The organism is Mesorhizobium sp. M0001 (assembly GCF_040324255.1).
In the GTDB taxonomy this organism is placed as follows: Bacteria; Pseudomonadota; Alphaproteobacteria; order Rhizobiales; family Rhizobiaceae; genus Mesorhizobium.
The window spans coordinates 390893-447056 of sequence record NZ_JAMYVS010000004.1 but is presented as its reverse complement, the minus strand read 5'-3'; the positions used below and the strand labels follow the sequence as shown (position 1 = coordinate 447056).

At 62.3% G+C, this 56164-nt stretch carries 52 protein-coding genes, 2 tRNA genes and 2 pseudogenes (2 of these 56 cut by a window edge); 28 read left to right on the top strand and 28 right to left on the bottom strand.

All coding sequences use genetic code 11. The features are described from left to right. The 10 genes and pseudogenes from NKK50_RS15015 to NKK50_RS14970 all read left to right on the top strand — a co-directional run. Window positions 1-184: the end of a sigma-70 family RNA polymerase sigma factor gene (locus NKK50_RS15015; protein ID WP_023745039.1), read on the top strand. The gene continues 350 nt to the left of window position 1, outside the view; the window shows 184 of its 534 coding nt (coding positions 351-534); its start codon lies beyond the left edge, outside the window; it ends in the stop codon at window positions 182-184. Next, the gene (locus NKK50_RS15010) at window positions 181-957 is read left to right on the top strand and encodes an anti-sigma factor family protein (RefSeq protein ID WP_352499969.1); all 777 of its coding nucleotides are present in this window, start codon (window positions 181-183) and stop codon (window positions 955-957) included. Before NKK50_RS15015 ends, NKK50_RS15010 begins: the two co-directional genes overlap by 4 nt. Before the next feature lie 39 nt (window positions 958-996). Next, entirely contained in the window at window positions 997-1713 is a 717-nt protein-coding gene (locus NKK50_RS15005) for a Bax inhibitor-1/YccA family protein (protein WP_352499970.1), read from the top strand. Window positions 1714-1884: 171 nt separating this feature from the next. Continuing rightward, window positions 1885-2763, top strand: a complete 879-nt coding sequence (locus tag NKK50_RS15000; protein ID WP_352499971.1) for an aldose 1-epimerase family protein — start codon at window positions 1885-1887, stop codon at window positions 2761-2763. Window positions 2764-2786: 23 nt separating this feature from the next. Further along, window positions 2787-3563, top strand: a complete 777-nt coding sequence (locus NKK50_RS14995) for a pyrroline-5-carboxylate reductase (RefSeq protein ID WP_352499972.1) — start codon at window positions 2787-2789, stop codon at window positions 3561-3563. Further along, window positions 3563-4444: a DUF8605 domain-containing protein gene (locus NKK50_RS14990; RefSeq protein ID WP_352543613.1), complete on the top strand. Its 882-nt coding sequence runs from the start codon at window positions 3563-3565 to the stop codon at window positions 4442-4444. The genes NKK50_RS14995 and NKK50_RS14990 overlap by 1 nt, the downstream gene beginning before the upstream one ends. A 70-nt stretch (window positions 4445-4514) precedes the next feature. Next, window positions 4515-5417 carry an alpha/beta fold hydrolase gene (locus tag NKK50_RS14985; protein ID WP_352499973.1) on the top strand — a complete coding sequence of 301 codons (903 nt, stop codon included), beginning with the start codon at window positions 4515-4517 and terminating at the stop codon, window positions 5415-5417. 41 nt (window positions 5418-5458) lie between these two features. Next, a pseudogene (locus NKK50_RS14980) lies at window positions 5459-6358 on the top strand (translation factor GTPase family protein); the annotation flags it as partial. Further along, window positions 6355-6684 carry a hypothetical protein gene (locus NKK50_RS14975; RefSeq protein ID WP_352543600.1) on the top strand — a complete coding sequence of 110 codons (330 nt, stop codon included), beginning with the start codon at window positions 6355-6357 and terminating at the stop codon, window positions 6682-6684. The pseudogene NKK50_RS14980 and the gene NKK50_RS14975, both read left to right, overlap by 4 nt. 340 nt (window positions 6685-7024) lie before the next feature. Then, window positions 7025-7786, top strand: coding sequence for a GNAT family N-acetyltransferase (locus tag NKK50_RS14970; RefSeq protein ID WP_352499974.1), 762 nt, complete (start codon window positions 7025-7027; stop codon window positions 7784-7786). Window positions 7787-7808: 22 nt separating this feature from the next. Here NKK50_RS14970 and NKK50_RS14965 read toward each other — a convergent pair whose 3' ends face one another. The 7 genes from NKK50_RS14965 to NKK50_RS14935 all read right to left on the bottom strand — a co-directional run bounded on the left by NKK50_RS14965 (window position 7809) and on the right by NKK50_RS14935 (window position 15328). Further along, window positions 7809-8618 (bottom strand): MBL fold metallo-hydrolase, encoded by an 810-nt coding sequence (locus tag NKK50_RS14965; RefSeq protein WP_023745047.1) that lies wholly within the window; start codon window positions 8616-8618, stop codon window positions 7809-7811. Window positions 8619-8621: 3 nt separating this feature from the next. Continuing rightward, window positions 8622-9410: a TatD family hydrolase gene (locus tag NKK50_RS14960; protein ID WP_023696113.1), complete on the bottom strand. Its 789-nt coding sequence runs from the start codon at window positions 9408-9410 to the stop codon at window positions 8622-8624. Continuing rightward, complete coding sequence (metG, locus tag NKK50_RS14955; RefSeq protein WP_023745048.1) at window positions 9410-10960, bottom strand: methionine--tRNA ligase; 1551 nt, start codon at window positions 10958-10960, stop codon at window positions 9410-9412. The genes NKK50_RS14960 and metG overlap by 1 nt, the downstream gene beginning before the upstream one ends. A 90-nt stretch (window positions 10961-11050) precedes the next feature. Continuing rightward, window positions 11051-12106: a DNA polymerase III subunit delta' gene (locus NKK50_RS14950; RefSeq protein ID WP_023835238.1), complete on the bottom strand. Its 1056-nt coding sequence runs from the start codon at window positions 12104-12106 to the stop codon at window positions 11051-11053. Further along, the gene (tmk, locus tag NKK50_RS14945; RefSeq protein ID WP_023668949.1) at window positions 12103-12777 is read right to left on the bottom strand and encodes a dTMP kinase; all 675 of its coding nucleotides are present in this window, start codon (window positions 12775-12777) and stop codon (window positions 12103-12105) included. The genes NKK50_RS14950 and tmk overlap by 4 nt, the downstream gene beginning before the upstream one ends. Before the next feature lie 72 nt (window positions 12778-12849). Next, the gene (locus tag NKK50_RS14940; protein ID WP_352499975.1) at window positions 12850-14016 is read right to left on the bottom strand and encodes a D-alanyl-D-alanine carboxypeptidase family protein; all 1167 of its coding nucleotides are present in this window, start codon (window positions 14014-14016) and stop codon (window positions 12850-12852) included. A 103-nt stretch (window positions 14017-14119) separates the two neighbouring features. Further along, a complete protein-coding gene (locus NKK50_RS14935; RefSeq protein ID WP_023835237.1) occupies window positions 14120-15328 on the bottom strand; it encodes a septal ring lytic transglycosylase RlpA family protein in 1209 nt (402 codons plus the stop codon). 244 nt (window positions 15329-15572) lie between these two features. On the opposite strand from NKK50_RS14935, the gene NKK50_RS14930 reads away from it, so the two are divergent. After that, window positions 15573-16103, top strand: coding sequence for an MgtC/SapB family protein (locus tag NKK50_RS14930; protein WP_023728036.1), 531 nt, complete (start codon window positions 15573-15575; stop codon window positions 16101-16103). A 210-nt stretch (window positions 16104-16313) separates the two neighbouring features. Next, window positions 16314-16403 (top strand) — tRNA-Ser (locus NKK50_RS14925). A 147-nt stretch (window positions 16404-16550) separates the two neighbouring features. On the opposite strand, the gene NKK50_RS14920 is transcribed toward NKK50_RS14925, so the two are convergent. Continuing rightward, on the bottom strand, window positions 16551-16712 hold the full coding sequence (locus NKK50_RS14920; protein ID WP_023691300.1) for a hypothetical protein: 162 nt from the start codon (window positions 16710-16712) through the stop codon (window positions 16551-16553). Between the two features lie 186 nt (window positions 16713-16898). Between NKK50_RS14920 and NKK50_RS14915 the strand changes: the two genes are divergently transcribed. Beyond that, a complete protein-coding gene (locus NKK50_RS14915) occupies window positions 16899-17090 on the top strand; it encodes a DUF3606 domain-containing protein (protein WP_023668952.1) in 192 nt (63 codons plus the stop codon). A gap of 347 nt (window positions 17091-17437) precedes the next feature. On the opposite strand, the gene NKK50_RS14910 is transcribed toward NKK50_RS14915, so the two are convergent. Next, entirely contained in the window at window positions 17438-18160 is a 723-nt protein-coding gene (locus tag NKK50_RS14910) for a hypothetical protein (protein ID WP_023668954.1), read from the bottom strand. Between the two features lie 431 nt (window positions 18161-18591). Between NKK50_RS14910 and NKK50_RS14905 the strand changes: the two genes are divergently transcribed. From NKK50_RS14905 to rimO, 6 genes are all read left to right on the top strand, one after another. Continuing rightward, on the top strand, window positions 18592-18981 hold the full coding sequence (locus tag NKK50_RS14905; protein WP_023696117.1) for a sugar 3,4-ketoisomerase: 390 nt from the start codon (window positions 18592-18594) through the stop codon (window positions 18979-18981). 43 nt (window positions 18982-19024) lie between these two features. Beyond that, complete coding sequence (locus tag NKK50_RS14900) at window positions 19025-20245, top strand: FAD-dependent oxidoreductase (protein ID WP_352499977.1); 1221 nt, start codon at window positions 19025-19027, stop codon at window positions 20243-20245. Continuing rightward, entirely contained in the window at window positions 20246-21172 is a 927-nt protein-coding gene (locus tag NKK50_RS14895; RefSeq protein WP_352499978.1) for a glycosyltransferase family 2 protein, read from the top strand. A gap of 119 nt (window positions 21173-21291) precedes the next feature. Further along, window positions 21292-21699, top strand: a complete 408-nt coding sequence (locus NKK50_RS14890; protein WP_032889884.1) for a DUF930 domain-containing protein — start codon at window positions 21292-21294, stop codon at window positions 21697-21699. 261 nt (window positions 21700-21960) lie between these two features. After that, window positions 21961-22620: a TerC family protein gene (locus NKK50_RS14885; RefSeq protein ID WP_023668959.1), complete on the top strand. Its 660-nt coding sequence runs from the start codon at window positions 21961-21963 to the stop codon at window positions 22618-22620. A gap of 139 nt (window positions 22621-22759) precedes the next feature. Further along, on the top strand, window positions 22760-24073 hold the full coding sequence (gene rimO / locus NKK50_RS14880; RefSeq protein WP_023691314.1) for a 30S ribosomal protein S12 methylthiotransferase RimO: 1314 nt from the start codon (window positions 22760-22762) through the stop codon (window positions 24071-24073). A 139-nt stretch (window positions 24074-24212) separates the two neighbouring features. On the opposite strand, the gene NKK50_RS14875 is transcribed toward rimO, so the two are convergent. The 8 genes from NKK50_RS14875 to NKK50_RS14840 all read right to left on the bottom strand — a co-directional run bounded on the left by NKK50_RS14875 (window position 24213) and on the right by NKK50_RS14840 (window position 32497). Then, the gene (locus tag NKK50_RS14875) at window positions 24213-25280 is read right to left on the bottom strand and encodes a BMP family ABC transporter substrate-binding protein (RefSeq protein ID WP_023682527.1); all 1068 of its coding nucleotides are present in this window, start codon (window positions 25278-25280) and stop codon (window positions 24213-24215) included. 50 nt (window positions 25281-25330) lie between these two features. Further along, on the bottom strand, window positions 25331-26251 hold the full coding sequence (locus NKK50_RS14870) for an ABC transporter permease (RefSeq protein ID WP_023682526.1): 921 nt from the start codon (window positions 26249-26251) through the stop codon (window positions 25331-25333). Next, a complete protein-coding gene (locus tag NKK50_RS14865; RefSeq protein WP_027050893.1) occupies window positions 26251-27375 on the bottom strand; it encodes an ABC transporter permease in 1125 nt (374 codons plus the stop codon). Before NKK50_RS14865 ends, NKK50_RS14870 begins: the two co-directional genes overlap by 1 nt. After that, window positions 27372-28949 carry an ABC transporter ATP-binding protein gene (locus NKK50_RS14860; protein WP_023835086.1) on the bottom strand — a complete coding sequence of 526 codons (1578 nt, stop codon included), beginning with the start codon at window positions 28947-28949 and terminating at the stop codon, window positions 27372-27374. The genes NKK50_RS14865 and NKK50_RS14860 overlap by 4 nt, the downstream gene beginning before the upstream one ends. Before the next feature lie 209 nt (window positions 28950-29158). After that, on the bottom strand, window positions 29159-30136 hold the full coding sequence (locus NKK50_RS14855; RefSeq protein WP_023745058.1) for a quinone oxidoreductase family protein: 978 nt from the start codon (window positions 30134-30136) through the stop codon (window positions 29159-29161). A gap of 17 nt (window positions 30137-30153) precedes the next feature. Next, the gene (gene pcsA, locus NKK50_RS14850) at window positions 30154-30984 is read right to left on the bottom strand and encodes a phosphatidylcholine synthase (protein WP_023668966.1); all 831 of its coding nucleotides are present in this window, start codon (window positions 30982-30984) and stop codon (window positions 30154-30156) included. Continuing rightward, entirely contained in the window at window positions 30981-31595 is a 615-nt protein-coding gene (locus NKK50_RS14845; protein ID WP_023835085.1) for a DUF1326 domain-containing protein, read from the bottom strand. Before NKK50_RS14845 ends, pcsA begins: the two co-directional genes overlap by 4 nt. Before the next feature lie 14 nt (window positions 31596-31609). Beyond that, the gene (locus NKK50_RS14840; protein WP_352543599.1) at window positions 31610-32497 is read right to left on the bottom strand and encodes a DUF2182 domain-containing protein; all 888 of its coding nucleotides are present in this window, start codon (window positions 32495-32497) and stop codon (window positions 31610-31612) included. Between the two features lie 95 nt (window positions 32498-32592). Here NKK50_RS14840 and NKK50_RS14835 point away from each other — a divergent pair, with 95 nt between their 5' ends. Beyond that, the gene (locus tag NKK50_RS14835; RefSeq protein ID WP_023835083.1) at window positions 32593-33804 is read left to right on the top strand and encodes a UbiH/UbiF family hydroxylase; all 1212 of its coding nucleotides are present in this window, start codon (window positions 32593-32595) and stop codon (window positions 33802-33804) included. Here the strand turns inward: NKK50_RS14835 and NKK50_RS14830 are convergent. Beyond that, window positions 33781-34743 carry an AEC family transporter gene (locus tag NKK50_RS14830; RefSeq protein ID WP_023691320.1) on the bottom strand — a complete coding sequence of 321 codons (963 nt, stop codon included), beginning with the start codon at window positions 34741-34743 and terminating at the stop codon, window positions 33781-33783. The two genes, NKK50_RS14835 and NKK50_RS14830, sit on opposite strands and share 24 nt — an antisense overlap. A gap of 224 nt (window positions 34744-34967) precedes the next feature. Between NKK50_RS14830 and hspQ the strand changes: the two genes are divergently transcribed. Beyond that, window positions 34968-35291: a heat shock protein HspQ gene (gene hspQ, locus NKK50_RS14825; RefSeq protein ID WP_023668971.1), complete on the top strand. Its 324-nt coding sequence runs from the start codon at window positions 34968-34970 to the stop codon at window positions 35289-35291. Window positions 35292-35372: 81 nt separating this feature from the next. On the opposite strand, the gene NKK50_RS14820 is transcribed toward hspQ, so the two are convergent. After that, window positions 35373-35993: an invasion associated locus B family protein gene (locus NKK50_RS14820; protein WP_023835082.1), complete on the bottom strand. Its 621-nt coding sequence runs from the start codon at window positions 35991-35993 to the stop codon at window positions 35373-35375. A 260-nt stretch (window positions 35994-36253) separates the two neighbouring features. Here NKK50_RS14820 and NKK50_RS14815 point away from each other — a divergent pair, with 260 nt between their 5' ends. Beyond that, a complete protein-coding gene (locus NKK50_RS14815) occupies window positions 36254-38074 on the top strand; it encodes an extracellular solute-binding protein (RefSeq protein WP_023835081.1) in 1821 nt (606 codons plus the stop codon). A 49-nt stretch (window positions 38075-38123) separates the two neighbouring features. Beyond that, window positions 38124-38804: a DsbA family oxidoreductase gene (locus NKK50_RS14810; protein WP_023835080.1), complete on the top strand. Its 681-nt coding sequence runs from the start codon at window positions 38124-38126 to the stop codon at window positions 38802-38804. Window positions 38805-38929: 125 nt separating this feature from the next. Here NKK50_RS14810 and NKK50_RS14805 read toward each other — a convergent pair whose 3' ends face one another. Then, entirely contained in the window at window positions 38930-39364 is a 435-nt protein-coding gene (locus NKK50_RS14805; protein ID WP_023750697.1) for a hypothetical protein, read from the bottom strand. A 605-nt stretch (window positions 39365-39969) separates the two neighbouring features. Here NKK50_RS14805 and NKK50_RS14800 point away from each other — a divergent pair. Both NKK50_RS14800 and mgtE read left to right on the top strand, forming a co-directional pair. Next, a complete protein-coding gene (locus NKK50_RS14800) occupies window positions 39970-41856 on the top strand; it encodes an ABC transporter ATP-binding protein/permease (RefSeq protein WP_023835079.1) in 1887 nt (628 codons plus the stop codon). Between the two features lie 289 nt (window positions 41857-42145). Then, a pseudogene (mgtE, locus tag NKK50_RS14795) lies at window positions 42146-43512 on the top strand (magnesium transporter). Between the two features lie 77 nt (window positions 43513-43589). Here the strand turns inward: mgtE and gor are convergent. The 3 genes from gor to rpiA form a co-directional block, all read right to left on the bottom strand. After that, window positions 43590-44981: a glutathione-disulfide reductase gene (gene gor, locus NKK50_RS14790; protein WP_352543598.1), complete on the bottom strand. Its 1392-nt coding sequence runs from the start codon at window positions 44979-44981 to the stop codon at window positions 43590-43592. 124 nt (window positions 44982-45105) lie between these two features. Then, on the bottom strand, window positions 45106-45723 hold the full coding sequence (locus NKK50_RS14785) for a DUF2059 domain-containing protein (protein ID WP_023835078.1): 618 nt from the start codon (window positions 45721-45723) through the stop codon (window positions 45106-45108). Next, window positions 45710-46441 (bottom strand): ribose-5-phosphate isomerase RpiA, encoded by a 732-nt coding sequence (gene rpiA / locus NKK50_RS14780; protein WP_023820739.1) that lies wholly within the window; start codon window positions 46439-46441, stop codon window positions 45710-45712. Before rpiA ends, NKK50_RS14785 begins: the two co-directional genes overlap by 14 nt. Window positions 46442-46596: 155 nt before the next feature. Between rpiA and NKK50_RS14775 the strand changes: the two genes are divergently transcribed. Beyond that, window positions 46597-47280, top strand: coding sequence for a phosphoglycolate phosphatase (locus tag NKK50_RS14775; protein WP_023691328.1), 684 nt, complete (start codon window positions 46597-46599; stop codon window positions 47278-47280). Window positions 47281-47408: 128 nt separating this feature from the next. After that, window positions 47409-47483: transfer RNA gene (locus tag NKK50_RS14770), tRNA-Val, on the top strand. 39 nt (window positions 47484-47522) lie between these two features. Here the strand turns inward: NKK50_RS14770 and NKK50_RS14765 are convergent. From NKK50_RS14765 to NKK50_RS14745, 5 genes are all read right to left on the bottom strand, one after another. After that, window positions 47523-47795, bottom strand: coding sequence for a hypothetical protein (locus tag NKK50_RS14765; RefSeq protein WP_023696133.1), 273 nt, complete (start codon window positions 47793-47795; stop codon window positions 47523-47525). A gap of 111 nt (window positions 47796-47906) precedes the next feature. Continuing rightward, window positions 47907-50576 (bottom strand): DNA/RNA non-specific endonuclease, encoded by a 2670-nt coding sequence (locus tag NKK50_RS14760; RefSeq protein WP_023745068.1) that lies wholly within the window; start codon window positions 50574-50576, stop codon window positions 47907-47909. After that, on the bottom strand, window positions 50573-51703 hold the full coding sequence (locus NKK50_RS14755; RefSeq protein ID WP_155921533.1) for a hypothetical protein: 1131 nt from the start codon (window positions 51701-51703) through the stop codon (window positions 50573-50575). The genes NKK50_RS14760 and NKK50_RS14755 overlap by 4 nt, the downstream gene beginning before the upstream one ends. A 304-nt stretch (window positions 51704-52007) precedes the next feature. Continuing rightward, a complete protein-coding gene (locus NKK50_RS14750; RefSeq protein ID WP_023745069.1) occupies window positions 52008-52991 on the bottom strand; it encodes a trypsin-like peptidase domain-containing protein in 984 nt (327 codons plus the stop codon). 16 nt (window positions 52992-53007) lie between these two features. Further along, on the bottom strand, window positions 53008-55272 hold the full coding sequence (locus NKK50_RS14745; RefSeq protein WP_352543597.1) for a DNA/RNA non-specific endonuclease: 2265 nt from the start codon (window positions 55270-55272) through the stop codon (window positions 53008-53010). Between the two features lie 508 nt (window positions 55273-55780). Between NKK50_RS14745 and NKK50_RS14740 the strand changes: the two genes are divergently transcribed. Next, a protein-coding gene (locus tag NKK50_RS14740; protein ID WP_023668987.1) for a Crp/Fnr family transcriptional regulator crosses the window boundary here: on the top strand, window positions 55781-56164 show its 5' portion. The gene runs 303 nt beyond the window's last position; 384 of the gene's 687 nt are visible here — the first part of the coding sequence; it begins with the start codon at window positions 55781-55783; its stop codon lies beyond the right edge, outside the window.

The window sequence follows — 56164 nt, the reverse complement described above, 5'->3', positions numbered from 1 at the left end:
TTCGGCGCTGCATCTGGTCGCCATCGAGGGCCTTTCCTACCAGCAGGCCGCCGACGCCAGCGGGGTGCCGCTGGGCACGCTGATGTCGCGCATCGGCAGGGCGCGCGCAGCACTGCGCGAGATGGAAAACGCTGCACCTTCGCCGGCCAAAAGCCATCTGAGGATCGTGGGAGACCCGTCATGACCGACCTGTTGCGGGACCCGGTGACCGATACCGATCTCGACGCCTATGTCGACGACCAGCTGGATGTCGCGCGCCGCATCGAGGTCGAGGCGTTCCTGTCGGCTCGTCCGGAGGCTGCGGCGCGGGTGATGTCCGATTTGAGGACGCGCGACGAACTGCGCCTGGCGCTGGCTGCTTCCACAGGAATGGCGCGGCCGGCGACGACTGAAGTCGCGCGCCGGCTGGGCAGGGGACTGGCCAGTCGCCGCGTCTTCGCCGTGCTGCAGCGGGCGGCCGCGGTCGCCGTCTTTGTCGCTGCCGGCTGGCTGGCGAACGGCCTCTTCGGGCCGCTGCTGGTGACCAAGGTCGTGGCTTCGCCGCCGCCGCCCGCCTATGTCGAAGAAGCGGTCCGGGCGCACAAGACGACGCTCATGCGCGAGGCGATGCCCTCGCAGCTGGAGGCGCCCAACTACAATGGCGACGAAATCCGCGCCGCCACCGCAATCGTCATGCCATCGCTGCCCAAGCACTGGAAGGTCCGCGACGTGCAGATCTATCCGTCGCGCTTCGGGCCGAGCGTCGAGGTGGCGCTGGAGACGAAGGATATGGGGCTGGTCTCGCTGTTTGCGATCCGGCCCGGAACCTTCGACGTGGTCAAGCCTGCCATCGCGCCCTCCGGCGACATCTCCTCTGCCTATTTCCAGATCGGCGAGGTCGCGTACGCGGTCGTCGCGCGCAGCGATGTCCACGACCTCGACCGCGCCGCCGAGACGCTTGCCAAGACACTTTACTGATCAGGACACTTTACTGAGACCACATAAGGAGAACCCGCAATGAATACCCCTGACCTCGGATACCGCATGGGCACTGGCGCACGCGCCGGCGCCATCTATGACGAGGGCCTGCGCAGCCACATGCTGCGCGTCTACAATTATATGGGCATCGGCCTCGTCGTCACCGGCATCGTTGCCATGGTGGTGTCCTCGACGCCGGCCCTCTACGTGCCGATCTTTTCCAGCCCGCTGAAATGGGTGGTGATGCTGGCGCCGCTCGCCTTCGTGCTGCTGTTCTCGTTCAAGATGCAGACGATGTCGGCGGCGAGCGCCCAGTTGATGTTCTGGGCCTTCTGCGCGGTGATGGGCCTGTCGCTGGCTTCGGTGTTCCTGGTCTTCACAGGCACCAGCATCGCGCGCACCTTCTTCATCACCGCCACCATGTTCGGCGCCACCAGCCTCTACGGCTACACGACCAAGCGCGACCTGACCCAGTTCTCGTCCTTCCTGATCATGGGCCTGATCGGTGTGGTGATCGCCAGCGTCGTCAACATCTTCCTTGGCTCGACCGCGCTGCAGTTCGCCATCTCGGTGATCGGCATTGCCGTCTTTGTCGGCCTGACCGCCTGGGACACGCAGACGATCAAGGAACAGTATGCGGAGAATTTCGACGCGGAATCGCAGCAGAAGCTTGCCGTTTTCGGCGCGCTGTCGCTGTACCTGAACTTCGTCAACATCTTCCAGCTGTTGCTGAATTTCACCGGCGAGCGCGAATAGTCGAACCGTAGCAAGGCAACAATCTCGATCTCGCAGTGGCCGGAGGTGAATCTCCGGCCACTGTCGTTTTGGCGTGGAGACATCGCTCCTCTATCTGCGCGATGTCGCGCCCTTGAGTCCACGCGGGCTTTTGCTAACCTGCCGCTCGCACGCAGCTTTCCGCGAGAACGCATGGAACAAGTGACGCTTCACGGCGACGGCATCTCGGCAACCATTGTCGGGCAGGGGGCCGAGCTCATCTCCTTGCGCAATGCCGAGGGTCTGGAGTTTTTGTGGCAGGCCGGGCCGGAATGGCGGCGGCATTCGCCGGTGCTGTTTCCGATCGTCGGCCGGCTGAAGGGCGACCAGCTCCGCCACGGGGGCCAGGTCTATCCCCTGACGCAGCACGGATTTGCCCGCGACAAGCCGTTTGTGTGGGCTGACGCGAGCCCCCGATCCTGCACGCTGGTGTTGACCGACGATGCCGATACACGCACGCGCTATCCGTTCGCCTTTCGCCTTGCCATCACCTACACGCTCGAGCGTCGCGAACTTGGTGTGAGCTTCGAGATTGCCAACACCGGCGACGAGACGCTGCCAGCCTCCATCGGTGCACATCCGGCTTTCAATTGGCCATTGCAGCCGGGGCTCGCCAAGACCGACCACCACCTGACCTTTGCCCAGGACGAGCCGGCGCCGATCCGCCGGCTGAAGGATGGCCTGGTGCTGGCTGCACCGCAGCCGACGCCCATCGAAGGCAAAACGCTGGCGCTTTCCGAACAGCTGTTCGAGGCAGACGCCGTGATCCTCGACCGGCCGGCCAGCACCAGCGTGCGCTATGCCGCCGCGAACGGTGCGGCGATCAAGATGTCGTGGCAGGGTTTTAAGGAATTGGGCATCTGGTCGAAGCCGGGCGGCGCTCCGTTCCTGTGCATCGAACCTTGGCACGGGCTTGCCAGCCCCGTGGATTTCGATGGCGAGTTCGCGGACAAGCCGGGCGTGATGCTGATCGCGCCCGGTGAAAGGCGCGTGCTGAGCTATCAGGTACGGCTCTACCATGCGCCACTGTGACCGATGAACCAGAGATAGGCGCGATGAAACTTGGCTTCATCGGCACGGGTGCCCTTACAGCGGCCATCGTCAGCGGGCTCAAATCCGTCGCGGATAACTCCGTCTCCGTGCTGCTGTCGCCGCGCAATGAAGAGATCGCCGCAGAGCTGGCAGCCCGTTATCCGGATGTGCGTATTGCTGATGACAATCAGGCGGTTCTCGATCAATGCGAACTAGTCATGCTGGCTGTCCGGCCGCAAATTGCGCATGACGTCCTGCCGGGTTTGCGGTTTCGGCGCGAGCATCACCTCATCAGCTTGATCGCCACGCTGCCGCGCGAGGAGATTGCCCGCTTGACCGCACCCGCGCACCAGGTGACGAAAGCGCTGCCCATGCCGATGATCGCCCACCGGCTGGGGGCAACGATCATCTGCCCGCCGGATGCCACTGTCGCTGCCTTGTTCGGCAATCTGGGGAAAGTGATCGAGGTCGAGAACCCAGCCGAATTCAACGCGTTGAGCGTGGCCACCGCAACCTATGCCAGCTACTTCAGATATCTCGATACGATTAACAGCTGGCTCAAGAGGAATGGCGTGGAGGAAGGGAAGGGGCGCGATTACATCGCCTCGCTTTTCAAAGCCTTGGGATGCGCTCCTGATATGTCGCCGGATGCCGACTTCATGCATCTGGCGCAGGACTATGCGACGCGCGGCGGCATCAACGAACAGGTTCTTCGCGAACTCACGGCGCGAAACGTGTTCGAGGCGCTCACCGAGAGCCTGGACGGCGTACACTGGCGCATCGTCGGCGATACGCCTTGATGGGCGGCACCTTGAAATTCCCTGATGATCAGGAGTATGGCTCCAACGGATGTTCCGGACCGTTTCAGGAGGGTCGGGGGGTGCCTGGATGCTTGAAATTGGGCTTTGTGGCAGCGGCGCTGGCTGTGCTGATTGTCTTTCCGGTCGCTGCCGCCGACATCGACCTCGCCAGCCTCTACCGCGCGCAATCGGTGACCAGCGGCACTGGCGAGGAGAACCGGGCGTGGGGCCTGGCGCCGTGCCTTGAAGAGGTGCTGGTCAAGGTTTCCGGCGACCCGCGGCTGATCGGCGACCCGCGTGTTGCGGACATGAGCCACGCGGCCGACTATGTCACTGGTGTCGGCTACCGCGACCTGCTCAATAACCGCCCGCCGCATGACGAGCAGGGCACCCACGACCGGCCGCATTACATCACCGCCGATTTCGACCCGGACAAGATCGATGCCTTGCTGGCGTCGCTCGGGCGCAAACCGTGGGCGGTGCCGCGGCCAAAAATCGTCGCACTGCTGGATGTAAGGCCGATGAAAGGCGACGGCTTCACGCTGGTGCGCGATGGCGGCGGCGAGCTTGCGGCGGATATGCGCGTTGCGCTGGCGGACGCGGCGCACCGGACCGGTTTGCCGCTGGAGTTGCCTCGGCCGTCGGACGTCGCGCTCGCCGACGTGGCCAACACGCTGGATGGCGATGCCCTGCTTGCCGGCACTTTGGTATGGCGCCAGGAAGCGCTGGGCTGGGTCGGCGACTGGCGGCTCAGCTTCAAGGATAAGGAGTATCGCTGGCAGGTACGTGGCGTCAGTTTCGACGATGCGTTCCGCAACGCCACGCGCGGAACGCTGCAGATCCTGTCGGGCAATGGAGAGCCGGAAGCCGTCACGCCCTGACTTCAAGGGAACCTTCTTGCCGGAGCGCCGTAAACAAAGTGGCGGGCAAGCTTTGAGCAAGGAGGTAGAATTGCAACATCGCCGGATCGACATTGACGGAAACAGCATCTTCTATCGCGAAGACGGCCCGCCTGATGCTCCCGTCCTTCTCCTGCCGCACGGCTATCCGTGCTCGTCCTATCAATTCCGAAGGTTGATGCCGGCACTTGCCGATCGCTGGCATACATTCGCGCCGGACTTTCCCGGCTTTGGCTACAGCGCCACGCCCGAAATGTCGGTTTTTGGCTATGATTTCGATGCCTATGCCGGGTTTCTGACAGCTTTCGCCGATGCGCTCGGCACGTCGCGCTATGCTCTCTGGCTGCACGATTATGGCTCACAGATCGGACTGCGCCACGCCATCGCACATCCCGAGCGCATCGCGGCACTCATCATCCAGAACGGCGATATATACGAGGATGTTCTCGGGCCGAAATACGCTGGGATAAAAGCCTATTGGACGGAAAAGACGCCCGAAAAGCACCGGCCGTTGGAAGAGGCGGTGAGCGAGGAGGGGTTCCGGCACGAGTTCGTCGGAGAGGTGGATTACGCTGTAGCCGAGCGCGTGCCTCCCGATCTTTGGAAACTCCACTGGCCTTTGATGGACACGCCGATCCGCCGGCGGCTCGCGGTCGGCCTGATGGAGAAGCTGGAGGCGAACCTCGGCTGGTTCCCGCGCTATCAGAGCTATCTGCGCGAGCACCAACCGCAAACGCTCATCGTCTGGGGCCCCGAGGATGGTTACATGCCGGCACAATCGGCGCATGCCTACCAGCGCGATTTGCGGGAAGCGGAGCTTCATCTGATCGATGGCGCCGGCCACTGGTTGCTCGAAACCCATTTCGATGAGGCGCTTCCGCTGGTGCGCGATTTTCTGGCGCGCGTCCACAGTCAGGAAGCGAAAGGGACGGGCAGGGCGGCCGGCCGGGCGTAGACCCCTCCGTTGCGGTCATCGGATCGATCTGCAACCATGGCGTCATGATGGAAAAGTCTGCCGCGCCCTGGCCTCTGCTGCAAATCGCGATCGAGCCGAAGTCGCGGGCCGATCAGGAGAAGCTAGCTACTGCCTTGTCGAAGCTGGCGGACGAGGATCCCTGGTTGCACGTCAAGCAGGATGCGGAATCGGGCCAGACGATCGTCGCCGGCAGGGACGAACTCCACCTCGACATAGTCATCGACCACCTGCGCCGCGAGTCTCGCATTGAGGTGAATGTCGGCGCGCCCAAGGTAGCGTATCGCGAGACGATCACCCGTAAGCACGAGCAGGACTACACGCACAATAAGCAGTCCGGTGGTACGGGTCAGTTCGCCCGCGTCAAGATTGCGTTCGAGCCGAATGGCGGTAGCTGGGACTTCGTCTTCGGGTCCAAGGTCGCCGACGGTGCGCTTCCGAACGAATATGTTGCGGGCGTCGAAAAGGGGCTGCGGAACATTCTGTCTTCAGGCCCGTTTGCTGGCTTCCCGATGCTTGGCGTGAAGGCAACGCTGATCGACGGCGCGTATCACGATACTGATTCCTCGCCCCTGACTTTCGAGATCGCCGGCCGAGCCTGCTTCCGTGAAGCCGCTCCCAAGCTGGGCGTGCAGCTCTTCGAGCCGATCATGCAAGTCGAGGTGAACACGTCGGCGGCCTATGTCGACAAAATCATCGCCGAACTGCACAGCCGCCGGGGCCTGATCCGGAGTCGGGAAATCAGCGGCGTGGTCGTCGTTGTCAAAGCGACAATGCCGCTCGCGAACATGTTCATGCTGGAGGATGCGCTCCGGTCCTGTTCGAACGGACTGGCACGCCTGCGCGCCGACTATTCCGGATACGCTCCCGTACCACTGCCACCCGGCGGCGACCCACCGGCCGCCATGGCCATGGCCAGATGACGTCGCCAAAATTCTCCTCGCGGGCAGGGTTCCTTGTCGGCCTCGGCGTCACGCCGGTCGCCTTTTTCCTGGCGCTCTATTCGGCCGGGGCCGGGCATGGCGACTATGTGCTGGCGCGACTTCTCTATCCGGTCCCCATGCTGGCAACGCTTTTGACCAACACAACGATCACCAGCCTTTCCAACGGATTGGCTGCGCTGCAGTTTCCTGCCTATGGGGCATTTGTTGCGGGCGCCGGCGGCTCCAGATGGCTGGCCCTTGGCGTCTTCCATCTTGTTGCAATCGCAGCAGCCTTCAGCGGCCTCCTGGAAAGCTTTTCGGGATGACGCTCCTGTTCGTTATCCCGGCGCGGGCCGGTCGAGCAGGAAGTCGAGGCCTTTGCGAAAGGCGCCATCCCTTGAGAAATGAAGACCACGCCAACTCATTTCGCCACTGCTTCGTCAACGTTCCTCCCGCCAAGCAATCAGAGCCGCCGGCCCGCATCTCAGTCAGCAGGGCGTATATTGGCACGTCCGTAATGGAAGCAGCAGCCACATATGAAAGTCGCATAAGATAGATTATGGAACTTGTGCATTAGACTGAAGCTGGAAATTGCTGCGATTTTCACGGGCTTGGCATGATCGACGCGTGTTGCCTTGAGCCGATGGCCAACGCTACGCTGTGTCGATGACGACAGGAAAGCGTGACATCGAAGCGGCGATCGAAGTGTTCGTGCACGGCTTCAGCACCGACAAGAGCCGTTCCTTTCCCTACGAGGCCAGCCGCGTCGGACCCTTGTGGCTGATGCGCGATGCCGAGCGCAAGAATGCACGCGACTACCGTGGCGAAGAATGGATCGTCCATGACGTCGCCGCCGAGGAAGCCGATGCCATCGTGCGGCAGCATGCGCGGCCAAGCTTTGCCGTTTCGGTCGTGATCGCGAATGACGGCCCGGACGAACCGACGCGAACTGCCTACAAGGCGCTCGGCTACCGGCTGCTGCGGACGGAAGGCTTTTTCGTCCAGTCGCTGCGCCAAATTCCAGACCCGCCAGCAATCGTCTCTATCGAACGCGTGAGGACGGCTGAACGCGCTGCACAACTGGGAAAGGTCATACGCAGGCGGCCACTTCCAGACGATCAACTCGGCGACGATGCGCCGTTTCGCCAGTATGTGGCGCTCGATGGCGACGCCATCGTCGGGCGTGTGCGCAGCATAGACGCCATCGGCGCCACATGGTGCTCGGCAATGTTTGTCGAGCCTTCGCACCGGCGTCGAGGCATCGGCCAGGCGCTGATGGCCAAAATGCTGCATGACGACAAAGCGCATGGGTCGCGGTGCTCGATGCTGTTGGCGACGCGTGCCGGAGCGCTGCTTTATCCCCGCATGGGCTATGAGCGGATTGGAACGCTGCTGATCTTCGCGCCGAAGAACCGAACGTCCTTATAAGATCTGCTCGTATCATGCTGTCTCATAAAGGAATTTCGATCACCATGCCGTCATAGGCCGGAGTGACGTTGGCCGGCACCTCGGCCTTCACCGTGGCATAGTCGAGCGGCACATGCATATGCGTCAGCACGGCCTGTTTCGGCGCCAGTTTTTCAATCCAGCCAAGCGCCTGACCGAGCGACAGATGACTGGGATGGGTATGGTACTGCAAGGCATCGATGACCAGCATTTCCAGGCCGAGCAGCCGCTCGGCGGTGGTATCCGGGAAGTCGCTTATATCGGGGCAGTAGGCCAGCCCGCCGATGCGGAAGCCGAGCGAAATGATGTCGCCATGGATCTGCGGCAGCGGCTCGAGGGTGAGGGCACCGCCCTCGCCTTCGATCGTCACCGCCCTTGCGTGATCGATGATGTGCGGCCTGACGATCGGCGGATAGGAACTGCCAAGCGGCGTCTCGAAGCAATAGCCGAACGCTTCGCGCAGCCTGAGCATGGTCGGCTGGTCGGCGTGGACATCGATCAAATGGCGCTGCTCCAGCACGTAGCCGCGCAGATCGTCGATGCCGTGGATGTGGTCGGCGTGCGGATGCGTATAGACGACGGCGTCGATGCGCCGGACCGCCGCCATCAGCATCTGCTCACGGAAATCAGGCCCGGTGTCGATGACGACCGTGGTTCTGGCGCCGTTGGCTGCTATCCGCTCGACGAGCGCGGCTGAGCGTGTACGCCGGTTTTTCGGATTGGCCGGGTCGCAATTGCCCCAATCGCCGGTGATGCGCGGCGTGCCAGGTGACGAGCCGCAGCCGAGGATGGTGAGGCGCAGCCGGTCGCTCATGCGTCAGAGCCCGGCGGGCCGCGGCATCTTGCCGAACAGCCGGAAGAAGTTTGCCGTCGTCAGCGTCGCGATCTCGGCTTCGCCAACGCCGACCGTCTCCGCCAGCACCTTGGCTGTATGCGCGATATAGGCCGGCTCGTTGCGTTTGCCGCGGAACGGCACCGGCGCCAGATACGGTGCGTCGGTCTCGACCAGCAGCCGGTCATGCGGCACATCGGCTGCGATGGCGCGTAAATCGGCGGAGTTCTTGAAGGTCAGTATGCCCGAGAAGGACACATAGCCACCAAGCGCCACGCCGACCTCTGCCAGCCGTCGCCCCGACGAAAAACAATGCAGGATGAAGGGGAAGGCGCCCTTCCCTGTTTCGTCTTCGAGGATGGCAGCCATGTCGTCATCGGCATCGCGCGAATGGATCACCAGCGGCAAGCCGGTCTCGCGCGCGGCCGCTATGTGAGTGCGAAAGCCCTGCGCCTGCGCATCGCGTGGCGCCTTGTCGTAAAAATAGTCGAGCCCGGCCTCGCCGATCGCCACCACCTTCGGGTGCGCGGACAGGCGCACAAGGTCCTCAGCCGTCACATCCAGCTCTTCGCCGGCATTGTGAGGATGAGTGCCGACCGAGCAATAGATTTCGTCGAAACTCTCGGCAATCTCAAGCACTTGCGCAAACCGCTTCACGCGTGTCGAGATGGTCACCATGTGACCTATACCGGCAGCCTTGGCGCGGGCGACGATGGCCGCCCGCTCCTCGGTGAAATCCGGAAAGTCGAGATGGCAATGGCTGTCGACGAGCATCAGGCGCTCGCCTCAGGGTTTTCGACATAACGCGGAAACACACCCTCCGGCGCGGGCAGCGCCGTGCCGGGCACCAGCGCATAGTCGGCATGGACATGCGCGAAGTCACGCTTGTCCGCCGGCACCGCCAGCAGGTCCAGCAGCTTGCCGGCCGACCCCGGAATGTAGGGCTGGCACAGCAATGCCACGCGCCGCACCAGTTCGGCGGTCGTCCACAGCACTGTTTCCATGCGCGCCGGATCGGTCTTCTTCAGCGCCCAGGGCGCCTGCGAGGCGAAGTAGCGATCCGCTTCCGCCACAACGCCGAAGATCGCCGCCAACGCGAGATGGATGCCCTGTTCCGCCATCGCGTGGCGCGCGGTACCCAGCGCTTCCACCGCCTGGTCGAGGATCGCGCTGTCGGCTTCGGTCAGCTCGCCGCGATGCGGCACCACGCCGCCGCAGTTCTTGGCGATCATCGACAGCGAGCGCTGCGCCAGATTGCCGAGACCGTTGGCGAGATCGGCATTTGTGCGGTTGACGATCGCGTCATGGCTGTAGCTGCCGTCCTGGCCGAATGGCACCTCACGCAAGAAGAAATAGCGCACCTGGTCGAGGCCGTAATGCTCGACCATGGTGAAGGGGTCTACGACATTGCCGACCGACTTCGACATTTTCTCGCCGCGGTTGAACAGGAAGCCATGCGCGAAGACGCGCTTCGGCAGTTCGATGCCGGCCGACATCAGGAAAGCCGGCCAGTAGACAGCATGGAAGCGGACGATGTCCTTGCCGATAATGTGCGTGGCCGGCCAGTAGCGCCATTGCTCGGCCTTGGTGTCGGGATAGCCGGCAGCGGTGATGTAGTTGGTCAAGGCATCGACCCAGACATACATCACATGCTTGTCGTCGCCGGGCACCGGCACGCCCCAATTGAAGGTCGTGCGCGAGACCGAGATATCCTTGAGGCCGGATCTGACGAAGCTCATCACCTCATTTCGGCGCTCGGCCGGACCGACGAAATCGGGCTGGCTTTCGTACAGCGCAAGCAATTTGTCCTGATAGGCGGAAAGCCTGAAGAAGTAGCTTTCCTCCTCGTTCCACTCGACCGGCGAGCCAAGCGGCTCGCGCCGCACGCCGTCGTCGCCGAGCGTGGTTTCGCTCTCTTCGAAATAGGCTTCCTGGCGGACCGAATACCAGCCGCTATAGCGGTCGAGATAGATGTCGCCATTGGCCGCCATAGCCTTCCAGATCGCCTGACACGACTCGTAGTGGCGTGGTTCCGTCGTGCGGATGTAATCATCATTCGAGCCGCCCAGGACCTCTGTCATCGAACGGAAGATCGCCGAGTTGCGGTCGGCAAGCGCGAGTGGCGTTATGCCTTCCTTCTCGGCCGTCTGCTGCATCTTGAGGCCGTGTTCGTCAGTGCCGGTGAGGAAGAGCACGTCCTTGCCGTCCAGGCGCTGGAAGCGGGCCAGCGCGTCGGTCGCAATGACCGTATAGGCGTGGCCGATATGCGGCTTGCCGTTCGGATAGAAAATTGGTGTCGTGATGTAGAATGTGTCGCGTGACATGAATGAACCGTCATGAATGGCCGAATGAATGTGAGCGGTGGATATCGCATCGAGACGGCGATTGCCATCCCGCCCCAATGCCGAAACCGGTCACATTCGCATTGCGGAATTCAGGCGGTCGATCATGGTCAAGGCGTGCTGCTTCTTGTCAAGATTGTAGGTATCGGTCTCAGATATGGCGTTCAGCGCCTCGTGCCAAGTGTCGGACAGCGTTTTCGCCCGCGCGAGATCCCCAGCCAGCGCGGCTTCACTGGCGCCGGTGGAGAGCAGATCGAGCGCGCGGCGGTTGAAGATGTCGAACTGGATCGCCTGGTCGCGGCCGGCGACGGCCTCGGCAAGGCGATAGGCGCCGGCGATGTCGCTCCTGCCCGACGTGACCAGGGCGTCGAGGGTGCCGGCAATCTCCAGCCCGCCATATTGGGTCAGAAGGATCGCATTGCGGGCGCTGCCCCCTGCCCGTTCCGCTAGTGCCGCGCGCGCAGCAGGATCGGAAGGTGGCGGCGGCTCGACGGTCTCCAGAACACTCATCAGGCTGCCGGCATCGAGCGGCGTCAGCCGCACCATCTGGCAGCGCGAACGGATCGTCGGCAAAAGGCTGCCCGGCGCATGCACGATGAGGATGAACAGCGTGCGGCTCGGCGGCTCCTCGAGGTTCTTCAGCAAGGCATTGGCGGCGTTGGTGTTCATGTCGTCGGCCGGATCGACGATCACCACCCGGTAGCTGCCGTCATGCGAGGTCAGCGACAGGAAGCGGTTGACCTTGCGGATCTCGTCGACGGTGACGACGGTCTTGAAACTCTTGGTCTTGTCGTTCAGCGGCCGGGTCAGGTGCAGCACGCCGGGATGCGCCCCGGTGGCGATCTGGCGAAACAGCGGTGAGGCCGGATCGGGAACGGCAAACGTGTCCGGCGCCTGGTCGAAGGCCGGATGCTTCAACAGATGGTGCGCCAGGTGAAAGGCAAGCGTCGCCTTGCCGATGCCGACCGGCCCGGCAAAGATCAACGCATGCGGCAGTTTTCCCGAGCGATAGGCGGCAGCGAGCATCGCGGCCGCCTGCTCATGGCCGACCAGGCGCAGCGTCTCGGACGGCTCCGGTACACCGTCCAGCGTGTCGTGCTGCTCGGGAGCGATGCGTTCGAAGATCATGCGGGCGCCGCCTGTCGGTTGCGCGCGGGCGCCCTCGCCTCAAGTGCGGCGAACACCACCGCGGTGATGACATCCTCCACCGCAGCGGGAGGCGCCGACGCGTCGATCACGATGCAGCGGTCCGGCTCGGCGGCTGCGATCGCCAGGAAGGCGTCACGGCGGCGCTGGTGGATGTCCAGCGTCTCCTTTTCGAAGCGGTCCGGACCGTCCTCGGCGCCACGCCGCGCGGCGGCGCGCCGCAAGCCCTCGGCGGGGTCAATGTCAAGGATCAGCGTCATGTCCGGCATCATGCCGTTGATGGCGACCTCCTCCAGAGCTTCCATGAAAGCCGGATCGAGGCCGCCGGTGACGCCCTGATAGACGCGCGACGAATCCAGGAAACGGTCGCAAAGCACGATGGAGCCGCGCTCCACCGCCGGCCGGATGACCTGCTCGACATGGTCGGAGCGTGCGGCGGCAAACAGCAGCGCCTCCATCTTCGGCCCGAAAGGCTCGGCGGCGCCGGACAGGAGCACGTGCCTGACCGCCTCGGCGCCGGGTGACCCCCCGGGTTCGCGGGTGAGGAGGACATCGTATTTCTTGGCGCGCATCTTCTGGGCCAGCCGCTCGATCTGCGTCGACTTGCCGGCGCCCTCGCCGCCTTCGAAGGTGATGAAAAATCCGCTTGCCAATCGAAAGGCCTTTGTCCTGCTTTGCGCTGGTGTCTTAGTCCGCGCCCGAGAAAAGGTCCACGCCGCAGGAACTCAACGCAGCCAGCCTACGGCCAGTTCCCTGGCGGCATCAAACGCTCGTTGCGGCAGTGTGCCGACGCCAACCGATTCGGCGGCGAAAAGCGGGGTTTCCTGGCTCAGCGTGTCGCCGATCCAGACGCGCAGCGCGCCGACGGGCTGTCCCTCCTCCACCGGCGCCGATACCGGCCCCTGATAGACGATCCTGGCGGTCAGCTTGTCGCGGTTGGCGATCGGCAGCAGGACGTCGATGGGCGCCTTTGCCTTCAGCGCTACGCTGGATTTGGCGCCGCCGAACACCTGGGCCTCGCCGACCACTTCGTTGCTGGCGAAAATCTCGGTCTTCTCGAAGGAGCGGACGCCCCATTCAAGCAGCTTGCGCGCTTCCTCGGCGCGCTCGCGGTCGTTGGCCAATCCGCTCATCGCCGCGATCACCCGCGTCCCGTCATGGCTGACCGAGCCGACGATGCCGAAACCGCCCGCCTCACTCGACCCGACCGCCAGCCCATCGGCACCGATGCCCATGGCCAGCAACGGGTTGCGGTTCTTTTGCGAGATCTTGTTCCAGGTGAAATCGGCCCGGCCGTAATAGAGATAGAGATCCGGATATTCGCGCCATATATGCAGACCAAGCTGCGCCAGTTCGCGCACTGTCGTCTGCTGGCCGTCGGCTGGCAGGCCGGTGGAATTGACAAATGTCGATTTCGGCAGCCCGATCTGGCGCGCGCGATCGTTCATCTGAGCGGCGAAATTCTCTTCCGAACCGGCCATGCCTTCGGCCAGCACCATGCAGCCGTCATTGGCGGCCTGTATGGTGACCCCCTGGATCAGGTCCTCGACCCGGACCGCCGATTTAAGCTTGGCGAACATGGTCGACGTTCCCGAAGGCGCACCGCCCTTGCGCCAGGCATTTTCCGAAACCACGAAGGTGTCGTCGAGGCTCATGCGCTTCGACTTGATGGCGTTGAAGACCATCTCCATGGTCATCAGCTTGGCCATCGAGGCCGGCGGGATCGGTTGGTCGGCATCCTTGGAAAACAGCACCGTGCCGGTTTCGGCATCGATCATGAAAGCCTGCGTGGCCTTGGTCTCGAAAAGCTGCGCGTTGGCCGGAACCAGCGCGGCAAGCAAGAAGCCAAGGCCAAAAAGCCCGGCAAAAGGGTGGAAAAGGCGAAATCGCATGAAGAGGCTTGACCTGTTAGCCGGCAGAAACTTGCCGCAACGCTATCAGGCTTCTTCCCGGCGGATCAACCGCGCAATCACAAAACCGGCGTGCCTTTGTTGGTCAGTTGCGCACAGCCAGCGCGTCCGGCGCGCCATGCGACCATGCCGCGCGCAAGAGGTCGTCGACATTGCCGTGGCCATCCGGATAGAGATTGACCGCGTACCAGTCATTGCCGTCGAGCTCGGTGCTCTGGATTTCCGTCCTGCCGAAGGGTTTTAGGGCCGCAGCCACCCGCTTTGCCTCGGCGGCATCGTCGAAGGAGCCGGCGGCGACATAGTCGGAAACGGCAGGCGCCGCCTGCGGGTTGGATTTCTTCCACGATTGCAGGATGTCGGCTGGCGACATGCCCTGGTCGTCAAGCGCTGCAAAGACGTCGGCGCGCTGTACGCGCTCATCCGCATAGGAGAGCGAAGCCACGGCAAAGGACGATTCCGGGCGCTGAGGCACGATCGGCCCGAATTCAGGCAGCGTCACATCGCTTGAGGCCGGTGCCTGCATCGACATCACTGGCTGTGTGTCGGAATTCGTCAACTGACCAGGAAACGGCACTACGGCAGGGGGTGCGCCAACAGATAGGCTCGGCGAAGGTCCGTTCATCGCCACCATGACGCCGGTCGGCAAGCCATCGGACGGGTCCGGGCGGTTGTTGCCCGGGCGATAGGAGGCGACCAGATATTGGTCGTCGTCGCCGTCGAGCGGCGCGCGGCCGATATATTCCACTTTGACCCTGGCCGTGCCGACCTTGGCATAGTCGAGCATTTGCGCGGCGCGTTCCGAGACATCGATGATGCGTCCCTCATGATAGGGGCCGCGGTCGTTGACGCGCACGATGACCGAGCTTCCGGTCTCGGTGTTGGTGACACGGGCATAGCTCGGCAGCGGCATGGTCGGATGCGCCGCGGTCAGATGGGTCATGTCGTAGACTTCGCCATTGGCTGTGAGACGACCGTGGAAGGCATCGCCATACCAGGAGGCGAGACCGACCTTGGCGTAGCGCTTGTCTTCCTTAGGGTAATACCACTTGCCGCGCACCTGATAGGGCTTGCCCAACTGGTCGCGGCCGCCGCCGCGCCGCATGTACTGAACGCGCGGGCTGGCCTTCACGCCGTACTCGGTCTCGGCAAAATATTCCTTCGAGCGAGGCTTCTTGTAGACCATGGCTTTCGGCTCGGACTGCGGCGACGCGCACGCGGCCAGCAACGCAGCCGAAAGAGCGCACAACACCAAAGCAGGAGCGCGACGAAGACGCCGATGCGTCGTGGTCTGCATGTTTTCCGATGTCCCCTACCGTCTCGACACAGGCGCCGCTTCTAGAATTTCGGCGGAGCCAGATGAGCAATGCCTGCGACGCGCCAATCCCCATCCCTTGTGCGCAGGAATTGTTTATCAGCGTATTAATCGATTGTGTCCGGAACCGGGCAGGAATGTGGCGGCCAGGTCCCGGGCTGGCCGGGCGCCAGTGAGGAGGCATCCGAGACCTCTGTCCTTTGGAGTCTGGGTGTGAACCTGTGGCATGAAGCGCGGCTGCCTGGAACCGACCGACCCGAGATACGTTCTGCGCCTCATGGATGAATTCATTGAACGTTTCGGGCAACAGACGTGGCTGCCCTTTTCCGTAATTTCAGCCAGGCTTTTGCTCGCGGCCGTCCTTGGCTCCATCGTTGGGATCGAACGCGAATGGCGCAACCGGCCGGCCGGATTGAGGACACACATCCTAGTCTGTGTTGCGACGGCTCTAATTGCCATCCTCACGATCGAGATTACTCATCTTCACGTCTTCGATGGTCAGGAAATCGCCATTGATCCTATCCGCTTGATCGAAGCCACGACTGCCGGCGTGGCATTTCTGGCCGCGGGCTTGATCTTCTTCTCCAAGGGCGAGGTTCAAGGGCTTACCACTGGGGCGGGCATGTGGCTGGCAGGCGCCATAGGCCTGGCGGTTGGGCTCGGGTTCTGGCAGATCGCGGCTTTGGCTACCTTGCTCGCACTTGTCGTGCTGGGTCTTCTGCAACTTGTGCAGGTCGGCAGCAAGGATCGCAATTAGATCCCGGCTCCTTCGAAAACGGGTTCGCAGCTCCGTTCGGGTAACGAACGCCACCCCCTATTATCCATGGCAGCGCCGATGGTTGACTTGGCGATGGGCAACGCTCTAGAGAAATGAACCGCAAGCTGGTCCGGAAGGATAGGTATCATTCGATACCAACTGTCGTTCACTGGGTCGGTTGATGTTCCTAGATGATTGAAAAGTCACGTTGGAGGGATGGCCGAGCGGTTTAAGGCACCGGTCTTGAAAACCGGCGTGGGTGCAAGCCCACCGTGGGTTCGAATCCCACTCCCTCCGCCAGATATTTGGCTACCGTGCTGAATTGCCTCTGTATTTTCAAAGAGGGCCAAATCTTTCCTAAGTTATTCCTAACTTCCTAAAACGAAGAAGCCTGCCACCGCGAGGCAGCGGGCCAGCGTGAGCGCAAACGTTGCGCCAGCCTCAGGATCAACGTTCGTCCTGGCGATAGAGCCGTTTGGTCGCGCGGTCGCTTTCCATGCGTTCTGCAGGACCACGGTGGCGTCGGGTCATAAGAACGTATGCCATCAATAGGGCCAGCAACAGTGGCCCACCAGCAACGACGATCAACCACATCACACTTTCAAACATGAGGCATCTCCTTCACGTCACAACCGTCAAGGAGAAGAACCGTTCCGTTCAAAGTTACAGCAACACCAGCACCTCCTGCGACTGAGGGCCGTTTTCCCATGTGACCGTTTCGGAAATCCGGGCTCCGCTGCAACAAAAGGCTGCGGCTGCACGTTGCGGTTGATCATTCAACCAGGAGCAAAGCAAATGGCCGACGACAAAACGAAGACGGACTTCCGCGATCGGGACCGCGTCTCTGCCGATGAGGATTATGAAGTCGAGTATTTCGCCACCAAGGCCGGCATCACCCCGCAGCAGGTCAAGGAATTGATCGCGAAGCACGGCAACCGACGCGAGACGCTGGAGCGGGAAGCGAAGGCTCTGGGGAGCGGTAGGTAGGCCGGCATGCCAGAGTACCAGGTGGAAGAGTGGCATGGAGAGGAGTGTGTCTCAACTCAGGCCACGAGCGCCGATGATCCGTTATCTGCGGTAGAGAAGGTCACGGGCCAAAGGGTGTCGCCTAGAGCGCTTCAGGAGCATTGGTTTCGTGTGGTCGATGAAGATGCGCGAAGCACGCATGAATTCAGCCTTGAGGACGGCGGCTCGGCTGGAGATTTCGCAAAATAGCCATGACCAGAATCTCGGACCTGCATTGGGACCAACGCTGCAGATAGGCGAGAAAGGTGCAGCCGCCGGGCGGACCCGACGGCTTATCGTCGATTGGATCGCTGCCGCCGCATGGGGCCTTAAGGCGCGGCCGGCGCCAGCTTGGCGGCTACTTGGTCGATCTTGTCGGCAAGTACGCTATTGGCCCAATCTGTCACCTCAGGGTCAACGGGCTTGTTGGCCATTTGGGCAAGGGCTGCATCGATCGATGGGACGTTGGCAGCGGCAGCTGTGGCGGCGGTCTGAGCAGCGGCCGCATCCTGGGTGGCGTCATCGAGCGCTGCCTGTGCTGCATCGAGGTCGGCCTGCGTCGGGACATCTTCGGGCGGGGTATTCGGGTCAGCCGCTTTCGCATTCAGCGCGTCGAGCGCCGCTTTGGCGTCGGCAACCGCCTGATTAGCGGCATCGAGCGCCGATTGAGCGTTCTTGGCTATTGCCGACTGTGTCACAAAAGCCTGCACGCCAGCGAAGTTCTTGCTCTTGGAGTGCATAAAGGCGTTGGCGTTGCGCTGCAGTGAGTTCAATCGGCCCAGCTTGGCATGGATATTCTTTTCCTTGGACACTGAACCGGTAGCGGCCTTGGCGACCTGGCCCTTGGCGGATGCCGACTTGCCGAGCGAACCGCCGCCTCCGCCATTGCCGCCAGCATTACCGTTTCCTCCGCTATTGCCATTGCCATTGCCGTTACCGTTACCATTGCCATGGCCGTTACCATGGCCGTTGCCACCAGCAGCAGCCAGGGCCGGCGACACCAGAAGCGAGAACACCGCAAATGCAGCAAAAAGGGTCTTTCGGGATGTCATAACTACCTCCGAGATTGCCACCGCCACTAACCGCTATAGCGGGCAACATGAGGAATCGCTAACACAAAGGGTAAACTTGGATATAGCTGTGCTTTCATTGCGACAACGAAGCGGCCGGCCGGCGAAACGCCAACCAGCATAACTCTTTGAAATTGCTGAAGTAGATCACCCTCGTTGGGACCGGCCGGCCTTCCGAACTCAAAGGTCCTAGACCGATCGGACCAAGGTCTTAAGCCGTGGTTTCGGCCGCGACTCAGAAGTCGTGACGGCGCGGCGACCTTCGGTAGTCGGCACCGTATCGGCCTGAGGCCGAGCTCGACATCGATCCGCTGCTGTGTCCCAAAACACCGCCTAAGTGGTTGTATTAACTGTCTTTTGATGTAAGCGCTAGTCTGAGGTAAATTTCGACCGGCATCTGGCGGGCTTACGTTATGCAGCATCGAACGTTCTTTGGCGGCAAGGTCACCGAGATCCCCACTTCGTTACATTGCGATCCCAGGGGAATGCTGACCGCTATCGAGTTCAGCGGTTACAATTTCCAAGCCGTGCGGGCGTTCGTCGTCACCGCGCCGCGCGGCACGTCGCGGGGCGGACATGCACACGGCTCGGGCCGGCAATTGATGATGCAGCTGTCGGGCGAGATCGGCATCGAATTTCGCTATCAGGAACAGATCGAACGGCTGACGCTCACCGCATCGAACCGCGCGGTGCTGGTCGATGCCCCGGTGTGGGCGCTGCAGACCTATGAAGGCGAGAACCCGTCTTTGCTGGTTTTCTGCGATACCGAATACGACCCTGAAAACTACGTATCGAACCCCTGATGACACTCATCGGGAAAGGAGAGGCCGCGATGCGCGCCAGGACATGACAGCGCCTCGCGGCAGAATGGCTATTCTCGGCGCCGGCATCATGGGCGCCAGCCTCGCTCTCATGATGGCCCGCAGAGGCTACGCGGTGTCCCTCTTCGACAAGGAGAGCGAGCCGATGGCCTGCGCCAGCCGTTGGAACGAGGGCAAGATTCATCTCGGCTATCTCTACGGGAACGATCCCTCGCTGCTGACCGCCCGGCATCTGCTTTCGGGAGGACTGTGTTTCGGCAGGCTTGTTTCCGAGCTGATCGGAAGCAATCTGGAAGCGCACACGACCTTTTCGGAAGACCTTTATCTGGTCCATCGCAACTCGATCGTCGCTGCCGAGGCGCTGGGGGCGATCTTTGAACGTGTGGATGTATTGGTGCGCAGCCACGCTGACGCCACCAGCTACCTTGCCGACGTATCGGCGGCGCGGTCGAAACGGCTTTCCAGAACTGAATTGGCCGATGTCACCAACTCGGACCAGATCGTCGGCGGCTTCCAGGTGCCGGAGCGATCCATCAACACGCGATGGGTTGCCGACCGGCTTTGCGCCGTGCTTCGGGGTGAACCCAACATCAGCTTGCGAATGGCGGCCAAAGTCCTGTCGGCAAAGCCGGTGGACGGAATTGACGGGAAATGGCGCGTGGCGGTCGCAGGCGAGAAAAGCGAGGCGTTCGACATTGTCGTCAATTGCCTATGGGAGGGGCGGCTGGCTGTCGACCGCACGGCCGGCATCGAGCCGGTTCCCGGATGGTCGCACCGCTACCGGCTTTGCCTGTTCGGCCGCACCAGCCAGCCTGTCGATGTGCCGTGCGCGGTCGTCGCCCTTGGCCCATTCGGCGACATAAAAAACTATGACGGGCGTAACTTCTATCTCTCCTGGTATCCGAGCGGGTTGCTTGCGGAGAGTGGCGTATTGTCGATTGAAACGCCACAAGCGCTCGATGCCGACGCACGACAGCGGTTCATCGGCGACGTTCGCGCCACGCTCACCCGGTTGGTGCCCAGTGTTTCCAGCATGTTCGACGATGCCGAGGAGCTTGAGGCGCGCGGCGGCTTCGTGTTTGCGCAAGGGCGTGGTTCGCTCAGCGACCCGAAAGCCACGATCCATTGCCGCGACCAATTCGGGATCAACCGCTTCGGCAACTACATCTCGGTCGACACAGGTAAATATTCGACGGCGCCGTGGCTTGCCGACAGGCTGGCGCGGCAAATCTGCGGGATCGACTGAATGTGTGAGACAGAACAGGGCGGCGCGAAGCAGGTAGCGCAGAAACAAGTCGAGCTTCGATCCGGCTGGCGGCCGAAGGTCACGGCGCTGGTGCCATGCTACAATTCGGCGGCATTCATTTCGCGTACGCTGGACAGCCTCGCCGCGCAGACCTGGGACAATATCGAGATCCTGGTCGGCGAGGACAATTCGACCGACGCGACATTCGAGATCGTTTCGGCCTTCGCCGGCGGCCGCGACGATGTCCGCATCCTGCGTCGGGACAAAAACCTGGGATGGCTGAAGAATTCCAACGATCTGATGGCCAATGCCAGCGGCGAATTGATGTTCTTTGCCTTCCATGACGACGTCATCGATCCAAACTATATCGAGGCGCTGGTGCGGGCGCTCGATGCCAATCCCGAGGCCGTACTGTCGTTCAGCGATGTCGAAGTGATCGAAGTCAGAGGCGAAAGTGCCACGTGGAAGTTCGACCTGCTGGAGGGCTTGCAGGACGGTTTTGCGCGTGGCCGAGTGATGGCGCGCCAGCCGCATGGATGGTGGGTCCCCAACCGTGGGGTATTCAGGGCCTGGGCGTTCCACCGCAGCGGCGGGATCAAGCCCAACAGCCAAGGCGAATTCAGCGCCGACTGGACCTGGCTTCTGCATCTGTCGCTGCTCGGCGGCTTTGTCCGCGTGCCGCAAGTGCTCTGCCACAAATACTATCGGGCGGGCAGCATCAGCCGGCGCTGGGAACGCAACAGCACCCAACGAAGGGCATTGAGGGCGGCGGGGATAAGGGAGGTCTGGCACAGCGAGGCCGGCCTTGCACAGAGAACCTTCCTCGCTGCCTATATCGCCTTGCGGCCGTGGCGGTGGCTGCCGCGATCGCGAGAAGCGGAAAGACGGCGAAACAGGCAATCGGTGCATGGCAGCCCGGACAATTAAGAATGGCGCCGGCGACGTGTCAAAGCGGCTGCGTCAAGACACCCTGCCCGGCCAACGACGATTTCCGCGCATATCCGGCTGCCCCAAAATGGCACTCCGGTTGATTTTTCACGCGAGTTATGGTCGTTCTCCCGCCCATGAAAAAACTATTCCTTGCGGCGCTGGCCTCGGTGACGCTGGCCTGGCCCGCCCACGCGATGGACGCCGCCCTGCGCGCCGGCCTGCTGAAACTCGACCCGGAGACCCGGCTGGAGCAGAGATGCGACGCCGAAGTGCTCGACCGCATCAGCCATGACGACCACAAGTACAAGGCAGACCGCGTCGTCGCCTACGCCTTCGCGACGCCGGAAATGAAGGCCGATGCCATCCGCAGCCCGGGCGCTGCCTTCCGCAGCAAGGGGCAGTGGTACCGGCTGAAGTTCAAATGCGAGACGGCGCCTGACCATATGGAGGTCCTGCAGTTCCGTTACCGCATCGGCGACGAGATTCCGGAAGCCGACTGGGCGAAGTACAATCTCTACGACTGAATTCGCTGCGACCAGAATTCTCTCTGGCAGAACGACCTTCCCTATTCCCGTGGCTTTCAGCGTCGGCCGTTGGAGCGGTTCAGCTTTTTATAGAGCGCTGACCCACTCTAACTCTTTGTTTTTGCATGATTCCGGACGGAAAACCGCTACGCACTTTTCCTGGAATTGCGCCGGCAGTCTCTTGACGCGCGGGAACCATACACGTTAGGGCGTCGGCATATCCGACGACGAACACGCCGATACAGCAAGGGGCTCCGGTCGATGGACATTTTCAGCGCTGCAAGCATGACGGCCCTCCTCCAGGTCATCGCCATCGATCTGGTGCTTGCCGGCGACAATGCCATCGTCATCGGCCTTGCCGCCGCCGGCCTGCCGGTCGAGCAGCGCAAGAAAGCCATCCTGATCGGCGTGTTGGCGGCGACTGTGCTGCGCATCCTGTTTGCCGCCGTCACCGTCAAGCTTCTTGCCATTGTCGGCCTGCTGCTGGCCGGCGGCATCCTTTTGTTGTGGGTGTGCTGGAAGATGTGGCGCGAGCTGCGGACGTCGCATGCCGACGAGTTCGAGGCGACCGAGGCGCTCTCCGATTCCGACCTCAACAGCGACAGAACGGTAGGTGGCAAGGCGCCGCGCAAGACGCTCGGCCAGGCGGCCCTGCAGATCGTCGTCGCCGATGTTTCGATGTCGCTGGACAATGTGCTGGCGGTCGCCGGTGCGGCGCGCGATCATTTTCCGGTGCTTGTCATAGGCCTGGTGCTGTCGATCGCCTTGATGGGCTTGGCCGCGAGCTTCATTGCCAAGCTGCTGCACCGCCACCGCTGGATCGCTTATGTCGGCCTGCTGATCATTCTCTACGTCGCGATCGATATGGTCTATCGCGGCGTTGTCGAGGTCTGGCCGCATGTCAGTCCTGTGGTGAGCTGACTCTGCCGGTCCTACAGCTTCTGTATATTACGGGTATCTGCCGGAGGCAGTGGTCGCGTTCGCCGCAGCCGCTGCCCATACCAATGCCGCAATAAGTGTGGTACTGGCCGCCGATCCCGAAAAACCCGGAATGTTTCTCATGTCTGCGCCTCGCGTCAGTTTCGTCAGCCTTGGATGCCCGAAGGCGCTTGTGGATTCCGAGCGCATCATCACGCGCCTGCGCGCCGAAGGCTATGAGATCGCGCGCAAGCATGACGGCGCCGACCTTGTCGTCGTCAACACCTGCGGCTTTCTCGATTCGGCCCGCGACGAATCGCTCAACGCCATTGGTTCGGCGCTTTCGGAAAACGGCCGGGTGATCGTCACCGGCTGCCTCGGCGCCGAGCCGGACGTCATACGAGAGAAACACCCCAACGTCCTCGCCATCACCGGCCCGCAGGCCTATGAGAGCGTGATGGCCGCGGTGCATGAGGCGGCGCCGCCCAGCCACGATCCCTATATCGACCTTCTGCCGCCGCAAGGCGTCAAGCTGACGCCGCGCCACTACGCCTATCTCAAGATTTCCGAAGGCTGCAACAACCGCTGCACCTTCTGCATCATTCCGGCACTGCGCGGCGACCTCGTCTCGCGCCCGGCGGCCGATGTGCTGCGCGAGGCCGAGAAGCTGGCCAAGGCCGGCGTCAAGGAACTGCTGGTCATCTCGCAGGACACCAGCGCCTACGGCATCGACATCAAGTACCAGACGTCGATGTTCGGCGACCGCGAAGTGCGGGCGAAATTCCTCGACCTTTCGGAGGAGCTGGGCAAGCTCGGCATCTGGGTACGCATGCACTATGTCTACCCCTACCCGCATGTCGCCGATGTCATCCCGCTAATGGCGGATGGAAAAATCCTTCCCTATCTGGACATCCCCTTCCAGCACGCCTCGCCGCAGGTGCTGAAGAACATGCGCCGTCCAGCCCATGGCGAAAAGACGCTGGAGCGCATTCGCGGCTGGCGCGAGGTGTGCCCGGATCTGGCGATACGCTCGACCTTCATCGTCGGTTTCCCCGGCGAGACCGACGAGGATTTCGAGATGCTGCTCGACTGGCTGGACGAGGCCAGGATCGATCGCGCCGGCTGCTTTAAATACGAGCCGGTCCGCGGCGCCCGCTCCAACGATCTCGGCCTCGAACAGGTGCCGCAGGAGATCAAGGAAGCGCGCTGGCATCGCTTCATGCAGCGCCAGCAGAAGATCTCGGCGACGCAGCTGGCCAAGAAGGTCGGCAAGCGCCTGCCGGTGCTGATCGACGAGGCGCATGGCACGTCTGCCAAGGGCCGGACAAAATACGACGCGCCCGAGATCGACGGTTCGGTGCATATCCAGTCGCGCCGCCCGCTGCGCCAAGGCGACATCGTCACGGTCAAGATCGACCGCGCCGACGCCTACGACCTTTACGGCTCGGCGGTTTAGAAAATTACCAAAAAGGGCGCCTCCCGGCGCCCTCGGATTTTTGGCACAGCCCTCGGCGCGGTTTCGCAGTCGAAGCGTGCAGCCCGCGAAATGAAAAAGGGCGCCGCGCGGCGCCCCTTCTCCTTTGCGTTTCCGATATTTACTGCGGCAACTTGTCGTCGACGCCCTTCACATAGAAGTTCATGCCGAGCAGCGTGCCGTCGTCGGCGACTTCGCCGTCCTTGAGCCACGGCGTGCCGTCCTGCTTGGCGACCGGTCCGGTGAAGGGGTTCCAGCCATCTGCGATTTTCTTGGCGGTTGCCTCGGCCATCGCCTTCACATCGTCCGGCATGTTGGTGAAGGGCGCCAGCTTGACGGCGCCGTCCTTGATGCCGAGCCAGACATTGTCCGGCTTCCAGGTGCCGTCGAGCGCTGCCTGAACGCGGCTGATGTAGTACGGCCCCCATTCGTCCGTCAGCGAGGTCAGCTGCGCGTTCGGCGCGAACTTGATCATGTCGGAGGACTGGCCGAAGCCGTGCAGCTTGCGCTCTTCCGCCACCTGCAAGGCAGCGGTGGAATCGGTGTGCTGAACGATGATGTCGGCGCCCTGATCGAACAGTGCCTTGGCCGCGTCAGCTTCCTTGCCCGGATCGAACCAGGAGTTCACCCAGACGATCTTGGCCTTGAAGTTCGGGTTGACCGACTGCGCGCCGAGCATGAAGGAGTTGATACCCATCACCACTTCGGGGATCGGGAAGGAAACGATATAGCCGGCGACCCCTGCCTTCGATTCCTTGGCGGCGATCTGGCCGAGCACATAGCGGCCTTCATAGAAGCGCGCATTGTAGATGCCGAGATTGTCAGCGGTCTTGTAGCCGGTGGCGTGCTCGAACATCACTTTGGGGAACTTCTTGGCGACCTTCACTTCCGGGTCCATGAAGCCGAAAGAGGTGCCGAAGATGATCTTGCAGCCTTCGCGCGCCAGACGCTCGAAAGCGCGGTCGGCATCGGGACCTTCCGAGACGTTCTCGAGATAGGCGGTTTCGACCTTGTCGCCGAGCGCCTTTTCCACCTCGAGGCGGCCCTGGTCGTGCTGGTAGGAATAGCCGAAGTCGCCGATCGGGCCGGTGTAGACCCAGCATGCCTTCAACTTGTCGGCGGCCTGCGCGGACGCCGCCAGTGACATGGCGGCGGTCGTGGTCATCAACGCAATAAGCAGTTTTTTCATTGTGTTACCTCTCTGAGTTTAGCCTTGGAGCTTCCCGTTTGTTTTTGTTGTCAACGATCCGGAACGAATGGCTGCCCCAAGGAAGCCGGCGTGTTCATCATCGTCAGACGCTTGTTGCGCGAGATTAGAACGAGAACCACGACGGTTGCCAGATAGGGCAGAGAAGAAAGCAGCTGCGAAGGCACCGGAATGCCAAATGCCTGTGCATGAAGCTGGCCGATCCACACCGCGCCGAAGATGTAGGCGCCGGCGAGCACGCGCCACGGCCGCCAGGAGGCGAAGACGACCAGCGCCAGCGCGATCCAGCCGCGGCCCGCGCTCATGTTCTCCACCCATTGCGGCGTGTAGACCAGCGACAGATGGCCGCCGGCAAGGCCGGCGCAGGCGCCGCCGAAGATGACCGCGAGATAGCGGTAGCGGATGACCTTGATGCCGAGCGCATGCGCCGATGTGTGGCTGTCGCCGATCGAGCGCAGAGTGAGGCCGGTGCGGGTCTTGAACAGGAACCACATGACGGCCGCCGTCAGCGCGATCGAGATGTAGAAGATCGGGTCCTGGCCGAACAACAGCCTGCCGACCACGGGAATGTCGGTGAGCACCGGAACGTAGAGGTTTGGCAGCCGCTCGCCGGGCTGGCCGACGAAGCTGGTCCCCATCATGCCGGAAAGGCCGAGGCCGAGCAGCGTCAACGACAGGCCGGTCGCCACCTGATTGGTGGCGAGCGACAGCGTCATCACCGCAAACAGCAGCGAGAACACCGCGCCCATGGCAATTGCCGCCAACAGGCCCATCCAGGGCGATCCCGTGAGATAGCCGGCTCCGAAGCCGCCGACGGCGCCCATGATCATCATGCCTTCGACGCCGAGGTTGAGCACGCCGGAGCGCTCGACCACCAGTTCGCCGATGGCCGCTATTAAAAGCGGCGTCGCCGCCGTGGCGATGGTCAAAAGGATGTTGACGGCGATGTCCATCAGCGGGCTTCCTTCAACTTCGGCGCGGCTTCAAGCTTCGCCGCGCTTTTCGTCAGCGCCATGCCGACCAGACGGATGCGATAGTGGATGAGCGTGTCGCAGCCGAGCACGAAGAACAAAAGCATGCCCTGGAACACGCGTGCCACTTTGTCGGAAATGCCGAGCGCGCTCTGCACCGCCTCGCCGCCGAGATAGGTCAACGCCAGCACCAGGCCGGCGGCGACAATGCCGAGCGGATTGAGCCGGCCGAGGAACGCGACAATAATGGCGGTGAAGCCGTAGCCGGGCGAGATCACCGGCTGGAGCTGGCCGATGGCGCCGGAGACTTCCGAAATGCCGGCAAGCCCAGCCAGCGCGCCTGACAGCAGGAAGGCGAAGAACACCATGCGGTTGAGGCCGAAACCGGCGAAGCGCCCTGCCCTCGGGCTGGAGCCGAGCACGCGGACCTCAAAACCCTTGAGCAGGCGGCTCATCAGCACCCAGATCAGCACGGCTGCGATGAGAGCGAAGACAAAACCCCAATTTGCGCGGCCGGCATCCGGCATCAGTTCCGGCAGCACCGCCGAGTCGTTGAACTGGATCGTCTGCGGGAAGCCGTGGCCCTGCGGATCGCGCCAGGGACCGCGCACCAGCCAGTCGAGGAAAAGCTGGGCGACATAGACCAGCATCAGGCTGGTCAGGATTTCGTTGGTGCCGAAGCGCGTCTTTAAGAGAGCCGGGATTGCAGCGTAGGCGGCGCCGCCGACCATGCCGAACAACAGCATCAGCGGCAGCACCAGCGGGCCTTCGAACCCGGGAAACAGCACCGGAATGGCCGAGCCGAAAATGCCGCCGAGGATGAACTGTCCCTCGGCGCCGATGTTCCAGATGTTGGCCTTGTAGCAGACGGACAGGCCGACCGCGATCAGGATCAACGGCGCGGCCTTGATCGCCAGCTCATGCAGCTGCCAGACCTGGCTGATCGGCTCGATGAAGTAAATCCCGAAAGCAGTCAGCGGGTTGACGCCGAGCAGCGCGAACAGAACCGCGCCGGCGATGATCGTCAGAGCGAAGGCGATGAAAGGCGACAGCGCCGAAAACAGCATCGAGCGCTGTGGGCGTTTGACGAGTTCGAGGCGCATCATGCCGTCTCCAGACCATGTTCGGCGTGGCCGGGCTCGGCGCCGCCCATCAACAGGCCGATCTTCTCGAAAGTGGCCTCGGCGATCGGCAGCGGCTTCGACAATTCGCCATTGTGCATGACCGCGATCGCGTCCGAAATCTCGAACAGCTCATCGAGGTCCTGGCTGATGACCAGAACCGCCGAGCCACTGCGCGCCAGTTCGATCAGCGCCTGGCGGATATGAGCGGCGGCGCCGGCGTCGACGCCCCAGGTGGGTTGGTTGACGACCATGACGGCAGGGCTGCGGTCGAGTTCGCGACCGACGATGAATTTCTGCAGATTGCCGCCCGAAAGGGCCGCAGCTTCCGGATCGGGCGCGCTCTTGCGCACATCCATCGCCACGATGATGCGCTGGGCGGCGGCATAGACCGCACCGCTTTTGACGGCGCCGCCGACGCCGACAAAAACCTTGCCGTCGGTGGCGTGCCGCGACAGAAGCAGGTTTTCCGAAAGCTTCATGCGTGGCGCCGCGCCATGGCCGAGGCGTTCTTCCGGCACGAAGGCAGCGCCCATCAGCCGCCGGCCTGTGATCGAGAGCGAGCCGGCATCCTTGCCGCGGATGCGCACGGATGCGGCGTCCTGCTGCAGCACCTCGCCGGAGACGGATTCGAAGAACTCGCCCTGGCCGTTGCCGGCGACACCGGCAATGCCGATCACCTCGCCGGCGCGCACAGTGAGGTTGATATTCTTCAGCGGAATCGAAAACGGCGTTGCCGGCTTGCGGCTGAGGGCGCGGATTTCGAGCAGCGGCTGCGCGGTCTCGATGCCTTCGGCCGGCGCACGCACCACGGCCTTCACCTCGTTACCGACCATCATGCGGGCCAGCGACGAAGCCGTTTCCTCGCGCGGATTGCAATGGCCGACGACCTTGCCGTGACGCAGCACGGTGGCGCGGTCGCAAATGCGTTTGACCTCTTCCAGCCGGTGCGAAATGTAGAGGATGGATTTGCCCTCGGAGCGCAGGCGCTCCAGCGTCTCGAACAGCTTGTCGGCTTCCTGCGGCGTCAGCACCGAGGTCGGCTCGTCGAGGATGATGAGCTGCGGCGTCTGCAACAGGCAGCGGATGATCTCGATGCGCTGGCGTTCGCCGACCGAGAGATCGCCGACCAGCGAGTCCGGATCGAGCGGCAGGCCATAGCTGAAGGAAAGCGCCCTCGCCTTGGCCGCGATCGAGCTGATCGGTGAGCCGTCATCCAGAGACAGAGCGATATTCTCGGCCGCGGTCAGCGCCTCGAACAGCGAAAAGTGCTGAAACACCATGCCGATGCCGAGCTTCTTCGCCATGCCCGGACTGGTGATCCGCACCGCTTCGCCGTTCCAGAATATCTCGCCGGAATTGGGCTCCAGCGAGCCGAACAGCATCTTGACCAGCGTCGACTTGCCGGCGCCGTTTTCGCCAAGCAGCGCGTGGATCTCGCCCTTGGCGATGTTGAGGTCGATATGATCGCACGCCGTCAGCGTGCCGAATATCTTGGTCAGGCCACGAACCTCAAGCAGGTTCGCTCCATCATGATCTGCACTCACAGTGCCTCCCATCCGGTTCCCGGACATGTTCTGTGTTCCCGCCAGCATGGTATGCGCTGGCCGCTCTCGTGCGAAAGCAGCACCCACCTTGAAAGAGCTTCAAGAATTTCAGCGGAAACTCAAGGGGTAAAGACCGACCTGCTTCGTACAACAGACCGATCGCCCGGTTTTTCGTGCAAACAGTGCCTGGCGTCGCGGCAAAACGCTGAAAGCAAGGCAGATCAGGGGATCAGTATGGTCGTGCCCGTGGTCTTGCGCCCTTCGAGATCGGCTTGCGCCTTGCCGGCGTCCTTCAGAGCATAACGCTGGTTGATCTTGATCTCGACCGCACCGCTCAACACCACGTCGAACAATGCCGCGGCGGAGACTTCGAGGTCTTCACGCTTGGCGTTGTAGACGAACAAAGTCGGCCTGGTAGCGAACAGCGAGCCCTTCTGCGCCAGCAGCGACATCGAAAATGGCGGGATCGGTCCAGAGGACTGACCGAAAGAGACGAACATGCCGAGCGGCTTCAGACAGTCGAGCGAGGCCGGGAATGTGTCGTTGCCGACCGAATCGTAGACGACGTCACATTTCTTGCCGTCGGTTATGGCGGCGACGCCGGCGACGAAATCCTGCTCCTTGTAGTTGATGACATGGCCGAAGCCATGCGCCTTGGCGAGCTCGATCTTATCGGTTGAGCTTGCCGTGCCGATCACGGTGGCGCCGAGATGTTTTGCCCATTGTCCCAGGATCAGCCCGACGCCGCCGGCGGCGGCATGGAACAGGATGGTGTCGCCTGCCTTCACCTTGAAGGTCCGGCGCAACAGATACTCCGCCGTCATGCCTTTAAGCATCATGCCGGCGGCCTGTTCGTCGCTGATGCGGTCCGGCACCTTGACGACGCGGTCGGCGGCGACGACGCGCTGTTCGGCATAGGCGCCGACGTTGACGGCATAGGCGATGCGGTCGCCCGGCTTCAGCCAGTCGATGCCTGCACCGACCTCGAGAACCACACCTGCCGCCTCGCCGCCGGGGATCAGCGGGAAGCCGCCGGGCGGCGGATAGAGGCCGATGCGGTGATAGACATCGATGAAATTGAGGCCGATCGCGGTGTGCCTGACCAGGATCTGCCCGGCGCCGGGTTGTCCCGGATCGGCGTCTTCATAGGTCAGGACTTCCGGACCGCCATGGGCGTGGATACGGACTGCTTTGGACATTGTGGGCTTTCCTGCGGTCAGGCTTTCTTAGTGTCCGGCTTGGCGCCGAGTTTGGGGAAGAACTGCATGATACCGCCGATGCAGGCGAGGTAAAGTCCGGTGATGGTGATGCCGACCTTGGTAAAGACGCTGACCTGTTCGCCCAAAACGCCGATCTGGTCGTAGAAGGCGGCAAGGGCCGCCTGCGCCAGCGCCAGCGCACCGAAAGCACACCAGAGCAGCGTCATGCCAAGATTAATTGGCCGCAGCCGCACCACCCGCACGGGGTGAATGAAGTTGATCGGCACGAAGGTGAGGATGCCGGCCGCCACGACGACGCCGAAGGACACCCACTGTCCCGGCTCGATGACGAACAGCGTGAACACGACCATGTTCCAGACGACCGGAAAGCCTTTGAAGAAGTTCTCCTTCGTCTTCATTCCGGTGTCGGCATAATAGATGGCGCTGGACACCACGATGATGGCCGCCGACAGGAACGACAGCCCTTCGCCCATGAAGCCGCGCTGGTAGAGTGCGAAGGCCGGGATCAGCACGTAGGTGACATAGTCGATGATGTTGTCGAGGAGTTCGCCCGACCAGGTCGGCAAAATCTCCTTGACCTCGAGCTTGCGGGCGATCGGCCCGTCTATGCCGTCGACGAACAGCGCCAGCCCCAGCCACCAGAACATCGCCGTCCAGCGTTGCTCGCTTGCCGCCACCAGCGACAGGAAGGCCAGGAACGAGCCAGACGCGGTCAACAGATGCACCGAGAATGCCCGCGCCTGCGGCCAGGTGACCTTTTTCTTCGGCCTCGGAATCCGGTCGGTGATCTTTTTGGCGGCGTTTCTGGCCGTTGTGTTCTTGCTCACGGGCCCCGCCAATCCAGTTTGCAGATTTCGGCCGAGCGGCCGGCAAAGTTCCAGTTGCGGCCGAAAGCCCGCATCTTGCTCTTGTCGGACCTGGCCACGATGATCTCCGGCGCGATCCAGTATTCCGAGTTGCCGATCACGGTATCCTTCTCGCGATCCTTGCCGGGAATCGGTGTGACCGCCCCGTCGATGATCTTCGGTATCTGGAAAATGCGGGTCTTGTCACGCGTCTCGTAGGTGATCGGCACCTGCTCGACACCGAGGAACTTGCCGACAAGGATCGACAACAGCGAGGTTGTTCCGCCGGCCTTCCCGGTGAAGATCCTGGTCAGCGCTTTCACCGCGTAGACGGAGGCGCGCTTGTCGATGAACAGGCCTGCGGTCCAGTTGCCGCGGCTCATAAAGCCGGGGATTTCCATGACCAGACCGAGATTGAGGCCGGACAGGTCGACCTCGCCGAAATGGCCTGCGTCGATGCGGAAGCCCGCCCAGGTCTGACAATAACCCTCCGTCGGCGGATGGCTGCCAAGCGACAGCACGCAAGGACAAAAAACCGTGCAATTGCAGGAGAGTACGAGCTCTCCTTTCATTGCCCAGCCTTGCTCTGCCATGGAATTCTCCCCCGTCATGCCGAGACTACTAGCAGGGCGACTACCCAGACAAGCAGTATCGCACCGGCCACTCGGGTTGGAAGGCTGCCGGTGGTCTGTTTTTCGATCAAGGTGAACAGGCCGATCAGCGCCATCCAGAACACGTTCATCGCGCCGACGGCAAACATCACCAGGATCAGCGCCCAGCAGCAGCCGAGGCACCACAGGCCCTGCTTCAGCCCTAGCCGGAAGATGCCACCCGGCTCCGCGCTCCAGTTGGAAAACAGTGTCGAGAACGGGTTCCGGCATTTTGTCAGGCAGGCCTGCTTGAGGCTGCTGAACTGGTAGAGGCCGGCAACCAGCAGCGCGGCCGCCGCGGCAAGGCCGCTCACCGGATCGAGCAATCGAGCGGAGGACGTAAATGCGTGGACGAGCAACGTCAGCACCGCGAAGCCGATAGAGGCGACAAGCCATGTCGAGAGGTAGCCGGCAGCCAGGACCAGCGGATGGGCCACCGGCTCGCCCTTGATGCGGGCGGTGTCGGCGATTTCACAATAGGTACGGATCATCGGCGCCGCCGACGGCAGCATCGTCGCCACGGCCATCAAAAACCACATCACGATCAGCGCCAGAACCGGTGCGCCGCCGGCATCAAGTGGTGCGGGCGTCAGGCACATGCCGAAGAAGCGGTCGAGGACATCCGGCAGCGGCAGTTGCGGCAGATATCGCAGGACCACATGGCCTGGTACGCCGGGGAGCCGGGCTTCGGCGCCGCGGATCGCCATGGCGCCGAGAATGAACCAGGCGAGCAGAATGCCGCCGGCGATGGCGATGTTGACCGTCAGGCGGGGGCTGCGGGCCAGGCTTGCCGTGGCGCGGCCGGCGCGGTCGAGATGGCTGAAATCGTCCTGCTGGCCGGTCATGACAACCGAATGAGCCTAATCGCCGCGTTGATCAAGCCGCATGGTCTGACCTATATCCATGGGTAGACACCTGCATCGCAAACTGGAAGTCCAATTTGGATCATCGCGAGACAGCACGGATACTGGTAGCCGGCAGCGGCCCTGCCGGACTGATCGCGGCGCTCGGTTTCGCCGAGGCGGGCTTTCCGGTAACCCTGGTCGGACCCGAAGCAGGCGGGCCCGATGGCCGGACCACGGCGCTGATGAACCCTGCTCTCAAGGTTCTCAATCGGCTGGGCGTGCTGGCCGAACTTGCGCCGAAGGCCGCGCCGCTGAAGGTGATGCGCATCGTTGATGCGACCAGCCGGCTGATCCGCAGCCCGGTGGTGACTTTTCGCGCCATGGAGATCGGCGAGGAGCAGTTCGGGCTCAACCTGCCCAACAGTGCGCTGAACCCGACGCTGGCCAAGTCCGTCGCGGCCCATCCCGGCATCGAATGGCTGACGTCGATGGTCGAGAGTTGGCGTCTGGACGCCGATCAGGCGCATGCCGTCTTGACTGATGGTCGCGAAGTCTCGGCCGCGCTTGCGGTCGCTGCCGATGGGCGCCTGTCGCCGGCGCGCGAGGCGGCAGGCATAGTGGCCTCGGTGCGATCCTACCGCCAAGCGGCGCTGGTGCTGAATTTCGGCCATCGCAGCGAACACGGCTTCACCTCGACCGAGTTCCACACAGAGACCGGGCCGTTCACCCAGGTGCCGCTGCCCGGCAACCGCTCCAGCCTCGTCTGGGTGGTGAAACCGGAGGCGGCGAAGGACCTCGCCGCACTCGATGACGCGACGCTTTCCGAGCGTGTCGAGCAGCAGATGCAGTCGATGCTGGGCCGGGTGTCGGTCGAGCCCGGCCGACAAATTTACCCGCTTTCAGCGGCATCACCGGGGCGCTTCGCGCAAAACCGTGTGGCGCTGGTCGGCGAGGCTGCACATGTGTTCCCGCCGATCGGGGCCCAAGGTCTAAACCTCGGCATCAGGGACGTCGAGGATCTGATTGGAATCGCACGCGAAAATCGCGGCGACCCTGGCGCCGCAAGGGCTTTGGCCGCCTATGATTCCAGGCGCCGTCCCGACATTCTGGCGCGTTCGGGCGCGGTCAACCTGCTTAACATGTCGTTGCTGTCGGACATGTTGCCGGCGCAGATGGCACGCAGCGCCGGCCTCAATGTGCTCGGCAGTTTCGCGCCGCTGCGCGCCTTTTTCATGCGCGAAGGCTTGAGGCCGGGCAGCGGCTTTGCGGCGCTTACCGGCGGTTCAGGGAAACAGGTCCGGCGGTAAGATGCCGTGGCGGATCATGTAGAGCAGCCCGGTCACCGTCAGCACCGAGAGGCAGGTGGTGATCAGCACGCTGGCCGACGCGCGTTGCACCCAGACGCCATATTGCTGGGCGATGACGAAGACGTTGGTTGCGGTCGGTAATGCCGCCAAAAGCACGGCTGAAAAAACCCAGATTTCGGAAAAGTTCCCGATCCAGCTCAGCACGACGTAGCAGAGCGATGGATGCAGGATCAGCTTCAGCGCCGCGATCGACGCCAACTCATGCGGCACGCGGTTGAGGGGCCGGAGCGCAAGCGTCACGCCCATGGCAAACAGGGCGCAAGGGGCGGCCGCCCGAGACAGATATTCGAGCAGGCGATCGACCGGCTGCGGTGGGTGAAAGCCGAGATAGGCGGCGCCGACGCCAAGCGCGGTCGCGATGATGAACGGGTGCAGGACGATTTTCCTGACTACGCCGAGGATGAGCCGCCACGGCGATGTCTTGTCGTCGCCCGACAGCGCCATCATCATCGGCGCGATGGCGAAATGCATGATATTTTCGAAGCAGAAGATCAGCGCAACGGGGACCGCCGCTTGTTCGCCGAAGGCGAGCAGCGCCAGCCCCGGCCCCATATAGCCGATATTGCCGTAGGCCGCGGCCAGCGCCTTGATCGTCGACTGGGCTATCTCGCCGCGCGACGCCGTCACCGACCAGACGAACATGATCGAGAAGATCGTGTAGGTGGAAAACACCGAGCCGAAGATGAAACGCCATTCGGTCAACTGTTCGAACGGCGTGCGGGCCAGCAATTGGAAGAACAGGGCAGGAAGCGCGACATAGACGATGAAGGTGTTCATCCAGCCAAGCGCTTCCAGCGGCTGCCTGGTGATGCGCGCGACCAGAAAGCCGATGAAAATCAGCCCGAAGAACGGAAGAACAAGACCGACAATGTCAGACATTTTTGCCCTGGCCCGAAACCCCGGGACCGGGCTAGCCCGTAGCTTCATCGGGCGTCAAGCGCTTCGGCATTGAACTGACACGCTTTCTGCGCCAAATAAAGCCTGATCCCAGACCTAAGTCGGGCTCGATTTTTGGCCACGGTGTGTGTAAATTCAAAGTCTTAGAGCGCTCTTCGCACATTCGAGGGGACGCCGGGCGCTCTAGAGGCTTAGTGGTGAGTATGATGAAAACGGCCAAATTTTCGATCGGACAGGTGGTTCGTCATCGGCTGTTTCCGTTCCGCGGCATCATTTTCGATGTCGATCCGCAATTTGCCAACACCGACGAATGGTACGAAGCCATCCCGGCCGACGTGCGGCCGCGCAAGGACCAGCCGTTCTATCACCTGCTCGCCGAGAATTCGGAAACCGAATACATCGCCTATGTCTCCGAGCAGAACCTGCTCGAGGATCAATCGGGCGAACCGGTCCGGCATCCACAGATCGGCGAGATGTTCGACAAGCGGCCCGACGGACGCTATGAGCCAAAACGCCAGTCGAGACACTGACATCACCTTGCATCGACGTGACGACAACAAAAAAGCGGGGCATGACCCCGCTTTTTGTCGCTCCGGTATCTGTCCCGGCGATTAGTTGGCGGCTTTGGCCTTGGCCTGCTCGTCCTTGAGCTTCTTGGCGAAGTCCTGGTTGTTCTTGACGACGAAATCCTGAAGTTTTTTCTGCCGATCCTCGATGTCCGACTGCTGCAGCGGCGCGCCGTCAAAGGCGCCGCTGAAGCCGGTCAAGGCAACCTTGATTGGATTTGGCTGACTCTGGAAGTTGATCGAGGTCAGCGTGATCGCCTGTCCCTTCTTGAAGGACGCGACGAGCGCGTCGGTCAGCGGCACTTCGGCAACGCAACGGTCGGCGAAGCAAATGACATAATCCAGCTTCGTCGCCTTGCCGGCGTCTATCTGCAGGGCGATGCCGGGGGGCACCAGGCGACCTGGGGGAACCGTGACCTGGAAGACCTTGCGGTTTACCTTGCCCTTCAACTCGATCAGGCTGACCCCGGTGACGAACTGGCCGTTGCCGGCAGTAATGATGTTCTGGACATTGCAGATGTCGACATCTTCCTGCTTGGTGCAGGCCTTGAACCAACCCTGCGGAATCTGTTGCTGTGCCGAAGCGGTGGGAAGTCCGGCGCCCAGAAAGCCGACCACGCCTGCGGCCAGGACCGAAAGGCGGTATGCGTTGCTCAGGCTCGTCATGTCGTGCATTTCCTCTCAAATGATCCCGGGACCGGCTTCTTCGCGCCGTGTGGTCCTGCTACCTGTTGCCGAATTGAGGCAACAGAATGACTTCGGAGCGCGTGTTACACTGCATGAGCAGCCGAATCCAGCCCGCCGCCTGCAATTCTTGGCCTCGCAATTTGGGTCGTGCGATTTGGGTTGATGTATCTGGCCGGAGCGCCGCAGCGCCATGTTAGGGTGCACTCCGAATCATCAAGCCGCCCAGTAAGGAGACGGTCATGGGCCGCATTCTTGTTTGGCTGATCGCCGCAATTTCGTTCTTCGCCTTTGCACCCGGCGTGGCGATGTCGGAACCGAAACATGCCATCGCCATGCAGGGCGAGCCGGCGCTGCCAGCCGACTACCAGCATTTCGACTACGTCAATCCCGATGCGCCCAAGGGCGGCAACATCACTTACTGCGTCGTCGGCAGCTTCGACAATCTGAACCCGTTCATCCTGAAGAGCCTGCGCACCACGGCGCGCGGCATGCAGGACCTCATTTTCGGCAATCTCGTCTTCGAGCCGTTGATGATGCGCAACTACGACGAGGCCTTCAGCCTCTATGGCCTGCTCGCAGACACAGCCGATATGGATCCCGAGCGCAAGTGGATCGAGTTCCATCTCAACCCAAATGCAAAGTGGTCCGATGGCGACCCGGTGACGCCGGATGACGTGCTGTTCACCTACGATGTCTTCACCGACAAGGGCCGCCCGCCCTACAGGGATCGCATGAGCCTGATCGCCAAGCTCGAAAAGACCGGCGATCACAGCGTGCGCTTCACCTTCAACGACAAGGCCAATCGCGAGACCCCCTTGATCATCGCGCTGACGCCGATCATCCCAAAGCACGCCTTCAACAAGGATACCTTCGACAAGACGACGTTGAAGCCGGTGATCGGCAGCGGTCCCTACATCATCGACAAGGTGCAGCCGGGACAGCGCATCGTGTTCAAGCGCAACCCGAATTACTGGGGCAAGGACATCCCTTCCAAGCGCGGCTTCGACAATTACGACCAGATCACCATCGAGTACTTCCTCAACGCCAATGCCAAGACGGAAGCGTTCAAGAAAGGCATCTGCGCCATTTACGATGAGGGCGATCCGGTCAAGCGCGAGCGCGATATCGATTTTCCCGCCTTTCATCGCGGCGAGGTGATCGCCGAGACCTTCGACACCGGCATACCGCCCGTGGTGACCGGCTTCCTGTTCAACACGCGACTGGAGAAGTTTTCCAATCCGGAGGTGCGGCGCGCGCTCGGCATGCTCTACGACTTCGAATGGGCTAACAAGAACCTGTTCGGCGGCAAGTACACGCGCACGATGAGCTACTGGCAGAATTCCGAACTTTCCGCGCTCGGCCATCCCGCCAGCGACAGGGAAAAGGCGCTGCTGGCGCCCTACCCCGGCCGCGTGCCGGCCGATGTCATGGACGGCAGCTGGCGCCCGCCGGTGAATGACGGCACCGGCCAGGACCGCAAGGTGATGAAGGTGGCGTTCGACCTGCTGAAGAGCCAGGGCTACGCCGTTAGGGATGGTGTCCTGCTGGACCCAAAGGGAATTCCCTTCGGTTTCGAGATCCTGACCGCCTCGCAGGACGAGGAACGCTTTGCCGCCATTTATCAGCGCTCGCTGGAAAAGATCGGCATCGCGGTGACCATCCGCAGCCTCGAAGCCGACCAGATCCAGTCGCGCAAGCAGCGTTTCGACTTTGAGGTTCTTGTCGGGTCGAGCGGGTTCAGCAACTCGCTGTCGCCCGGTATGGAGCAGAACCTTCGCTGGGGTTCTTCAGAGGCCAAAAGAGAAGGTTCATTCAATCTGGCCGGCGTCGCCGATCCGGCGGTCGACGCGGCGATCGACGCGATGCTGAGAGCACGGACCAAGGAAGACTATGTCGCCGCCGTGCGCGTGCTCGACCGATTGCTGATCTCCGGCAATTTCATGGTGCCGATGCAGTACAACGCGCAGCAATGGCTCGCTTACTGGAATTACCTGGATCATCCCAAAAAGACTCCCATATTCGGTTATCAATGGCCGACATGGTGGCGCAAGCCGAACTGAGCGTAGCCGAGATCATGCTCGGTAAAACGCTCGGCTGCAGGAGATCAAGATGAGCGATGACAATTCCATTTCCGTCGACGTGGTTTCCGACGTCGTCTGCCCCTGGTGCTTCGTCGGCCAGAAGCGGCTGGATAAAGCGATTGCCGCTGCCGGCGACGTTGAGGTTCATGTGCGCTGGCGGCCGTTCCAGCTCGACCCGACCATCCCGCCCGAGGGCAAGGACCGGCGCGAATACATGCTGGCCAAATTCGGCAGCGACGAGCGCATCCGCCAGATGCATGCCCGCATAGAGCCGCTCGGCGAAGCCGAAGGCATCGATTTCGCTTTCGACGCCATCAAGGTCGCCGCCAACACGCTGGACGCGCATCGTGTCATCCGCTGGGCCGGTGCCGCCGGTGAAGCCGTGCAGAACCGGCTCGTGCGCCGGCTGTTCCAACTGTATTTCGAGAAAGGCGGCAATATTGGCGACCACGCCGTGCTGATCGATGCCGCCCGCGAGGCCGGCATGGACGCTGCCGTGGTCGAAACGCTGTTGCCGACCGATGCCGACGTCGAGGAGGTGCGCACAGAAATCGCCACGGCATCGCGGATGGGGATCACCGGCGTGCCGTGTTTCCTGCTCGAAGGCAAATACGCCGTCATGGGCGCGCAGGACGCCGACACGCTGACTGATGCCATCCGCCAAGTCGCGGTCGCAAAGGCCAAGGGCGAACTGGAAAAGGCCGGCTAGAGCCTGTTCCATCCCGATGGAAATCGGGATGGGCTCTATCTCCTTGTTTGAGCATGATCTCTGGACAAAACGGTTTCCCGTTTGTCCGAGAAAACCGGCAACCACTTTTCGGGATCATGCTCGGGTTATTTCACCGTCACCTTGGCTTTGCTGAGGAAGAATCCGTGGCCGTTGCTGCCCGTGCAGGTCAGTCCCTTGGTTGACGACTGGCAGGTAAACGGCCCTTTGCTCCAGCTGCTTCCGTAAGCCAGCTTCGCCACATCGCTGCAGCAGCCCTGCTCGCCCGGATTCTTGATCAATGTCGCCGGGCCGTTCGGCCCAAGGATCACGGTGACGTAGCTGGGCTCGACGCGCGAACAGCTCAGTTCCGGACCGCCATCCTGTGGCTCGTAGGTGCTGGTGCCGCCCTTCGGCGTGTAGATGCAGCCGATGTTGCCGGACGGCGCATTGAACTCGATTTGCCCTTCGGCGCTTGCCGGAATGGTCTGGCTGCCGGCATGCGCAAGAGGCAGCCAGGCAAAGAGCGTCACGATTGCGGGAACGGCTGCGCTTGCAAGCATTGGGGAGCTTCCTTGTTGGGGACCGGACATGCATTGGTGCCGACAGTGCCCGGCAAGGTTCATTCCAGTGCGCTTGATTGTCAAACGGTGTTGAACTGCAGCTAAAAAGCGCGTGCCACCTCATGAACAGTCGCTTTACAGCAGCGACGATCTTGCGTGCCCAACCATGATGGCCGGTGAGATGATTCGGGCGGCCTGGGGCGATCATGGACGGCAATTTTTCGGGCGATCCGGTTAGCGCGCGGTGGGAAAACCGGCCGACGGGCAGGCCTTTTGGTCACAAAGCCGTGTATGAGCCTTCCCTCAGGGAATATATTCGCACATCTGAACGTTCTCGCAACACATTGAAATAAAGGACAAATTTGGCCCAAAGACGGCGATCTCGCAGCGCCAACTGTTGCCTCATGGCAACGGCGGGTGGGCTGCTTCACATCCGCCGGGATAAAATTCATAGAAAATGATCAATTGGTGTTACTATCCGTAACAAAACTAAAAAAGGTTTGGGCGGGATTGTGATTCGGGTCGACAGACCGCGACGTTCAATATCGGCACTTTGGAACCGCGACGCCCCCGTCGGGCCGTCGCCCCTGACGCCAGTATCGTCGATGCGGACCTTCTGGGGACTGATGCGGGCCTACTGGTTCTCGGACCGGTGGAGGGAGGCCTGGGCTCTCACCGTCGTCCTCGCACTCATCATAGCCCTGTCGAGCAAGGCCGACGTTTGGTTTACCGTGTTGGCGGGCGAACTGGCAGCCTCAATCGCTTTTTTTCACGACGCCGCGAATACCACGCCCCTTGAATCGGTGCTTACCAATGCCGGCCTGCTTGTGCTGCTGGTCGTGTTCAAGGACATGGGAATCATAGGCGCCTGCAAATTTGTATCGGCGACATTGCATCGCAAATGGCGCGCCTGGTTGAACGCGCGTTTCAATGCGGCGCTGCTCGATACCAACCATACGCACTACCACGCTCAGAATGGCTCGCCAGATGCGCCAGCGCCCGACAACATCGATCAGCGCGTGCAGGAATCCATCAAAGACATGGCGGGCGGCGCCATCGGGCTTGCCCAAGGTGTCTTCGGCGTCTTCACCTCACTTTATTTTGTCGGCGGCGCTTTGCTGGCGAATTCCGTGGAGGTAAAAGGCCTGGATGCCCTCGGCAGCTATGGCAGCGCCGTCCTCGCTCTCCTGGCGGTTGCCATCTACGTGCCGGTCAATACCTGGATCGCGATCAAACTCGGCGGAATGCTGGAGTGGCTCAACGTCAGGATGCAGAAGGCCGAAGGCACCTATCGCAGCGAACTGATCACCTTGTTGCGCCGCAGTTTCCATGTGTCGGCGTCGCAAGGCGAAGACGTGCAAAAGACGATACATGGACGGCTCTATCTCGATATCGATACCACCTGGTCGAAGCTCAACATCGTCAACACCCTCTATGCGGGATTCGAATCGGTCTATAATTTTGTCGGGGCCAAAGTTGTCGCCTACGGACCTGGTCTGGTGCCGTTCATCCACAACGGCGTCGACCTCAAGGGCTACATAACCGGTTCCGAGCAGGTCAACGCGCTGATCAGCAAATGTTCCTGGTTCATCCATGTCATGCCGAGTCTCGCCACGTTGCGGGCCAACAGCCAGCGCGTCATTGAGTTGGCGAACGCCATCGAAAACGTCCAGCAGCCGCAAGACTTCTACAGCCAGACCGGCCAGTCCGACTTCCACTATGCCAGCCAGAACCCCGTCTTCGGCCTGACCATCCAGAAGCTCGAACTGGCGCATCAGGGCGAGGACGCCACGCCATTCCTGAGTGCTGCCAATCTGCGCTTCCGGCGCGGCGAGTGGGCATTCCTCAAGGGCGAATCCGGCTGCGGCAAGACTTCACTGATCAAGGCGATCAACGGCCTGTGGCCCTATGGCCGCGGCACCATCGTCTTCCCTGACGGTGTGAAGAGTTTCTATGCCGCCCAGGAGGTCAAGCTGCAGCAGGTGTCGCTGAAGCAGCTGGTATCCCTGCCCGGCTCCGAGCAGGACTATGGCGATGCGCAAGTGGCGTCTGCCCTGCACAAGGCGGGCCTTGGCGACTTCATCGAACACATGGCCGATGAAAGCCGCGAGGGAAAGATCTGGGACCAGCTGCTGTCGGGCGGCCAGAAGCAGAAGCTGGTGGTGGCCCGCATCGTGCTGCAGCAACCGGGACTGCTGTTCCTCGACGAAGCGACCGGCGCGCTCGATCCCGATGGCAAGATTGCCTTCCATCAGGCGATCAAGGACAATTGTCCCGATGTCACGGTGATCAGCATCATGCACGAGGCGGTGGCGCCACGCTCGGCCTCGGGCGTAGAATTCTATCACAGCGTGGTCGCGATCGCCGACGGCGTCGCCACCAAGAGGCCGCTTGTTCCGAACCTGCCGCGCGAGCTCACCACCATCCTTACGCAGCCGCGGCCGGTCGAGGACAAATGGATGCGTTTTTCACGCCGGCTGAAGCAGAAATAGCAGCCACGCCGAAGCGCGTTCCGCCACTGGCGGCGGGGCACTCGCTCCCTCCCCCTTCAATAATCATCACAGTCTCGCGATTGGGCCGGCTCCCGGCTGTTTTCCGCCACTCCCGCGATTGACTCGCCAAGATGCGCTCCTATGTTGCGCCCGCTCGCTGAATTCCAACTCGAACCGCGAGCAGAAAGGTCACCGCGCCATGCCTGGCGACAGTAGTCGAACGCAACCGCCGTCCGCCTCGATGTGACCTCTAACGGCTCACGTCCCGCCGGACGGCAAGGAGTGAGCCATGAACGAATTTACCCCCGTCGTAGCGGGCGACGATGCCGTCGCTATCGCCCGTATCCTTGCCAATGATCACGTCGCCGATGTCGTCGAGGCCCTGAACCGGGAATCTCGCGATACCGCGATAGAACTGCTTTGCGAAATGCCGTTCGAGCGGCTCGTCGAGATCTTCGACCAGCCTGAACTCGACGGCGCCTCCGATCTGGCCGAGGCGCTGCCGCGCGCCAAGGCGTGCAAGCTCCTGACCGCCATGTCGGTCGACCGCGCCGCCGATATCCTGCGCGAACTGGACGAACCGGCGCGCTCCAGCTGCTCGGCGGGTTGGTCCCGCCGCTGCGGGCAACGCTGCTTTCCATTCTCGGTTATCCCGAAGGCAGCGCCGCCTCGATCATGACGACCGAATTCGTCAGCGTGCCGTCGGACTGGACCGTCGGGCGCACGCTCGACTACATCCGCAAGGTGGAGCGGACGCGGGAGACCGTCTACGCCATCTACATCGTCGATCCAGACACGCATGTGCTGGTGCGCTCGACCGGCCTGCGCCGGCTGATCACCGGCGAGCCGGACGATCCGATCCTGTCGGTGGCGCCGGATCGCGCGCCGGTGACGGTGACGCCGCTGACCGATTGCGAAACACTGGCGCAGACGATCTCCAAATACGACCTGCTCGCGGTTCCCGTCGTCGACCACGGCAAGATCCTCGGCATCGTCACCATCGACGACATCATCGACACCATGATCGAGGAGACGACCGAGGACGCGCATCGCTTCGGCGGCATGGAGGCGCTCGACGAGCCCTACATGAAGATGAGCTTTCTCGCCATGATCAAGAAGCGCGGCGGCTGGCTGTGCGCGCTGTTCATCTCGGAGATGCTGACCGCCAACGCCATGCAAAGCTATGAAGGCGAACTGGAGAAGGCGATCGTGCTCACCCTGTTCATCCCGCTGATCATGAGCTCGGGCGGCAATTCCGGTTCGCAGGCGACCTCGCTCGTCATTCGCGCGCTGGCGCTGCGCGAGATCGGCCTTCGCGACTGGTGGCGGGTGGCGTTGCGCGAATTGCCCACCGGCTTCGTGCTCGGCGCCATGCTTGGCGTGGTCGGCATCTGCCGCATCGCGCTCTGGCAATATATGGGCTTCTACGATTATGGGCCGCATTGGCCGCTGATCGCGGCGACCGTGGGGGCAGCACTCGTCGGCATCGTCACCTTCGGCTCGCTGTCGGGGTCGATGCTGCCGTTCGCGCTGAAACGGATCGGCTTCGATCCGGCGAGCGCCTCGGCGCCGTTCGTCGCCACGCTGGTCGATGTCACCGGCCTGGTGATCTATTTCTCGGTGGCGCTGGTCATCCTGCGCGGCACTTTGTTGTAATAAGCTTCAGGCGTCCCATCGCGGTGGCAACAGCGGCTGCGATGGGATGGGGGTATTCAAGATGGAGCGCGCGGGCATCAATCGACCCGCACGCCGTCCTTCACGCGGTAGGTCGGCTTGTACATGGTGACCAGTTCCTCCGCTGCCGTGGGGTGGACGGCCATGGTGCGGTCGAAATCATCCTTGGTGACGCCGGCCTTCAGCGGAATGCCGAGCAACTGCGCCATCTCGCCGGCGTCCGGCCCGAGGATGTGCGCGCCGAGCACTTTTCGCGTGGCGCCGTCGACCACCAGCTTCGTCAGCATCTTTTCGTCGCGGCCCGACAGCGTGTGCCGCATCGGCCGGAATGTGGCGCGGTAGATTTCGATATCGGAGTAGCGCTTGACGGCATCGTCCTCGGACAGCCCGACGGTGCCGATCTCCGGCTGTGAGAAGACGGCGGTCGGGATGGTGTCGTGGTCGGGCGCGGTCGGATTGCCCTTGAATGCGGTCTCGATGAAACACATGGCCTCGTGGATCGCCACAGGCGTCAACTGCACGCGGTTGGTGACGTCGCCGATCGCCCAGATGTTGTCGATGTTGGTGCGGGAAAATTCGTCGACAACGATGGCGCCGGTTAAGCCGAGCTCGATGCCGACGCCTTCCAGGCCCATATTCTCGGTGTTGGGGAGGCGGCCGATGGCGAGCATGACCTGGTCGACGGTCAGCACCTTGCCGCCGGTGACCAACGCATCCAGCCTGCCGTCCGGCCGTTTGCGGACCCATTCCGACACGGCGTGGCAGAGGATCTTGATCCCCTTCTTTTCCATGGTTTCGTGCAACATGTGCCGCAGGTCCATGTCGAAGCGTGACAGTATCTCCTTGCCGCGATAGACCAGCGTGGTGTCGACGCCCAAGCCGTGGAAGATATTGGCGAATTCGACGGCGATGTAGCCGCCGCCCTCGATCATGATCGCCTTCGGCAGTTGCTTGAGGTCGAAAACCTCATTGGAAAAGATGCAATGCTCGTGACCGGGCAGCGCCGGGTGCGGCGCCGGCCGGCCGCCGGTGGCGATCAGGATCTGGTCGGCGGTGACGGTGCGGTCATCGCCCAGGAGATGCACGACATGCGGGTCGACCAGCATGGCGCGCGAGTGGAACGTCTCGCCGCCGGCGCCTTTCACGTTCTTTTCGTAGATCGCTTCCAGACGGGCGATCTCGCGGTCCTTGTTGGCGACCAGCGTCGGCCAGTCGAAGCTCGCCTCCGGCACCGTCCAGCCATAGCCGGCGGCGTCGGCAAAATGCTCGGGAAATTGCGAGGCATAGACATAGAGTTTTTTCGGCACGCAGCCACGCATGACGCAGGTGCCGCCATAGCGGTATTCCTCGGCGATGCCGACACGCTTGCCGAGCGCTGCCGCCACGCGCGCCGCCCTCACCCCGCCGGAGCCGCCGCCGATGACGAAGAGATCGTAGTCGTAACCGGCCATGCTGCTGTTCCTTGCCCCAAGAAATGTTTGAGACAGGTAGGCTGCATGAAGCCAAAAGAAAAGCCCGGTTTCCACCGGGCTTTCTGGTCCAGCGGCAAGGATGCCGGTGGCGAAATCAGACGTCTTAGTTCTTCGGCGCTTCCGGCTGGTCACCGTCTGCGGGCGCATCGCCGTCGGCAGGTGCAGCGCCATCGGCGGGGGCAGTTGCGCTATCCGGCGCAGGCGCGGCCGGAGCAGCGGCCTTCGCGGCGGCTGCCAGCGTTTCGCCGACCTGCTGGGCGAGATCGCGCGCCAGGCCGTTCTGCCAGATGTCGGCGGCCTTCACCAGTTCGCGCGTCACGTTGGGGCCGTTGTCGAGCAGCTTCTTGCCGGCATCGGAATTGTAGAAGGCGGCGATGTCGGTGAGATCCTTCTCGGAGAACACCTTGGCATAGGCGAGCGCTGCTTCCTTCTCCAGATCGGCACGGCGCGAGGCCAGCGCCAGTGCCTTTTCGCTGACGGTCTTGCCGATCAGCTCCTGCATATCAGGGTTCTTCTGGATGAGCTGCTGCTCGAGCGAGGCCGCCGCTTGCGGCAGGATGTTGTCGAACGAGTCGGTCGCGTGGATTGCCGTGACCGCCGCCCGTGCCGCCTTCAGATGCGATTCCGTGATCTCCTGCGAGAACGCCGGGGAAGAGAAGGCGAAAACGGCCGAAGCCGCCAGAACGGCGCAAAGATTGCGAACCCGGTTATGCAACATCATGATCGGTAGAACTCCCTGGTTTTCGGGCGGCATGGACTGTTTGGATGCCGTCGCCGCCGGCGATGATGGCCGCTGACGCCAGCCCGATGAAAAGACCATGCTCGACCACACCAGGAATGGCATGGAGAGCATTAGAAAGCGCTCTTGTATCCGGAATGCGGCCAAAAGATGCATCGAGGATAAAATGGCCGCCGTCTGTAACAAAAGGCTGGCCCCCCGTCATCCTCAATGTAACCGGGCCGGAAAGGCCGAGACTTTTGGCCGCTGCCGCGACCGCGATTTCGGTCGCGCACAGGCCGAATTGGTTGACTTCGATCGGCAAGGGGAACCGGCCAAGGGTGTCGACCATCTTCGAGCGATCGGCAATGACGATCATGCGCTGAGATGCCGCCGCGACGATCTTCTCGCGCAGCAGCGCGCCGCCGCCGCCCTTGATCAGTGTCAGCGCCGCGTCGATCTCGTCGGCGCCGTCGACGGTAAGGTCGAGCTCGGGCGTTTCCTCAAGCGTCGACAGCGGCACGCCAAGTTCGCGGCAAAGGGCTGCGGTGCGCTCCGACGTCGGCACGCCGATGACGGACAAGCCGGTGGCGATCTTTTCGGCCAGCAGCCGCACGAATTCGTCGGCCGTCGTCCCGGTGCCGATGCCGATGCGCATGCCGTCGCTGACATGGGCAAGGGCTGCCCGCGCGGCCTCGACTTTCAACTGCCTCGCATCCATGCTCGCCCCAGGGGTTTGGCTTGGTTCTGATTTTTCTGGATGCGCGCTCCTAGCACTTTTGCCCGCAGGGTCAAAGACTTTGGCTCGCACCGGCTTGCCTGAAAGAAGCGCAGCCGCTATCGCCTGCCTGCAATGCATCAGCCACAGGACAGGCCATGACCCAACCGATCATCGTGTTCGACCTCGACGGGACGCTGATCGACACGGCGCCGGATCTGCTCGACAGCCTCAACCACAGCCTTGCCGCCAGCGAGCTTGCCGCTGTCGACGAGGCCGGCTTCCGGCGTTTTGTCGGCCAGGGCGGACGGGTGATGATCGAGCGCGCGCATACCGCGCAGCAGAAATCGCTGGCGGTGGAGGAGCACGACAGGCTGCTGAAGGTGTTCCTCGACCACTACACACTCAACATCCCCGGCAAGTCGCGCCCCTACCCCGGTGTCGTCGAAGCCATCGCCCGCTTCGAGAAGGCCGGCTATCTGCTCGCCATCTGCACCAACAAATATGAGGCGAATTCGAAAGCGCTGATCGAGGCGCTCGGCCTGACAAAGCATTTCGCCGCGATCGCCGGCCAGGACACGTTCGCCTTCCGCAAGCCCGACCCGCGCCATCTGACCGAGACCATCCGGCTCGCCGGCGGCGATCCGCATCATGCGCTGATGGTCGGCGATTCGCAGACCGACATCGACACCGCCAAGGCAGCCGGCATTCCGGTGGTCGCCGTCGATTTCGGCTACACCGACCGCCATGTCAGAGAATTCGAGCCGTCGGCGGTGATTTCGCATTTCGACGCGCTGACGCTCGACCTGGCGGAACGGCTGATTGCAGCTGCGGCCGGCTGAGCGAAACGGGCGATTGCGCGGCAGCGCCTGCCCTCGCCTATTTCAGGCACAGAAGGCCGGCGCATCGCCTTGACTTCACAACCCTGCCTCCCTTATATCGCGGCTCGCTTGGCCTTCGGGCAACGAGCGGGCGATTAGCTCAGCGGGAGAGCACACCCTTCACACGGGTGGGGTCGCAGGTTCAATCCCTGCATCGCCCACCATCTTTCTTTCCCTGAACAGCGCACTCCAAGCCAGCACTCCTAGCAGCTGCAACTCGCCCCTTCCCCACCAAAATTCTTCTGCGCGAAGTTCAAGGCGCTTGAGTAGCTCGTGTAGCTCTGGAACTGGCAGACATCGGAGCCGTTGCGCACCTTCATCTGCTCGAGATCCCAGAACGAAACCTCGATGTGATCGTTGGCGCAATAGACCGTGTATTTTTCAGGCTCCAGCGCGTTGGCTTTCTGCAGCGGCATGGAGACGGCTGGAATGCAAAGCGCGGAAAGTGCAAGCATGACGGCGTGACGCGTGCGCATGTAAAAACCTCTGGAGTGAGAACAGCCCGTATTTGTCGCGACGATAGTGAGCGGCGCATCGCGGCTTTTTTACGCGCCCTTGTCTTCGCCCCGCTCGGGCCTTCAGTGTTTCTATATGCTGGTCCATATCTCCAATGTGTTGGCCTTGATGATCGGCACCGCACGGGCTGTCACCAGTCGGCCAGCGGCAACCGTGAGGTCGGCGGCCAGCAGTTCGGCGGCGCCACGGTCGGCGTCGTTGTAGGGGTTGTAGCGAACTTCGTTCTTGCCGGCGGCAGCGGCGACACGTTCTTCGCCAGGGTTTGGAATGCCCCAGCCCAAGGCCCGCATTTTTGCGGAAAGCGCCCCGGCCTCCTCGCGCGCCATGCCGGCGAACTGGACGTAAACCGTCTGTGGGCTCTGCTGGATACGCAGCCGGTCCTTCAGCGTGTTGAGTGCGTTGCGATCCTGCTCACCGATAACAGTCTGGCCGTCGGCTGCCGAAAGGGCGAGATCGGCAACCGCCCGGCGCGCGCCGGCAAACACAGCCAGCCAGTCCGGGCGTTCCCACAATTCAGGCGGTACCCCAAGCAGGGTCTCAAGCACGTTGCGGCGCCCCGCCGGTGTCAGCCCGCTTATGCTTTGCAGGCCGGCCATCTCGACGAGAGCCGCGACGATCTTCTGCCGTTCGACCACCGGAAGGTCTGCGTCTTCGAGGACGGCAATCAGGTCACCGCGCAGTGCATCATTTGCGCCGTCGAGCAGCTTGACGCGAGCCGCCAGTTCGTCGGCCGCGGTTCCATTGGGGCCGCGGTTCTTCAGTGAATCCGTCCATTCGATGAGAGGGTCGAAATTGAGGCTCGTGAGCCTTTCAAGCTCGGCAACCGGGAGCCGATACTGCTCGACGTTGAACGCCCCCGTAGCGTCGGCTGGAATGAAGAACGCATCGACCTCAAATTCCGGCTCCCTCACCTCTCCCTTCACGGCCGCCGACACCGAGGACACCGCGAGCTTCCAATAGGCATAAGGGACCGGCACGCCGTCGACCGGCTGGTCCGCGGGCCGGAAGACAGGACCACTGAAGATGGTCACCCGATTGGCGAGCGGATTGTGCTGCGAGCGAACCCAGTTTTCGAGCGGCACCCATCGGCTGCCGTAGAAAGTACGCGGCTGCGGCATCGTGTTTGGCAGGAAAGAGGCATACTGCGCCAGCTTGAGCGCCGCCGTTGCCGGATCGCCGGCGAACTCCGGACCCCAGGCGATGTCGCTGGCACTTGCAAATCGCGCCGCCAGCCAGGGCCGGTCCGCGCGAAAGTACCAGTTGGGACGAGGCTGGTAGTCGACCGACAATCGGCTGTCGGGTTTCAGTCTGCTGGCGGTGAATTGCAGCGGCAACCTCTGCGACCGATCCAGGTTGACGGCCGAATAGATGGCCATGCGATGAGTTCGGCCCATGACCAGCGAGTAGTTGATGTAATCAAGCGGCGGCGCCACGGCGTCGTTGGCCAGGTCGTCGGTTATCCTGGGCAAGCCGATCGTGGCCCCTATGAAATCGACCTTGTATCCCGAAAGAACGTTAGGCTGTTTGTCTATGTCTTTGCCAAGCAGCGGTTCAAGCGCGGCGCGCAGCGGCGCCGGCAATTGGTCGAGCGCGACCTCGCCGCTTTTGACCTGCCCGGCCAGCTCGACCAGCACCCCCTGTCGCAAATCGGGCGCCAACTTGTCCAGGGACACGCTGCCGAGTTTGAGCTGTTCGACCACAAGCAAGATCGCGGATCGCAAAGTGGCCTGCGTGGCTTGCTGCTCGGCCAGCGTCTTGGCGGCGTCTTCCGCCTTCTTCTCGGCAACGGCAAGTGCAGCCTCGGCTCGCTGGCGTGCGTCTTCCGTCTTTTCAAGGGCGGTGGAAAGCTTTCCATTGAGCTTTGCGACCTCACTCGCCGTCGTCTCGGCATCCTTGCGCGCGTCAACAGCGTCATTTCTCTGGACGTAGGCGAAATAGGTGGTTGCCCCAAGGATCGCGGCCAGGATGGCAAACAGCGCGATCAATATATTCTTGCTGCGATCGCGCTGCTTCTGGCTGTCGGTCTCCGCCTTGGCGCTCGCCTCGACGAACTCGGCGATGTCTGGCCCCTGCGGAAGCTCCGCCGCCTCCTTCAGCGCTTCGCCGCGCAGGAGATAGCCGGGATAGCCGGTGTTCTTCCATTGCCGCGCCTGGGCGGCCACGCGAATGCGAAAGCGCTCGGTCAGTTCGTCCGAACTCAGTTCGTCGTCGGATGCGAAGCCGTCGCCGGATACGGCACCGTCTTTGGTCGTCACGACTACAGGTTCAGGGACAGCGATGGCGATCGCCCCGGAATCGGTGATTTCACGCGATGCGGATTCGTCGTCGGCCGCAACGGCAACTGGCTCGGCTGTTTCGAGCCCACCACCGCCGGCGAAAGACGCGAGCCGCGCCGGGCTGACGTCGGCTGAGGTGATGCCCGGCCGCGTGACCAGTTCGGCGGACCAATAATCGAGTATGCGCTGCGCCGCGCGCCGGTCGGATTCCCGCGCGATGGTGCTGCCGGCGCGCCGTGCCTTGGCCAGGAAGTCGCGGATGGCCTGCGCATCGGGGGCCGTGTTGTCGATGCTGGCTTCCGTCGTCTCGGCGCCGGCCTTGTCGCTGCGGCTCATCGATGGGTCGACGGCTTCATTGCTGCTGGCGATGCGCATCAGCTCGAGATGTGCGATCCGGATGTCGCTCAGCGAAATAAAATCGGCCGGAGTTTCGGTCTCCGTGCCTGTCGCAAGTTCATCGCTCATGGCCCCAGGTCCTCAATGATCTTGTGCAAAGGCGTGCTGACGCGGACGATCGAGGCGCATTCCGTTTTCAGCGCCAGATCGACCTGGACGAAGCGTTGCTGGGCCTCGTCCCGATAGGCTTCGAAGGCAAGGATGAAGGCGGTATCGACGGTCTCGCGCGATAGCTGGTCGTTGACGTCGGTGGAGTAGTCGACGAGCGTCGCCCGCCACGCTCCAGTGGGGTCGAGGTCGGCAAGAACCTTGACCTTCACTTCCAGGTTTCGCCACAGCGGCGAAAACTGGAACGGCAGCGACTTGTCCGCCGCAGCGCCCCCTTCTATCGGCTCGATCATGTCGGTAAGGCTGGCCAGCTTGTTGTCGATGTCCTGCCATAGCTTGTGCTCGACGACGCGCGCATAGATGGTCGAGGACAGCACCATGATCGCGTCATGCGCGGCCTTGATCAAGGGCACGGACGGCTCTTCTGCAGGAAGTTTGCCGGCTATCGTATCTAGACCGGTGGCCAAAAGTCCGAAGGGCAGGTTCTTTGCCGTGACGAAAATCTGCTGGTTGAGCCGCGACGGCACGACGCGCAGCACGGTGCGCACGTCAAACAGCGCGTCGTAGGCGTCCGGAGACTTGTTATCGATGGCAGCCTGCAACTTGATCGCAGCCGCCTTGAGGTCGTCGAGCCAGGCCTGCTCGATATCGTGAAGCGCCGGCCCCGCCGGCAGCTCCATGACCGACTCTCCGATAGAGACACAGAAGAGCTTCAATATTTTGAGGAAATTGCGCATGACGCGGACCTGCTCCAGGTCGGCCCCCATGTCGCGGGCGGCGACCAGCAGGTTCTGGAAGCTGCCGATGCCGTATTGAAAACTCTGCAGATGGTCATGCAGGTCCTTGTAGGTCTTGAGGACATCGATCTGGCTGGTGACATTGGTGAGGCCGTTGTCGGCGGCAAGCGTGGCCTGAATGTCCTTGGACTGCTGGTTGACGGCGTTGAAGCCTGCGAGCGCGGTGTTGACCCGATCGTCGGTCGTCATGCCGGGCAACTCGGCCGTCGGTTTCTGGCCCGCGGCGAGTTCGTCCAGATAGGCCTTGAACCGGGCCGCGCACTGCGGATTTTGCGCCACGACGGCAGTCATAAGCGCCTGCGACAGTTTATTGGTCAACGCATAGTCAAGGATGTTGAACCAGACTGTAAGCGCCGCCCCCTGGAGGTTGATGGCGCCAGCGACGATTCCAGCGTCCTTGGTTACCTGCAACCAATCGGGAGGCAATGGGTAGAGATCAGCCAGTTGAAGCCTGAGGTCGAAATAGGCGCTGATCTCTGAACTCCCTGGTGTTTGGTGTCTGGCGTTATAAACCGTCACATCCGAAAAATTTTACATGCCGTAGTCCCAAATCGCCGCGCATCGAGCTGCGCCATCGGTCTGCATAGCTCACCATCTACACGGGCTTGGCCGCGAGGTCCTGGATGATGGTGTCGATCGCGATGCCTTCGTTGCGATAATATGTGCTTTTGGTAGGCGCGTTGGGCTCGGTGAGCCAGCCTCCGCTGTGATGCAGCGCAATCAGGTTCCAGTCGGTGTCGAAGACCGGCGAGCCCGAGGAACCCGGCAGCGTGTCGGTCAGATACTGGACGCGGCCGCCGCCGACGAAGGCCACGACATTGGCGACGAATGAAATCTGCTTTTGCGCGCCGCCGGGATGCTGGATGATGTTGACATGGTCGCCGGCCTTGACGGCCATGGGCTTCAATTCCAACTCGCCCCATTTGGAGGCATCGCCCTTGATGCGGACAGCTGACCAATCATTGTCCTTGGAGGTACGAAGCGGCACGGCGGTGTCGATGTCGAACTGGTCGAGCGGCGCGTCGAGCCCGGCAACGGTGCGCTGATAGTTGAACTGGACCACCGTGCCCGCCAATGAAGCGTCGTCAGGCAAGACATGGTTGTTGGTGATCAGTATCCCGCCGGTGGTCATGAAGCCGGTGCCGGAGCTGCCATCCGCACGCTTGATGCGCACCACCGATCTTGCCCTGACAAGGCCGAGTTCGAGATAGCTGATCGGCACCAGCGTGCTCTTGTCACCAAGGATTTTTTCGAGCTGGGCCGGCGCCGTCGCGCCGCTCCAATTGGCGGTCGCGGGGCCTTCGACCGGCGGCGGCGGGGCGTGCTGCTTTGCCTGCAGCAGTGCCTGGTCGCCGGGATTCTCATCGAGCGCAAAGGCGACGAGGTCGTCGGCCCTGGTCTCCTGCTTTGCGCGCTGGACAATCGCAAACCAGTTGTTGATCGCCTTGTTGTCAAAGGCGATCTGGGCCGTCGAAAGACCGACACCTTTGGCAACACGCACGCCGTCGCCGATCATCGGGTAGAGGTTAGCGAGGATGCGGTTGAGACTGTTCAGTTCGGATTGCGTCCATTCGGTCATGGGATTCCCTCCGACCCTAAGCCTTCTTCTTCCGCTTGCGCGACCCCGCCCGCATCGCAATTTCGGTGCCGCGCACCGTTTCGTACTGGTCGGCGTCGATCAGCGACTGATCGAAGCTGACGCCGGTCATTTCGGAGATTTCGGTCAGCGGGTACATGGCGCCGATGAACTCGTCGGAGACGGCAAACTCCAGCTGCGTGTCCGACAGATCCTGTTCGAGCACGAAGCCATAACTGGCGATGCCGTCACTGACGCGGGCGACTACCACCTTCCAGAAGCGGCGCGGCACCGGCGCGCGGAGACTGGTGCCTTTGGGACCCTTGCCGGCAAAGGTCCGGTCGTCTTCGGCGAGGACCGGGCCGGCGAAGACGCAAAGCCGCTCGCTGGCCGCCTCCGACAGGACGTGATTCTCAAGATCGCCCCAGTTCTTCTCGCCGCTGTCGGAGCGGTTGTAGCCTTCGACCTGGGGCGAGCAGTTGGTGACATGGAAGGAGCAGACATTGCCCCTGAGCAGCAGCTCGAAGGTGCTGCCCCAGGCCACGTCATCGCGCCTGACGATATGGCCCTTGTCGAAGGCGCCCTGATCCTGGGTGTAGAAGACATCGGGGATCTGATACTTGTCGTCGAGCCGCAGATCCGGGAACCAGCGCTCGCTGAACAGGCCGCCACGCGAATAGTTGCGGCCCTTTTCCGGCTCGCGCAGATTGCTCTCCTCGGTGACGTTGGAGGCGGTGAACAGCGCCAGCCGCCGCTTGGCGTGCATCTTGAGTGAAAAATTCTGGTAGTCCAGCCGCGTGCCCCCGTCCCTAAGTGGCGCCAGCACGGAGAGGTCGGTGGCCTCAGGCATGGGCACAATGACCGGTGCGAGTTTAGTGCCGCCAGAGAGAAATTTCTCGTCGTAGCCCTTATAGCCGGCATAGTCCGCGACCGTTTTGGGAACGAATGCGCCGCCTGGAGGGGTCGGCTTGGCCGCTTCCAGTTCGACCGATTCCGTGACCGCTTCATGGCCAGGCGTTGCGCCGAGCGAGACGGTGATGCGCAACGGCACTTCGAAGGTGACGCTGCCGCCCGGCGAAACGACGACGCCTCCGGATGGAGGCGTCTGGGTGGCGACGCCCGGGATCTGCTGGGCGCCGCCGACTTCAACCAGGTTTACGCCCTCGGCCGGCGACCCACTGTCCGCCTTGTTCCACCATGCGCCCCAATCGTTGGGGCCGCCGCTGGCGGCGCCGGCGAAATTGAGGCCGAGGTCGACGACACGCTGGTCCTTGGCGAGCGCGCCGGTGGGCACGGCGTAGTTGCGCTCGAGATAGCGGCCGGCAAAATGCAGCGCCACGACCTCGCCGGTGGCGAGGTTGATCATGGCGGTGCCGGAGTTGCCGCCAGTGGTCGAGCAATCATGTGTCGCCGCGCTGACGATCTTACCGAAACTCTCCGTATCGAAGCCGCCCTGCAGCATGCCCGGTTGCAGGCGCTTGACCTGGAAACGATTGCGCATGAGCTCGTTCTGGACATCGACCGCGTTGCGATTGTCGAACGCGGGATAGCCGATGGCGACGACTTCCTGGCGCAGCATATCGCGCGCGTCGGCGACCGCGAGCGACAGCGGCGTGATGTTGTCGGGCAGGCCTTCGACTTCGAGGATCGCCATGTCCCAATAGGGATGGATCATCCGGACATTGCGGATCTTGAAGACGTTTCCCGCCGCCGAATCGCGCTTGAAGTCGATGCCGGCGGCGCGGCCGTTGATGAATTGCACATTGCGGTCGCCAAGGCCGTCCGCAAATATCTGCGCCACATGACGGTTGGTCATCAGCAGGTTGCGGCCGACGACGAAGCCCGTGCCGCCGTAAGGGATATTGGTGTTCCACAACAGTTCGATACGCCCGATCGCCGGCAGGGCGGCTTCGATGCGCTGCTTCAATGCGGCCTCGCTGGTAAGCTTCGTCCACAGCGAATGGCCAGGTGTCGGAGCGCCGTCGAAAGTCAGCGTCGTAAAGGTGCCATCCTTGATGTCATAGACCGGCCGCAACTCCGGGATGATTATGGCTTCCAGATCGGAAAGCTGCTCGGGCGCGACTTCGGCGCCCCGCGCGAGGCTCTCCATGCCAGCGCGCGCCGATTCAAACGCCGCCTCCGTCTTGCCGGCTTCCGCAGGCGCAAGGGATTCCAGTCCGCCGCCTGCCATCGTCTCCATGTTGCCGAGGACCGATTCAGTCCCCTCGCCCCCGGTGACGAGATCGAGATATCGACGGATTCGCTGCTCTCTGCTGACCGGCATAGTAGCCCTCTAACGTTCTGTCGAAGTAAAGAACTGTATTGCCCCATTTTAGACTGGTGCAATTCTGACTGGCAGGCAAGGAAACAAATCAACTCGCGTCGAAGATGACCGCAGCGCAACGTCGGCATGTCTCTTTGCGGCAGTCGCTCGCGCGATGTATGACGCTCGCATTATTTCAGCGATGCCGTATGTGATCTCCGTCACAGACGCTCACGCTGTTTGCCCCCACCTATCGCAACGGGTGGAAGGGCCATTGCGGCCGCTCGGTTTTACAGAAATTTTATCACCTATCCATTTTTATCAGTTGGCGCCTGCACGCGCGGCTCCTCCCGCCGCGCGTGCAGGCGGCTTTCCGCCCGGCACGAGCCAGGCACTGGGCGCGACCACTGCGCCACGCCTTTACAAGGCGTAATCGCAAGGGATGAACGCCGGCCTTTGACGCGGTGCACTCTTGCCTTAGACTTCGGCCCTTAAACTTCGCCGATTGCGGCAATTGGGAATTTGGAACATGGCTTTTGGCGGCCCTAACGACAGAAACGATCTGCCGCGCCTGGCACGCATCGATCCAAAGCTGTTCGATATCCTGTTCAGCGGCTGCAAGGTCGAGCGCTACGCCGCCGGCCAGCATCTGTTCGTCCAGGAAGATGCCGCCGACCGGATCTACGGGGTGATGAGCGGCACGGTGGAAATCTCGATCTATTCGCCTGGCGGGCAGAAGCTGGTGGCCAATATCGAGCTGTCGCGCAGCCTCGTCGGCGAGATCGGCGCGCTTGACGGGCGGCCACGCACCGCCACCGCCATCTGCCTGACCGCTTGCGAGCTGGTTTCGCTCAGCAGGACACAACTCTTTGATCGCATTGAGAGAAATCCACCGCTGGCACGCGCGATGATC

What these genes read in the sequence shown, in the direction of transcription:
- NKK50_RS14815 (WP_023835081.1), top strand. Translation starts at nt 36,254, where the DNA reads ATGGGCCGCATTCTTGTTTGGCTGATCGCCGCAATTTCGTTCTTCGCC.
- NKK50_RS14905 (WP_023696117.1), top strand. Translation starts at nt 18,592, where the DNA reads ATGCAGCATCGAACGTTCTTTGGCGGCAAGGTCACCGAGATCCCCACT.
- rpiA (WP_023820739.1), bottom strand. Translation starts at nt 46,441, where the DNA reads ATGGATGCGAGGCAGTTGAAAGTCGAGGCCGCGCGGGCAGCCCTTGCC.
- NKK50_RS14870 (WP_023682526.1), bottom strand. Translation starts at nt 26,251, where the DNA reads ATGGACATCGCCGTCAACATCCTTTTGACCATCGCCACGGCGGCGACG.
- NKK50_RS14935 (WP_023835237.1), bottom strand. Translation starts at nt 15,328, where the DNA reads ATGCAGACCACGACGCATCGGCGTCTTCGTCGCGCTCCTGCTTTGGTG.
- rimO (WP_023691314.1), top strand. Translation starts at nt 22,760, where the DNA reads ATGTCTGCGCCTCGCGTCAGTTTCGTCAGCCTTGGATGCCCGAAGGCG.
- NKK50_RS14860 (WP_023835086.1), bottom strand. Translation starts at nt 28,949, where the DNA reads ATGGGAGGCACTGTGAGTGCAGATCATGATGGAGCGAACCTGCTTGAG.
- NKK50_RS14890 (WP_032889884.1), top strand. Translation starts at nt 21,292, where the DNA reads ATGGTCGTTCTCCCGCCCATGAAAAAACTATTCCTTGCGGCGCTGGCC.
- NKK50_RS14810 (WP_023835080.1), top strand. Translation starts at nt 38,124, where the DNA reads ATGAGCGATGACAATTCCATTTCCGTCGACGTGGTTTCCGACGTCGTC.
- NKK50_RS15010 (WP_352499969.1), top strand. Translation starts at nt 181, where the DNA reads ATGACCGACCTGTTGCGGGACCCGGTGACCGATACCGATCTCGACGCC.
- NKK50_RS14885 (WP_023668959.1), top strand. Translation starts at nt 21,961, where the DNA reads ATGGACATTTTCAGCGCTGCAAGCATGACGGCCCTCCTCCAGGTCATC.
- NKK50_RS14950 (WP_023835238.1), bottom strand. Translation starts at nt 12,106, where the DNA reads ATGATCTTCGAACGCATCGCTCCCGAGCAGCACGACACGCTGGACGGT.
- NKK50_RS14830 (WP_023691320.1), bottom strand. Translation starts at nt 34,743, where the DNA reads ATGTCTGACATTGTCGGTCTTGTTCTTCCGTTCTTCGGGCTGATTTTC.
- NKK50_RS14865 (WP_027050893.1), bottom strand. Translation starts at nt 27,375, where the DNA reads ATGATGCGCCTCGAACTCGTCAAACGCCCACAGCGCTCGATGCTGTTT.
- NKK50_RS14775 (WP_023691328.1), top strand. Translation starts at nt 46,597, where the DNA reads ATGACCCAACCGATCATCGTGTTCGACCTCGACGGGACGCTGATCGAC.
- NKK50_RS14875 (WP_023682527.1), bottom strand. Translation starts at nt 25,280, where the DNA reads ATGAAAAAACTGCTTATTGCGTTGATGACCACGACCGCCGCCATGTCA.
- NKK50_RS14750 (WP_023745069.1), bottom strand. Translation starts at nt 52,991, where the DNA reads ATGACCGAATGGACGCAATCCGAACTGAACAGTCTCAACCGCATCCTC.
- NKK50_RS14910 (WP_023668954.1), bottom strand. Translation starts at nt 18,160, where the DNA reads ATGACATCCCGAAAGACCCTTTTTGCTGCATTTGCGGTGTTCTCGCTT.
- NKK50_RS14915 (WP_023668952.1), top strand. Translation starts at nt 16,899, where the DNA reads ATGGCCGACGACAAAACGAAGACGGACTTCCGCGATCGGGACCGCGTC.
- NKK50_RS14965 (WP_023745047.1), bottom strand. Translation starts at nt 8,618, where the DNA reads ATGAGCGACCGGCTGCGCCTCACCATCCTCGGCTGCGGCTCGTCACCT.
- NKK50_RS14805 (WP_023750697.1), bottom strand. Translation starts at nt 39,364, where the DNA reads ATGCTTGCAAGCGCAGCCGTTCCCGCAATCGTGACGCTCTTTGCCTGG.
- NKK50_RS14930 (WP_023728036.1), top strand. Translation starts at nt 15,573, where the DNA reads ATGAAGCGCGGCTGCCTGGAACCGACCGACCCGAGATACGTTCTGCGC.
- NKK50_RS14845 (WP_023835085.1), bottom strand. Translation starts at nt 31,595, where the DNA reads ATGGCAGAGCAAGGCTGGGCAATGAAAGGAGAGCTCGTACTCTCCTGC.
- NKK50_RS14995 (WP_352499972.1), top strand. Translation starts at nt 2,787, where the DNA reads ATGAAACTTGGCTTCATCGGCACGGGTGCCCTTACAGCGGCCATCGTC.
- NKK50_RS14755 (WP_155921533.1), bottom strand. Translation starts at nt 51,703, where the DNA reads ATGACTGCCGTCGTGGCGCAAAATCCGCAGTGCGCGGCCCGGTTCAAG.
- NKK50_RS14990 (WP_352543613.1), top strand. Translation starts at nt 3,563, where the DNA reads ATGGGCGGCACCTTGAAATTCCCTGATGATCAGGAGTATGGCTCCAAC.
- NKK50_RS14760 (WP_023745068.1), bottom strand. Translation starts at nt 50,576, where the DNA reads ATGAGCGATGAACTTGCGACAGGCACGGAGACCGAAACTCCGGCCGAT.
- NKK50_RS14900 (WP_352499977.1), top strand. Translation starts at nt 19,025, where the DNA reads ATGACAGCGCCTCGCGGCAGAATGGCTATTCTCGGCGCCGGCATCATG.
- gor (WP_352543598.1), bottom strand. Translation starts at nt 44,981, where the DNA reads ATGGCCGGTTACGACTACGATCTCTTCGTCATCGGCGGCGGCTCCGGC.
- NKK50_RS14940 (WP_352499975.1), bottom strand. Translation starts at nt 14,016, where the DNA reads ATGCGATTTCGCCTTTTCCACCCTTTTGCCGGGCTTTTTGGCCTTGGC.
- NKK50_RS14840 (WP_352543599.1), bottom strand. Translation starts at nt 32,497, where the DNA reads ATGACCGGCCAGCAGGACGATTTCAGCCATCTCGACCGCGCCGGCCGC.
- NKK50_RS14855 (WP_023745058.1), bottom strand. Translation starts at nt 30,136, where the DNA reads ATGTCCAAAGCAGTCCGTATCCACGCCCATGGCGGTCCGGAAGTCCTG.
- NKK50_RS14765 (WP_023696133.1), bottom strand. Translation starts at nt 47,795, where the DNA reads ATGCGCACGCGTCACGCCGTCATGCTTGCACTTTCCGCGCTTTGCATT.
- NKK50_RS14895 (WP_352499978.1), top strand. Translation starts at nt 20,246, where the DNA reads ATGTGTGAGACAGAACAGGGCGGCGCGAAGCAGGTAGCGCAGAAACAA.
- NKK50_RS14975 (WP_352543600.1), top strand. Translation starts at nt 6,355, where the DNA reads ATGACGTCGCCAAAATTCTCCTCGCGGGCAGGGTTCCTTGTCGGCCTC.
- hspQ (WP_023668971.1), top strand. Translation starts at nt 34,968, where the DNA reads ATGAAAACGGCCAAATTTTCGATCGGACAGGTGGTTCGTCATCGGCTG.
- NKK50_RS14745 (WP_352543597.1), bottom strand. Translation starts at nt 55,272, where the DNA reads ATGCCGGTCAGCAGAGAGCAGCGAATCCGTCGATATCTCGATCTCGTC.
- NKK50_RS14960 (WP_023696113.1), bottom strand. Translation starts at nt 9,410, where the DNA reads ATGCTCGTCGACAGCCATTGCCATCTCGACTTTCCGGATTTCACCGAG.
- NKK50_RS14785 (WP_023835078.1), bottom strand. Translation starts at nt 45,723, where the DNA reads ATGATGTTGCATAACCGGGTTCGCAATCTTTGCGCCGTTCTGGCGGCT.
- NKK50_RS14970 (WP_352499974.1), top strand. Translation starts at nt 7,025, where the DNA reads ATGACGACAGGAAAGCGTGACATCGAAGCGGCGATCGAAGTGTTCGTG.
- NKK50_RS15005 (WP_352499970.1), top strand. Translation starts at nt 997, where the DNA reads ATGAATACCCCTGACCTCGGATACCGCATGGGCACTGGCGCACGCGCC.
- NKK50_RS14920 (WP_023691300.1), bottom strand. Translation starts at nt 16,712, where the DNA reads ATGTTTGAAAGTGTGATGTGGTTGATCGTCGTTGCTGGTGGGCCACTG.
- NKK50_RS14820 (WP_023835082.1), bottom strand. Translation starts at nt 35,993, where the DNA reads ATGACGAGCCTGAGCAACGCATACCGCCTTTCGGTCCTGGCCGCAGGC.
- metG (WP_023745048.1), bottom strand. Translation starts at nt 10,960, where the DNA reads ATGTCACGCGACACATTCTACATCACGACACCAATTTTCTATCCGAAC.
- NKK50_RS15000 (WP_352499971.1), top strand. Translation starts at nt 1,885, where the DNA reads ATGGAACAAGTGACGCTTCACGGCGACGGCATCTCGGCAACCATTGTC.
- NKK50_RS14800 (WP_023835079.1), top strand. Translation starts at nt 39,970, where the DNA reads ATGCGGACCTTCTGGGGACTGATGCGGGCCTACTGGTTCTCGGACCGG.